Origin of the sequence: Kribbella sp. NPDC050124 (genome assembly GCF_044460355.1) — a bacterium.
In the GTDB taxonomy this organism is placed as follows: domain Bacteria; phylum Actinomycetota; class Actinomycetes; order Propionibacteriales; family Kribbellaceae; genus Kribbella.
In genome coordinates this window covers 1-53,025 of record NZ_JBITJU010000038.1, presented here as the reverse complement: position 1 = coordinate 53,025, position 53,025 = coordinate 1, and the positions used below count along the sequence as shown (strand labels likewise).

The 53,025-nt window shown below is 68.6% G+C and carries 61 protein-coding genes, 1 tRNA gene and 2 pseudogenes (1 of these 64 only partly in view); 28 read left to right on the top strand and 36 right to left on the bottom strand.

Going from position 1 to position 53,025, the window contains the following annotated elements:
* Positions 1-665, top strand: partial view of a sigma-70 family RNA polymerase sigma factor gene (locus ACIBL3_RS44215; RefSeq protein ID WP_396360020.1) — the 3' portion only. It extends 127 nt beyond the left edge of the window; only the last 665 of its 792 coding nucleotides appear in the window; its start codon lies off the left edge, out of view; its stop codon occupies positions 663-665.
* A 2-nt stretch (positions 666-667) separates the two neighbouring features.
* Here ACIBL3_RS44215 and ACIBL3_RS44210 read toward each other — a convergent pair whose 3' ends face one another.
* Both ACIBL3_RS44210 and ACIBL3_RS44205 read right to left on the bottom strand, forming a co-directional pair.
* Positions 668-991, bottom strand: coding sequence for a plasmid stabilization protein (locus tag ACIBL3_RS44210; protein WP_396360019.1), 324 nt, complete (start codon positions 989-991; stop codon positions 668-670).
* A gap of 52 nt (positions 992-1,043) precedes the next feature.
* Positions 1,044-2,051 carry a DNA topoisomerase IB gene (locus tag ACIBL3_RS44205; protein ID WP_396360018.1) on the bottom strand — a complete coding sequence of 336 codons (1,008 nt, stop codon included), beginning with the start codon at positions 2,049-2,051 and terminating at the stop codon, positions 1,044-1,046.
* A gap of 90 nt (positions 2,052-2,141) precedes the next feature.
* Between ACIBL3_RS44205 and ACIBL3_RS44200 the strand changes: the two genes are divergently transcribed.
* The 4 genes from ACIBL3_RS44200 to ACIBL3_RS44185 all read left to right on the top strand — a co-directional run bounded on the left by ACIBL3_RS44200 (position 2,142) and on the right by ACIBL3_RS44185 (position 4,978).
* A complete protein-coding gene (locus ACIBL3_RS44200) occupies positions 2,142-2,315 on the top strand; it encodes a CsbD family protein (protein ID WP_396360017.1) in 174 nt (57 codons plus the stop codon).
* Positions 2,316-2,402: 87 nt separating this feature from the next.
* Positions 2,403-3,269, top strand: a complete 867-nt coding sequence (locus ACIBL3_RS44195) for a hypothetical protein (RefSeq protein WP_396360016.1) — start codon at positions 2,403-2,405, stop codon at positions 3,267-3,269.
* A 41-nt stretch (positions 3,270-3,310) separates the two neighbouring features.
* Positions 3,311-4,207: a Ku protein gene (locus ACIBL3_RS44190; RefSeq protein ID WP_396360015.1), complete on the top strand. Its 897-nt coding sequence runs from the start codon at positions 3,311-3,313 to the stop codon at positions 4,205-4,207.
* 51 nt (positions 4,208-4,258) lie between these two features.
* Entirely contained in the window at positions 4,259-4,978 is a 720-nt protein-coding gene (locus ACIBL3_RS44185; RefSeq protein ID WP_396360013.1) for a sulfite exporter TauE/SafE family protein, read from the top strand.
* Here ACIBL3_RS44185 and ACIBL3_RS44180 read toward each other — a convergent pair.
* Positions 4,956-5,837, bottom strand: coding sequence for a LysR family transcriptional regulator (locus ACIBL3_RS44180; RefSeq protein ID WP_396360012.1), 882 nt, complete (start codon positions 5,835-5,837; stop codon positions 4,956-4,958). The two genes, ACIBL3_RS44185 and ACIBL3_RS44180, sit on opposite strands and share 23 nt — an antisense overlap.
* 73 nt (positions 5,838-5,910) lie before the next feature.
* Here ACIBL3_RS44180 and ACIBL3_RS44175 point away from each other — a divergent pair, with 73 nt between their 5' ends.
* Positions 5,911-6,573: a type 1 glutamine amidotransferase domain-containing protein gene (locus ACIBL3_RS44175; RefSeq protein WP_396360011.1), complete on the top strand. Its 663-nt coding sequence runs from the start codon at positions 5,911-5,913 to the stop codon at positions 6,571-6,573.
* Here the strand turns inward: ACIBL3_RS44175 and ACIBL3_RS44170 are convergent.
* The 3 genes from ACIBL3_RS44170 to ACIBL3_RS44160 all read right to left on the bottom strand — a co-directional run bounded on the left by ACIBL3_RS44170 (position 6,557) and on the right by ACIBL3_RS44160 (position 9,300).
* Positions 6,557-7,201 (bottom strand): hypothetical protein, encoded by a 645-nt coding sequence (locus ACIBL3_RS44170; RefSeq protein ID WP_396360010.1) that lies wholly within the window; start codon positions 7,199-7,201, stop codon positions 6,557-6,559. The genes ACIBL3_RS44175 and ACIBL3_RS44170 overlap by 17 nt on opposite strands.
* A 108-nt stretch (positions 7,202-7,309) precedes the next feature.
* On the bottom strand, positions 7,310-7,972 hold the full coding sequence (locus ACIBL3_RS44165) for a DUF6766 family protein (RefSeq protein WP_396360009.1): 663 nt from the start codon (positions 7,970-7,972) through the stop codon (positions 7,310-7,312).
* Positions 7,973-8,001: 29 nt separating this feature from the next.
* Positions 8,002-9,300, bottom strand: a complete 1,299-nt coding sequence (locus ACIBL3_RS44160) for an MFS transporter (protein WP_396360008.1) — start codon at positions 9,298-9,300, stop codon at positions 8,002-8,004.
* A gap of 96 nt (positions 9,301-9,396) precedes the next feature.
* Between ACIBL3_RS44160 and ACIBL3_RS44155 the strand changes: the two genes are divergently transcribed.
* The gene (locus ACIBL3_RS44155; protein WP_396360007.1) at positions 9,397-9,870 is read left to right on the top strand and encodes a MarR family winged helix-turn-helix transcriptional regulator; all 474 of its coding nucleotides are present in this window, start codon (positions 9,397-9,399) and stop codon (positions 9,868-9,870) included.
* Positions 9,871-9,888: 18 nt separating this feature from the next.
* Positions 9,889-11,991: a thiamine pyrophosphate-dependent enzyme gene (locus tag ACIBL3_RS44150; protein WP_396360006.1), complete on the top strand. Its 2,103-nt coding sequence runs from the start codon at positions 9,889-9,891 to the stop codon at positions 11,989-11,991.
* On the opposite strand, the gene ACIBL3_RS44145 is transcribed toward ACIBL3_RS44150, so the two are convergent.
* The 5 genes from ACIBL3_RS44145 to ACIBL3_RS44125 all read right to left on the bottom strand — a co-directional run bounded on the left by ACIBL3_RS44145 (position 11,984) and on the right by ACIBL3_RS44125 (position 16,023).
* Complete coding sequence (locus tag ACIBL3_RS44145; RefSeq protein ID WP_396360005.1) at positions 11,984-12,466, bottom strand: DUF1992 domain-containing protein; 483 nt, start codon at positions 12,464-12,466, stop codon at positions 11,984-11,986. The genes ACIBL3_RS44150 and ACIBL3_RS44145 overlap by 8 nt on opposite strands.
* A 53-nt stretch (positions 12,467-12,519) precedes the next feature.
* A complete protein-coding gene (locus tag ACIBL3_RS44140) occupies positions 12,520-12,813 on the bottom strand; it encodes a DUF1330 domain-containing protein (RefSeq protein WP_396360004.1) in 294 nt (97 codons plus the stop codon).
* A 186-nt stretch (positions 12,814-12,999) separates the two neighbouring features.
* A complete protein-coding gene (locus ACIBL3_RS44135) occupies positions 13,000-13,662 on the bottom strand; it encodes a hypothetical protein (protein WP_396360003.1) in 663 nt (220 codons plus the stop codon).
* A gap of 139 nt (positions 13,663-13,801) precedes the next feature.
* On the bottom strand, positions 13,802-15,145 hold the full coding sequence (locus ACIBL3_RS44130) for an aromatic amino acid lyase (protein ID WP_396360002.1): 1,344 nt from the start codon (positions 15,143-15,145) through the stop codon (positions 13,802-13,804).
* Positions 15,145-16,023, bottom strand: a complete 879-nt coding sequence (locus tag ACIBL3_RS44125; protein WP_396360001.1) for an ornithine cyclodeaminase family protein — start codon at positions 16,021-16,023, stop codon at positions 15,145-15,147. Before ACIBL3_RS44125 ends, ACIBL3_RS44130 begins: the two co-directional genes overlap by 1 nt.
* 62 nt (positions 16,024-16,085) lie before the next feature.
* Between ACIBL3_RS44125 and ACIBL3_RS44120 the strand changes: the two genes are divergently transcribed.
* The gene (locus tag ACIBL3_RS44120) at positions 16,086-16,802 is read left to right on the top strand and encodes a hypothetical protein (protein ID WP_396360000.1); all 717 of its coding nucleotides are present in this window, start codon (positions 16,086-16,088) and stop codon (positions 16,800-16,802) included.
* Here ACIBL3_RS44120 and ACIBL3_RS44115 read toward each other — a convergent pair.
* The 3 genes from ACIBL3_RS44115 to ACIBL3_RS44105 are packed head-to-tail and all read right to left on the bottom strand — an operon-like array spanning position 16,799 to position 18,335.
* Positions 16,799-17,185: a pilus assembly protein CpaE gene (locus ACIBL3_RS44115; protein WP_396359999.1), complete on the bottom strand. Its 387-nt coding sequence runs from the start codon at positions 17,183-17,185 to the stop codon at positions 16,799-16,801. The genes ACIBL3_RS44120 and ACIBL3_RS44115 overlap by 4 nt on opposite strands.
* 56 nt (positions 17,186-17,241) lie before the next feature.
* On the bottom strand, positions 17,242-17,613 hold the full coding sequence (locus tag ACIBL3_RS44110) for a hypothetical protein (protein ID WP_396359998.1): 372 nt from the start codon (positions 17,611-17,613) through the stop codon (positions 17,242-17,244).
* A 26-nt stretch (positions 17,614-17,639) separates the two neighbouring features.
* The gene (locus ACIBL3_RS44105; protein ID WP_396359997.1) at positions 17,640-18,335 is read right to left on the bottom strand and encodes a M15 family metallopeptidase; all 696 of its coding nucleotides are present in this window, start codon (positions 18,333-18,335) and stop codon (positions 17,640-17,642) included.
* 176 nt (positions 18,336-18,511) lie between these two features.
* Here ACIBL3_RS44105 and ACIBL3_RS44100 point away from each other — a divergent pair, with 176 nt between their 5' ends.
* Positions 18,512-19,873, top strand: coding sequence for a sensor histidine kinase (locus ACIBL3_RS44100; protein WP_396359996.1), 1,362 nt, complete (start codon positions 18,512-18,514; stop codon positions 19,871-19,873).
* Positions 19,870-20,610, top strand: a complete 741-nt coding sequence (locus tag ACIBL3_RS44095; protein ID WP_396360026.1) for a response regulator — start codon at positions 19,870-19,872, stop codon at positions 20,608-20,610. The genes ACIBL3_RS44100 and ACIBL3_RS44095 overlap by 4 nt, the downstream gene beginning before the upstream one ends.
* Positions 20,611-20,645: 35 nt before the next feature.
* Here the strand turns inward: ACIBL3_RS44095 and ACIBL3_RS44090 are convergent, their stop codons facing one another.
* Complete coding sequence (locus ACIBL3_RS44090) at positions 20,646-21,008, bottom strand: MmcQ/YjbR family DNA-binding protein (protein ID WP_396359995.1); 363 nt, start codon at positions 21,006-21,008, stop codon at positions 20,646-20,648.
* 43 nt (positions 21,009-21,051) lie between these two features.
* On the opposite strand from ACIBL3_RS44090, the gene ACIBL3_RS44085 reads away from it, so the two are divergent.
* From ACIBL3_RS44085 to ACIBL3_RS44075, 3 genes are read left to right on the top strand one after another with little or no spacing between them, the layout of a single operon-like run.
* Positions 21,052-22,128 (top strand): alpha/beta hydrolase, encoded by a 1,077-nt coding sequence (locus ACIBL3_RS44085; protein WP_396359994.1) that lies wholly within the window; start codon positions 21,052-21,054, stop codon positions 22,126-22,128.
* A complete protein-coding gene (locus ACIBL3_RS44080) occupies positions 22,088-22,834 on the top strand; it encodes an esterase family protein (protein ID WP_396359993.1) in 747 nt (248 codons plus the stop codon). Before ACIBL3_RS44085 ends, ACIBL3_RS44080 begins: the two co-directional genes overlap by 41 nt.
* Positions 22,835-22,890: 56 nt before the next feature.
* Entirely contained in the window at positions 22,891-24,126 is a 1,236-nt protein-coding gene (locus ACIBL3_RS44075) for a RimK family alpha-L-glutamate ligase (RefSeq protein WP_396359992.1), read from the top strand.
* Here ACIBL3_RS44075 and ACIBL3_RS44070 read toward each other — a convergent pair.
* Positions 24,114-24,521, bottom strand: a complete 408-nt coding sequence (locus ACIBL3_RS44070; RefSeq protein ID WP_396359991.1) for an ArsR family transcriptional regulator — start codon at positions 24,519-24,521, stop codon at positions 24,114-24,116. The genes ACIBL3_RS44075 and ACIBL3_RS44070 overlap by 13 nt on opposite strands.
* A 123-nt stretch (positions 24,522-24,644) precedes the next feature.
* On the opposite strand from ACIBL3_RS44070, the gene ACIBL3_RS44065 reads away from it, so the two are divergent.
* Positions 24,645-25,643 (top strand): aldo/keto reductase, encoded by a 999-nt coding sequence (locus ACIBL3_RS44065; protein ID WP_396359990.1) that lies wholly within the window; start codon positions 24,645-24,647, stop codon positions 25,641-25,643.
* A gap of 4 nt (positions 25,644-25,647) precedes the next feature.
* Here ACIBL3_RS44065 and ACIBL3_RS44060 read toward each other — a convergent pair whose 3' ends face one another.
* Positions 25,648-26,406, bottom strand: coding sequence for a GntR family transcriptional regulator (locus tag ACIBL3_RS44060; RefSeq protein ID WP_396359989.1), 759 nt, complete (start codon positions 26,404-26,406; stop codon positions 25,648-25,650).
* A gap of 96 nt (positions 26,407-26,502) precedes the next feature.
* On the opposite strand from ACIBL3_RS44060, the gene ACIBL3_RS44055 reads away from it, so the two are divergent.
* Entirely contained in the window at positions 26,503-27,567 is a 1,065-nt protein-coding gene (locus tag ACIBL3_RS44055) for a YeiH family protein (RefSeq protein ID WP_396359988.1), read from the top strand.
* Here the strand turns inward: ACIBL3_RS44055 and ACIBL3_RS44050 are convergent.
* The 3 genes from ACIBL3_RS44050 to ACIBL3_RS44040 all read right to left on the bottom strand — a co-directional run bounded on the left by ACIBL3_RS44050 (position 27,552) and on the right by ACIBL3_RS44040 (position 31,286).
* Positions 27,552-29,360, bottom strand: a complete 1,809-nt coding sequence (locus ACIBL3_RS44050; RefSeq protein ID WP_396359987.1) for a glycoside hydrolase family 2 protein — start codon at positions 29,358-29,360, stop codon at positions 27,552-27,554. The genes ACIBL3_RS44055 and ACIBL3_RS44050 overlap by 16 nt on opposite strands.
* A gap of 119 nt (positions 29,361-29,479) precedes the next feature.
* Positions 29,480-30,346 (bottom strand): amidohydrolase family protein, encoded by an 867-nt coding sequence (locus ACIBL3_RS44045; protein WP_396359986.1) that lies wholly within the window; start codon positions 30,344-30,346, stop codon positions 29,480-29,482.
* A 25-nt stretch (positions 30,347-30,371) separates the two neighbouring features.
* On the bottom strand, positions 30,372-31,286 hold the full coding sequence (locus ACIBL3_RS44040; protein ID WP_396359985.1) for a LysR family transcriptional regulator: 915 nt from the start codon (positions 31,284-31,286) through the stop codon (positions 30,372-30,374).
* Between the two features lie 122 nt (positions 31,287-31,408).
* Here ACIBL3_RS44040 and ACIBL3_RS44035 point away from each other — a divergent pair, with 122 nt between their 5' ends.
* The 6 genes and pseudogenes from ACIBL3_RS44035 to ACIBL3_RS44010 all read left to right on the top strand — a co-directional run bounded on the left by ACIBL3_RS44035 (position 31,409) and on the right by ACIBL3_RS44010 (position 34,227).
* Positions 31,409-32,116, top strand: coding sequence for an SDR family NAD(P)-dependent oxidoreductase (locus ACIBL3_RS44035; RefSeq protein ID WP_396359984.1), 708 nt, complete (start codon positions 31,409-31,411; stop codon positions 32,114-32,116).
* Between the two features lie 104 nt (positions 32,117-32,220).
* Positions 32,221-32,745, top strand: a pseudogene (locus ACIBL3_RS44030) (YbfB/YjiJ family MFS transporter); the annotation flags it as partial.
* Between the two features lie 53 nt (positions 32,746-32,798).
* Positions 32,799-33,014, top strand: coding sequence for a hypothetical protein (locus ACIBL3_RS44025; protein ID WP_396359983.1), 216 nt, complete (start codon positions 32,799-32,801; stop codon positions 33,012-33,014).
* Positions 33,011-33,367, top strand: coding sequence for a hypothetical protein (locus tag ACIBL3_RS44020; protein WP_396359982.1), 357 nt, complete (start codon positions 33,011-33,013; stop codon positions 33,365-33,367). Before ACIBL3_RS44025 ends, ACIBL3_RS44020 begins: the two co-directional genes overlap by 4 nt.
* 42 nt (positions 33,368-33,409) lie before the next feature.
* Complete coding sequence (locus ACIBL3_RS44015) at positions 33,410-33,808, top strand: nuclear transport factor 2 family protein (protein ID WP_396359981.1); 399 nt, start codon at positions 33,410-33,412, stop codon at positions 33,806-33,808.
* Positions 33,809-33,819: 11 nt separating this feature from the next.
* Positions 33,820-34,227 (top strand): VOC family protein, encoded by a 408-nt coding sequence (locus ACIBL3_RS44010; protein WP_396359980.1) that lies wholly within the window; start codon positions 33,820-33,822, stop codon positions 34,225-34,227.
* A gap of 10 nt (positions 34,228-34,237) precedes the next feature.
* Here ACIBL3_RS44010 and ACIBL3_RS44005 read toward each other — a convergent pair whose 3' ends face one another.
* A complete protein-coding gene (locus ACIBL3_RS44005) occupies positions 34,238-34,660 on the bottom strand; it encodes a hypothetical protein (protein WP_396359979.1) in 423 nt (140 codons plus the stop codon).
* A gap of 67 nt (positions 34,661-34,727) precedes the next feature.
* Here ACIBL3_RS44005 and ACIBL3_RS44000 point away from each other — a divergent pair, with 67 nt between their 5' ends.
* The gene (locus ACIBL3_RS44000; RefSeq protein ID WP_396359978.1) at positions 34,728-35,435 is read left to right on the top strand and encodes an ArsR/SmtB family transcription factor; all 708 of its coding nucleotides are present in this window, start codon (positions 34,728-34,730) and stop codon (positions 35,433-35,435) included.
* Between the two features lie 56 nt (positions 35,436-35,491).
* Positions 35,492-35,731 (top strand): hypothetical protein, encoded by a 240-nt coding sequence (locus ACIBL3_RS43995; protein WP_396359977.1) that lies wholly within the window; start codon positions 35,492-35,494, stop codon positions 35,729-35,731.
* A gap of 355 nt (positions 35,732-36,086) precedes the next feature.
* On the opposite strand, the gene ACIBL3_RS43990 is transcribed toward ACIBL3_RS43995, so the two are convergent.
* The 5 genes from ACIBL3_RS43990 to ACIBL3_RS43970 form a co-directional block, all read right to left on the bottom strand.
* Positions 36,087-36,749, bottom strand: a complete 663-nt coding sequence (locus tag ACIBL3_RS43990; RefSeq protein ID WP_396359976.1) for an anti-sigma factor family protein — start codon at positions 36,747-36,749, stop codon at positions 36,087-36,089.
* Complete coding sequence (locus tag ACIBL3_RS43985) at positions 36,746-37,255, bottom strand: sigma-70 family RNA polymerase sigma factor (protein ID WP_337010419.1); 510 nt, start codon at positions 37,253-37,255, stop codon at positions 36,746-36,748. The genes ACIBL3_RS43990 and ACIBL3_RS43985 overlap by 4 nt, the downstream gene beginning before the upstream one ends.
* Before the next feature lie 43 nt (positions 37,256-37,298).
* Positions 37,299-37,604, bottom strand: coding sequence for a DoxX family protein (locus ACIBL3_RS43980; protein ID WP_396359975.1), 306 nt, complete (start codon positions 37,602-37,604; stop codon positions 37,299-37,301).
* Between the two features lie 50 nt (positions 37,605-37,654).
* The gene (locus ACIBL3_RS43975) at positions 37,655-38,533 is read right to left on the bottom strand and encodes a hypothetical protein (RefSeq protein ID WP_396359974.1); all 879 of its coding nucleotides are present in this window, start codon (positions 38,531-38,533) and stop codon (positions 37,655-37,657) included.
* 78 nt (positions 38,534-38,611) lie between these two features.
* Positions 38,612-39,031, bottom strand: a complete 420-nt coding sequence (locus ACIBL3_RS43970; protein WP_396359973.1) for a MarR family winged helix-turn-helix transcriptional regulator — start codon at positions 39,029-39,031, stop codon at positions 38,612-38,614.
* Positions 39,032-39,083: 52 nt separating this feature from the next.
* On the opposite strand from ACIBL3_RS43970, the gene ACIBL3_RS43965 reads away from it, so the two are divergent.
* Entirely contained in the window at positions 39,084-39,683 is a 600-nt protein-coding gene (locus ACIBL3_RS43965) for a TIGR03086 family metal-binding protein (protein WP_396359972.1), read from the top strand.
* On the opposite strand, the gene ACIBL3_RS43960 is transcribed toward ACIBL3_RS43965, so the two are convergent.
* The gene (locus ACIBL3_RS43960; protein ID WP_396359971.1) at positions 39,680-40,165 is read right to left on the bottom strand and encodes a G5 domain-containing protein; all 486 of its coding nucleotides are present in this window, start codon (positions 40,163-40,165) and stop codon (positions 39,680-39,682) included. The genes ACIBL3_RS43965 and ACIBL3_RS43960 overlap by 4 nt on opposite strands.
* A 338-nt stretch (positions 40,166-40,503) precedes the next feature.
* Between ACIBL3_RS43960 and ACIBL3_RS43955 the strand changes: the two genes are divergently transcribed.
* Positions 40,504-43,935, top strand: a complete 3,432-nt coding sequence (locus tag ACIBL3_RS43955; protein ID WP_396359970.1) for a putative Ig domain-containing protein — start codon at positions 40,504-40,506, stop codon at positions 43,933-43,935.
* Here ACIBL3_RS43955 and ACIBL3_RS43950 read toward each other — a convergent pair.
* From ACIBL3_RS43950 to ACIBL3_RS43925, 6 genes are all read right to left on the bottom strand, one after another.
* Positions 43,932-44,897, bottom strand: a complete 966-nt coding sequence (locus ACIBL3_RS43950) for a DUF5937 family protein (protein ID WP_396359969.1) — start codon at positions 44,895-44,897, stop codon at positions 43,932-43,934. The genes ACIBL3_RS43955 and ACIBL3_RS43950 overlap by 4 nt on opposite strands.
* A 144-nt stretch (positions 44,898-45,041) precedes the next feature.
* Positions 45,042-45,677, bottom strand: a complete 636-nt coding sequence (locus tag ACIBL3_RS43945; RefSeq protein WP_396359968.1) for a hypothetical protein — start codon at positions 45,675-45,677, stop codon at positions 45,042-45,044.
* Positions 45,678-45,774: 97 nt separating this feature from the next.
* A complete protein-coding gene (locus ACIBL3_RS43940; protein ID WP_396359967.1) occupies positions 45,775-46,590 on the bottom strand; it encodes a carbohydrate ABC transporter permease in 816 nt (271 codons plus the stop codon).
* A complete protein-coding gene (locus ACIBL3_RS43935; protein ID WP_396359966.1) occupies positions 46,587-47,453 on the bottom strand; it encodes a carbohydrate ABC transporter permease in 867 nt (288 codons plus the stop codon). The genes ACIBL3_RS43940 and ACIBL3_RS43935 overlap by 4 nt, the downstream gene beginning before the upstream one ends.
* Positions 47,443-48,747, bottom strand: a complete 1,305-nt coding sequence (locus ACIBL3_RS43930; protein ID WP_396359965.1) for an ABC transporter substrate-binding protein — start codon at positions 48,745-48,747, stop codon at positions 47,443-47,445. The genes ACIBL3_RS43935 and ACIBL3_RS43930 overlap by 11 nt, the downstream gene beginning before the upstream one ends.
* Entirely contained in the window at positions 48,740-49,978 is a 1,239-nt protein-coding gene (locus ACIBL3_RS43925) for an ROK family protein (protein WP_396359964.1), read from the bottom strand. Before ACIBL3_RS43925 ends, ACIBL3_RS43930 begins: the two co-directional genes overlap by 8 nt.
* Before the next feature lie 42 nt (positions 49,979-50,020).
* Between ACIBL3_RS43925 and ACIBL3_RS43920 the strand changes: the two genes are divergently transcribed.
* Both ACIBL3_RS43920 and ACIBL3_RS43915 read left to right on the top strand, forming a co-directional pair.
* Positions 50,021-51,991 (top strand): alpha-N-acetylglucosaminidase TIM-barrel domain-containing protein, encoded by a 1,971-nt coding sequence (locus ACIBL3_RS43920; RefSeq protein ID WP_396359963.1) that lies wholly within the window; start codon positions 50,021-50,023, stop codon positions 51,989-51,991.
* Positions 51,992-52,019: 28 nt separating this feature from the next.
* Positions 52,020-52,092: transfer RNA gene (locus ACIBL3_RS43915), tRNA-Lys, on the top strand.
* Positions 52,093-52,150: 58 nt separating this feature from the next.
* On the opposite strand, the gene ACIBL3_RS43910 is transcribed toward ACIBL3_RS43915, so the two are convergent.
* The 3 genes and pseudogenes from ACIBL3_RS43910 to ACIBL3_RS43900 form a co-directional block, all read right to left on the bottom strand.
* The gene (locus tag ACIBL3_RS43910; RefSeq protein ID WP_396360027.1) at positions 52,151-52,333 is read right to left on the bottom strand and encodes a hypothetical protein; all 183 of its coding nucleotides are present in this window, start codon (positions 52,331-52,333) and stop codon (positions 52,151-52,153) included.
* A 342-nt stretch (positions 52,334-52,675) separates the two neighbouring features.
* A pseudogene (locus tag ACIBL3_RS43905) lies at positions 52,676-52,747 on the bottom strand (hypothetical protein); the annotation flags it as partial.
* Positions 52,728-53,025, bottom strand: a 298-nt coding sequence (locus ACIBL3_RS43900) for an alkaline phosphatase family protein (RefSeq protein ID WP_396359962.1), incomplete at its 5' end; no start/stop codon positions are given. The pseudogene ACIBL3_RS43905 and the gene ACIBL3_RS43900, both read right to left, overlap by 20 nt.

The following is a 53,025-nucleotide window of genomic DNA, read 5'->3' as shown; positions in this document are numbered from 1 at the left end:
TGCTGAACGCGCCGGTGGCCCGGTCGATCGCCTCGCGCTACCACAGCAAGGGCGTCGATCCCGACGACCTCGAGCAGGTCGCGTACCTCGGGCTCGTGAAGGCCGCGAACGGCTACCGGCTCGACGCGTCCACAGCCTTCCTGTCGTACGCCGTACCGACGATCCGGGGCGAGCTGAAGCGGTACTTCCGCGACTGCGCCTGGACCGTCCGCCCGCCGCGTCGGGTCCAGGAGATGCAGGGCTCGATCGCCGCCGCCGAGCCGGAGCTGACCCAACGGCTGGGGCACGTCCCGACGGATGAGGAGACCGCCGCAGCGCTCGGCACCGACGCCGGCGAAGTGATCGAGGCGGCGTCGGTTCGCGGCTGCTTCACCACACTGTCCCTCGACGCGCCTGGCACAGTTGACGGCGGCACCAGCCTGCTCGACACGGTCGCCGACTCCGAGGACGGCTACGACCTGGTCGAGAACGTCCACACCTTGACGCCGGCAGTCGCCTCGCTGGGTGACCGGGACAAGCGCATCCTCGAGCTCCGGTTCCGCAACGGGCTCACTCAGGAAGAGATCGGCAACGAGCTCGGCGTCAGCCAGATGCAGGTCTCCCGGCTGCTGCGCAGCATCCTGGATCGCCTGCGCAGCGAGCTGTCGACGACGATGGCCAAGTAGCGCTATCGGCCCACGGCCTTCGCCAGCTGGGCCTTGGTCATCTTCGAGCGGCCCTTCACGTTCTTCTGCTTGGCCTCGTTGTAGAGCTGTTCCTTGGTGCGACCCTGGGAGCCGCTGTGGGAGCGGAGCCCGCCGCGGCGGCTCGAGGACATGTCGTGGGTGGAGCTGCGGCTCTTCTCCTTGGCCTCGCCGGACCGCGCGCGCTCCTTGTTCACGGTGCGGGCCGCGATCTCCTCCGCGGTGTCCTCGCTCCGGCCACGCTTCTTCAGCCCGGCCTTGATGTGCTCGTACTGCCGCTCACGCTTCGGGCTCGATCCTGCAGGCATTGTCTGCTCCTTTCACACCGTCTGCCCGGTACCCGATGCCCGCACACCACATTCACGCCTTCCCGAGCAGCCGCGCCACCGAGCGTTCCAGCGCCTCGCGGGTGTCCTCGTCGGTCAGGTCGTCACCGTGCCGGCTGACCGCCGCCGCGATCGTGCGGCCTTTCTCGTACTGCGTGACGACGCGGGGGTCGACGTACGACGACCGCGCGACAGCCGGTGTGTTCCCGAGATGGTCGGCGACCTCGGCGAGCATGTCCTTCACCGCGGCGTTGAGGGCCTTCTTGGTGGTCGGCGGGTCGGCCTCGGCCAGATCCACCGCGGCGCGCACGGTGGCGGTCCAGGTGCGCAGGTCCTTCACGGTGAAGTCGTCGCCGACCAGTTCCTGGAAGCGCTCGTTGATCATGGTCGCGTCGATCCCGTGGTAGCCGTCGCCGTCCCGGTAGACCAGCAGCCCCGGCTCGTCGTGCCGGGAGCGTCTGAGCGAGGAGACCGCGTCGGCCAGGTGGTCGTCGTCGAGCTCGACCACCCGGTCCACCCCACCCTTGGCGACGAAGTCGAACACCACCTTGCCCTTGCGGACACAGACGTCGTCGCGCAGCAGGGTCGCCGCGCCACGGCTGCCGTGCTCCTCGGCGTACTCGGAGTTGCCGGTCCGGAAGACGCCGTAGTCGAGCATCCGCAGCGCGACCGCGAGCACCCGTTGGCGGTCGATCCCCTTGCGGCACAGGTCGCGGTCCACCGCCTCGCGGAATTCGGGGAGCTTGCGGGCGAGGCGCCGTACCCGGTCGTGCTTGTCGGCGTCCTGCGTCGTCCGCCAGTCCTCGTGGTACAGGTACTGCCGTCGGCCGGCGTCGTCGGTGCCAGTGGCCTGCAGGTGGCCGTTCGGGTACGGGCAGATCCAGACGTCCTTCCAGGCCGGCGGGATGGCCAGCGTGCGGATCCGCTCCAGCGTCTCCTCGTCGGTGACCCGCTTCCCGTCCGGATCGAGGTAGGCGAACCCCCGCCCGTGGCCCCGCCGGGTCAGCCCGGTACCGTCCGGATCGCTGCGTCGTAACCGCATACCGTCCGATACCCGCCCTGCATGCATGGATCCGCGAGCTGCGGGCACCCGGAGGGGCAAGGTAGCCCGGAACCCGTGAAGGAGAGACCGATGGGTATCGGAGACAAGGTCAAGAACGCCGCCAAGGAAGCCAAGGGCAAGGTCAAGAAGGAGACCGGCGCGGCGACCGACAACCGCGATCTGCAGGCGAAGGGCGAGACCGAGCAGTCCGTGGCCGCGCTCAGGCAGGCCGGTGAGAAGGCCAAGGACGCCTTCAAGAAGTAGCCGCCACGTAGAGCAGCCACCCCGGTGCAGATCCCCCGCGCGCTGGGGTGGTTCTGCGGACGGCGGAGTTCCGGTACCGTCGGCCGGGTGGACTTCGAAGAGGCAGCCGACGCCCTGTACGCGGCCGCGGCTGCCGACTTCATTGCTACCCGCAACGAGCTCGCGAAACAGCTGAAGGCGGACGGCGACCAGCTGGGGTCGACCCGGTTGAAGGCGATGCGCAAGCCGACGGTCGCCGCCTGGGTGGCGAACCTGGTCGCCCGCGAGCTCCCGGACGAGCTGGACGACCTGCTGGCCCTCGGTGACGAGTTCCGCGAGGCGACCGCCGACCTGGACGGCGAGCGGCTGCGCGAGCTGACCCCGAAGCGGCACAAGCTGCTCGACAAACTGGCCAAGGACGCCACGAAACTGTCCGAGAAAGAGGGGCAGAAGGTCAGCGCGGACGTCGGGCAGAAGCTGCGCGAGACCCTCGACGCAGCGCTGGTGGATCCGGCGGCGGGCGACGCCGTACGGGAAGGCCGGCTGAGCAGCGCGCTGCGGCACGTCGGTTTCGGCGTCGTCGACGAGAGCGGCGAGCCGACCAACGTCACCCCGCTCACCGACGAGCGCCGCCAGCGCGCCCGCGACCGGCGCAAGGCGGAGACGGCGGCCGAGGAGGAAGAGTCGGCGGCCGCCCGCCGCAAGCGGGAGCAGGCGGAGCGCGAGGAGGAGGAACGCGAGGCCGCGGAGAAGGCGAAGGCCAAGAAGGCGCTGGAAGAGGCCGTCGCGGCAGCCCAGGAGGCCGAGGCGAAGGTCGAGGACCTGGACAACCAGCTCGACGAGGCGCGCGAGGCGCTCGCCGACGCCCAGGAGGTGGTACGGCGCGTCGGCACCGAGCTGGACGAGGCCCGCCGGGCCGCCCGGGACGCCCAGAAGGAGAGCCGGGAGGCACGAAAGCGGTACAACCGCCTCTGAGCTGGGTACCGGGTCGGGCGCATCTCGGAGAGGAGCGCGCGATGGCACGGTCGATCTGGAGTGGATACATCAACTTCGGCCTGGTCTCGGTCCCGGTCGGGCTGTACAGCGCGACCCAGGAGCACGAGGTCGACTTCCACCAGTTCCAGGAGGGGACGTCGGACCGGATCCGGTACAAGCGGGTCAACGAGCGGACCGGGCGCGAGGTGGACTACGACAAGATCGTGAAGGGCCACGACGTCGGCGGCGGCGAGCACGTCATCGTCGAGCGCGAGGAGCTCGAGGACATCGCCCCCGGCAAGTCCCGTTCGCTGGAGATCTCCACCTTCGTCGACCTGGACGAGATCGACCCGATCTACTTCCAGAAGAGCTACTACCTCGGTCCGTCCGACAAGGAGAACAAGTCCTCGTACGCCCTGCTCCGGGACGCGCTGAAGAAGACCAACCGGGCCGGGATCGCCAAGTTCGTGATGCGCGGCAAGGAGTACCTGGCCACGATCCGGGCCCAGGGCAAGGTCCTGGTGCTGGAGACGATGTACTTCGGCGACGAGATCCGCGACCCGGCCAAGGAGCTCGGCGACCTGCCGGCGAAGTCGACCGCGGGCAAGCAGCTGACGATGGCAGCCGACCTGATCGAGGCGATGAGCGGCGAGTGGAAGCCGAGCGCCTACAAGGACACCTACACCGAACGCGTGCAGAAGCTGGTCGCGGACAAGCGCAAGGGCAAGGAGGTCGTCTTCAACGAGGAGGAGCCGGAGGCCACCTCGTCGACCGACCTGGTCTCGGCCCTGCGCGCGAGCGTCGAGGATGCCCGCAGCCGCCGTACTTCCGGCGCTGCGAAGAAGGCGGCGCCGAAGAAGAAGGCGGCTGCCAAGAAGGCCGGTGCGCGGAGGAAGTCCACCGCCAAGAAGCCGTCCAGCCGTAGGAAGGCCGCCTGACCGCGCATCTTTCTTCGCTATAGTCGCCGCTCGTGAGGTGGATGCGGACATATGCGCGCTGAGCTTCTGCTCGGTGGCATCGTCCTGCTTGGCGCATCGGTCCAATGGCTGACTGGCATGGGCTTTGCGCTGGTCGCCGTACCGGCTCTGGTCCTCCTGCTCGGGCCGAGTGACGGGGTCGCGCTGGCGAACTGCGCGGCAGGCGTGATCTGCCTCGTCGGGCTGACGAGTGGCTGGCAGATGGTCCGGCTGCGGGCGATGGTCCCGCTGATCCTCGCGGCCGCGTGCACAGTGCCGCTCGGGACGTGGTTCTCGAACCACCTGCCCGAGCCCGCCCTGCTGATCACCATGGGTGCGCTCGTGACGGTCGCCGTACTCGTGATCATGCGCGGTGTCCGGGTGCCCTCGCTCAGCGGGCTCAAAGGCGCGCTCGGCGCGGGCGCGGCGGGCGGGTTCATGAACGCTTCGGCCGGGCTCGGTGGTCCGCCGGTCTCGTTGTACGCGGTGAACGCGGGCTGGACGATCCGCGAGTTCGTCCCGAACGCCTTGTGTTACGGCGTGGTCGTGAACATCTTCTCGGTCGGCACGAACGGCGTCCCCCGGCTCGACGGCGGGACCTGGACCGCGGCAGCCGTCGGTCTGACCGGCGGCGCGATCATCGGCAAGACCCTATCCGGTCGAGTCCCGGAGAACCGCGCCCGGCAGTTGGTACTCCTGCTCGCCTTGGTCGGCGGCGTCTCCACGATGGTCAAGGGCGCGCTAGGCGTCTGACCAGGTCGTCTCGTACGACGGCGGCCGCGCTGCGGGGGCCTGCGTCCGAGCGGGTGACCAGGTACAGGGTGTTCAGGGGTGGCAGCTCGGGGTCGGCCAGGAGGACGAGATCGCCGGCGGCCAGAGCGTCGGCGCAGAGGTAGGTGGGTAGGACGCTCGCTCCTGCGCCGGCGCGTACGGCGGCCAACGCGCCGCGGAGATCTGGTACGACGAGGTCTGCGGTGCGGGTCAGGCGGGTGTTGAAGACGCTGCGCCAGTAGCGGCGGATGATGGGGGCTTCTTCGGCGTAGGCGACGAGTGGGATCTTTCGAAGCGGTTCGGGTGACGTGACCGGTGTGCCGGTGAACCAGCGAGGTGCGGCGACCAGCGCGAACACCTCGTCGTAGAACGGCGTCACGCGCAGACCTGGCCGGCGTGGGCGTACCGAGCTGATCACCAGGTCGAGACTGCGGTTGAGCAGGCGATCGAGCAGGTCGTCCGGCATCCCGAACGTCGTACGCACCTGCAAACCATCCGCGAACCGGTCGGCGAGCGCAGGCAGGATCTGGTGACACAGGAAGTCAGCAGGCCCACCGAGATGGACCGTCGCCGCGATCGGCGCTTCGAGTTCGTCGCGCACGAGCCCATCCAGAGCATCGATCGGCTCGGCGATCCGCCGCGCCAACTCGTCGCCCGCGCTGGTCGGCCGGACCCCGCGAGGCAGCCGCTCGAAGAGTGGGCGGCCCAGCGCGAGCTCGAGGGACTTCAGCTGAGCGGTCACGGTCGGCTGGGACAGCCCGAGCGTCTCCGCGCCCGCGGTGATCGACCCGGCCCGGTGCACGGCCAGAAACGTCCTGAGCAGGTCAAGCGACGGAGCCATATCAGGAATCTTATGGCTTCCTGCCGATCTTCCTATTGGTTTCCGATCGCAGGAACACCACATCATGGGTGGCATGACTCGCGTACTGATTGCTCTGACCAGCCACTCCGAGCTCGGCGACACCGGGCGCAGCACCGGCTTCTACGTTTCCGAGGCGGCCGAGCCGTGGGCGGTGTTCACCGACTCCGGTTTCGACGTCGACCTGGTCTCGGTCGCCGGTGGGCGCCCGCCGCTCGACGGGCTGAACGCCGACGACCCGATCCAGCAGAAGTTCCTCGCCGCCGTGGACCTCGACCACACCCCGACCGCGGGTGAGCTCGACGCCTCGTCGTACGACGCGATCCTCTTCGCCGGCGGTCACGGCACGATGTGGGACTTCCCGAACGACGAGGCGCTCGCCTCCCTCGCGGCCGCCATCTACGAGCGCGGCGGCGTGGTCGCGGCCGTCTGCCACGGCCCGTCCGCGCTGGTGAACCTGAAGCTGACCGACGGCTCGTACCTGGTCGACGGCAAGAACGTCGCCGGCTTCACGAACGCCGAAGAGGAGGCGGTCGGCCTGACCGACGTCGTACCGTTCCTGCTGGCCGACGCCCTGACCGCGCGCGGCGCGATCCACCACCCGGCCGCGAACTTCACGCCGCAGACCATCACCGACGGCCGGCTGGTCACCGGCCAGAACCCGCAGTCCGCCGAGTCGACGGCCCGCGCGGTCGTCGAGGTCATTCGCCAGGCGTAGGAAGCAGGTAGCTGCTCGGGTTGGCGGGGGCGCCGGCGTCGATCCAGCGGTTGAAGCCGTCGGGGTTGCGGCGCTCGAACTCGTCCAGGCAGATCCGCCGTACCTCGGCCACTGCCTGGCGGTCGCGCGGCCCCGCCCCCTGAGCGAGCGTGGTGGCGGTCTCGGTCCACACTCCGCACAGCTCCTCGATGCTCAGCGGGCACTGCAGGGCCGCGATGAGCCTTTCCTCCTCCTGGAACTGCGCCTCCGTCAACCGCTCGAGCGCCCGCTGCTGCCGCGAGGGACGCTCCCGGCGCTCCGGCGTCGCGAGGTCGATCACGATGAACAGCCCGGCGACCACCAGCGCCACCGCGATCCCGACGGCACCCCACGCCAGCAACCGCACCAGCCCTGGCATGCACAGCACCCCGGCAGCCGCGGCCCCCGCGACGATCACAGCGGACTGGTACGGCGCATCGTCCGCAACATGACGTACCACCGCCGCCAACGGCCACACGAGCGCGAACACGACGGCCAGCAGAATCGAGGCAGCCAGCGGCCCCAGCAACAACACTCCGGCGAGCACACCAGTGGTCCCGACTCCGAGACCACCTGCGATCAGAATCCGCCGCACCAGCGGCGAACGCATCACCGGACCTCACTCACGACGCACCTCACGCGAACCCGCCCCACACCACAGACCTACCCCCAGAACGAACGGCTGCCCGTCACCGTTCCCACCCGAGGGCGCTGCCAATCAGCCGCCGGTCTCCGAATGCGGCGCGTGGACGGGTTTCGACTGCGCCGATCGGCGCTGCCGCAGGTAGATCGACCCACCGACGATCGCCGCGACCGCGAGGAACTCGCTCTGCCAGTTCTGGAACGACTCGTACCAGAACTGCGACGTCTGCAAGTAACCCCAGGTGGTCACCGCCTCGCCACCGTGCAGCCCTTGTTCCTCGCTGTACGCCGCCGCCCCTGTGACGGCGTGCAGCCAAAACGACAGCAGGAACACCAGCCCGAACGCGATCGCCAGCGAGTTCTCGTACAACCACAGCAGCGCCTCGGACCCGTGCCGGACCGGCCACGGCGCGTCCCGGTCGTCCCGGTGCTCCCGCGGATCCTCGTCCTGCGGAGCGGGCTCGTCGAGCGGCCGGGACTCCGCCGACCCCTTCTGCACCAGGTACGCCGTCAGCAGGACGTACATCCCCATCTGCAGGAACTCGGACTCCCAGTTCTCGAACACCGCCTCGCCGAACGACGACGAGACGACGTACTGCCCAAGGCTCTGCGACGGCTGCCCGTGATCGGCCAGCTCAGCGTTCTCCTGAGCGTGCCCGGTGAGCAGCAGGCCCACCAGGAACAGCAAGAACAGCACGAGGTTCGCCGTGAGCAGCGCCCGCAGTCGGATCCATCGCATGCCGCCCCGGTACCCCGGCCTCAACTGGTTCAGGCAGCGGTCGGCGCCGGCTCCGCGTGGTCGAGCGGGTGGGCGATCTCGTCCGACGGCATCCGGCCGAAGTACACGACCAGGACGGACACCAGCGCCGGCCCGATCCCGGCCACCAGGAACACCGCGGTCAGCCCGAAGACGGCGCCCGCCGGGCCGGCCAGCGCCATCGACACCGGCATGAGCAGCAGCGAGACGAAGAAGTCCAGGCTGGCGATCCGTCCGCGCAGGTGGTCCGGCACTCGGCGCTGCAGCAGCGTCCCCCAGATCACCATCGCCGCCGAGCTGGTCAGTCCCACCACGGCCGCCCCGGCCATCATGACCCACAGGTCACGCGCGAACCCGAGCGCCGCGAACGGCAGCGACCCGACACCCCACAGCAGCGTCATCACGGTCAGGTACCGCCGTGGGAGGCTCCGCGACGAGATCAGCAACGCCCCCGCCGCCCCGCCGATCCCGAACGCGGCCAGCACCAACCCGAAGTCACTCGCCCCACCACCGAGCTGATCCCGTACGGCGAACGGCAGCAGCACCTCGAGCGGTCCAAGGATCAGCAGCACGAACACCGTGCCGAACAGCAGCGACGCGAGCAGCCAGCGGGTCCGCCGTACGTAACGCCAGCCTTCCCGCAGGTCACCGAAGATCGTCCGCGCCTCCGGCTTCTCGGCGGTTTCGTCGACGTCACCCGGCTCGACCGGCTCGAACCCGCTGGACGGGATCCGCATCGCGAGCACGCACCCGGCGGAGAAGAAGTACGTCAGCGCGGTCACCAGGATCGCGATCCCAGGCGACAGCGCCGCGATCGCCAGACCACCCAGCGCTGGCCCGGTCGCCTGCTGCGCCAGCGGCCGCAACGTGCCCTCCAGACCGTTCGCCGCGAGCAACTCCTCCGCCGGAAGCAGCCTTGGCACCAACGCCGTGTACGCCGGAATCAGGAAGGCCTCACCGGCTCCGATCAAGACCGCCGCAGCAGCCAGGTGCCAGACCTCGAGCGTCTCGGTCAACGCCAGTCCGGCGACGACCAGCAGCACCAGGCCGCGTACGCCGTCCGCCGCGATGATCACGCTGCGCTGGGACAGCCGGTCGGCCGCGATCCCGCCGAACAGCACGCAGACGACCAGCCCGATGCTGTACGCCGTCGTCACCACCGACAACTGGACAGGCCCGCCGCCGAGCTCGATCACCTGCCAGGCCAGCGCGACCAGCCACAGCCCGCTGCCGAGCAGCGCGACCGCCAGGCCGGTCCACAGCAGCCGGTAGTCCCGATGCCGCAGCGGCTGAACCGCCTTCCAGCTCACGTCGCCCTCCCCAAGGTCGTTTCGAGTGAGCATACACAGGCGAACAGTTCACATGTCAACTGTTGCGATACGCATCGACGTCGTACACTGCTGAGCATGCCGACGACGATGAGCACCGAGCAGCTCGGTGCCTGGCGGGCGATGTACCGCGCGGACACGCTGCTGTTCACGCACCTCGACAACACTCTGCGTTCCCGGCTGAAGATGGGCTACTTCGAGCACGAGGTGCTGCGGATCCTCGACCAGGCCGGTGGCCGGCTGCGGATGGCGCCGCTGGCCGAGCAGTTGATGATCTCCCGCAGCGGCTGCACCCGGCTGATCGGCAAGCTCGAGGACAAGGACGGCTGGGTGGTCCGCCGGAACACTCCCGAGGACCGCCGGGCCACCTGGGCCGAGCTCACCCCGGAGGGCCGGGCGGCGCTCGCGGCTGCCCAACCCGTGGTCGAGGCTGTGGTGTCGACGTTCTTCGCCGATCATGTATCAGATGAGGACCTTCGCCGCGCGAGCAGAATCCTGGACGTCCTGGCCGACGCGAACCCGAACGACGACGGGTTCGACTGCGGGCTCTGAGACGCCGGACGGCCGGTCGTGACCAGCGTCGACGAGCGGTTCGCCGACCGGGTCCGCGGGCTCAAGCCGACCCCGGGCGACCTCCCGGACGACTTGCTGCGCAGCCTGTACGACGCCCAGCTCGGCAGCCGGCATGCCGACCTGGCCGCCCGCTGGATGCAGTCCCAGGGCCAGGGCTTCTACACGATCGGGTCGGCCGGCCACGAGGGCAACGCCGCCGTGGCCGCTGCTCTTCAGCCCACTGACCCGGCTCTGCTGCACTACCGGTCCGGCGCCTTCTACCTGGCCCGCGCCGAGCAGTGCGGCTCGAAGGAAGGGCTGCGGGACATCCTGCTCGGCGTCGCAGCTGCCACCGCCGAGCCGATCGCGGGCGGCCGCCACAAGGTCTTCGGGCGGCACGACCTGGCGATCATCCCGCAGACGTCGACGATCGCGTCCCACCTGCCGCGCGCGATGGGCGTCGCGTTCTCGATCTCGCGGTCGGCGAAGCTCGGCGTACCGTCGCCGTGGCCGCACGACGCGATCGTGGTGACCAGCTTCGGCGACGCGTCCGCCAACCACTCGACCGCGACCGGTGCGATCAACGCCGCCCTGCACGCGTCGTACCAGGGTCTGCCGATGCCGTTGCTGCTGGTCTGCGAGGACAACGGGATCGGGATCAGCGTGCGGACTCCGGAGGGCTGGATCCGGCAGGCGTACGGGCAGCGTCCCGGCCTGCGGTACTTCGATGCCGACGGCACCGATCTCGCCGCCGCGTTGTCGATGGCGACCGAGGCCGCCACCTTCGTCCGGCGCAACCGGCGCCCGGCCTTCCTCCGGCTCCGCACCGTCCGGCTGCTCGGCCACGCCGGCTCCGACGTGGAGGCGGCGTACCGCTCCCCTGCCGAACTGGTCGCGGACGAGGAGCTCGACCCACTGCTCGGTACGGCGCGACTCCTGCTGGGAGCCGGCTACACGCCCGACGACGTGATCGAGCTGTACGAGGACAAGCGGTCCGAGGTGATGCGGATCGCGGCCGAGGTCTCCGGCCTGCCACAGCTGTCCTCCGCAGAGGTAGTCGCGGCACCACTGCGCTTCCCCGATTCCCAACGCGTCGAGGAGTCGCTGCCCGACCGCCGCCCAACGACTGACCGCCTGACTCTGAGTCAATCCATCAACCGGGCGTTGGCCGACGTGCTCGCGTCCTACCCGGAGGCGATGGTCTTCGGCGAGGACGTGGGCCGCAAGGGCGGCGTGTACGGCGTGACCCGCGGACTGCAGAAGTCCTTCGGCCCGGCGCGCGTCTTCGACACGTTGCTGGACGAGCAGTCGATCCTCGGGCTGGCGCTGGGCGCCGGGGTCTCGGGGCTGCTGCCGATTCCGGAGATCCAGTACCTGGCCTACCTGCACAACGCCGAGGACCAGTTGCGCGGCGAGGCGGCGTCACTGAAGTTCTTCTCGCAGGAGCAGTACTCGAACCCGATGGTGCTGCGGATCGCCGGCTACGGCTACCAGAAGGGGTTCGGCGGCCACTTCCACAACGACGACGCGATCGGCGTACTGCGCGACATCCCCGGCATCGTGATCGCGTCACCGTCCCGGCCTGACGACGCAGCCGCGATGCTGCACACCTGCGCCGCGGCGGCCCGTTCGTCCGGCACGGTGAGCGTCTTCCTGGAGCCGATCGCGCTCTACCACCGCCGCGACCTGTACGACGACGGCGACGACGCGTGGCTGGCGCCGTACGGCGATGAGCCGGTGCCGATCGGAAGCGGCCGGACGTACGGCGACGGTGCCGGGCTGACCATCGTGACCTTCGGAAACGGCGTCCCAATGAGTCTTCGGGTGGCTGCTCGCGTCCCCGGCATCCGGGTACTGGACCTGCGCTGGCTGGCGCCGCTGCCCGTCGAGGACTTGTTGCGCGAGGCAAACGCCACCGGACGGGTACTGGTCGTCGACGAGACGCGCCGGTCCGGCGGTGTGTCCGAAGGCGTCCTGGCCACCCTGATCGACTACGGGTACACCGGTCGGCTGGCGCGCGTCGCCAGTCACGACTCCTACGTGCCGCTCGGCGCGGCCGCTCACCAGGTGCTGGTCAGCGAGCGCGAGATCGAGACTGCCGCGCGCGAACTGCTCAGCTGAACAGCTTCTGCCAGATCGACTTCTTCTGCTTCGGCTCCGGCTCGGGTTCGGGTTCGGGCGTCTGGGCCGGGTCGGACCGTTCGGCGCGCCACTGGGCGAGGATCGCATCCTCGTCGATCGCGCCGACCGGGACCACCGGGCCAGTGGTGTCGCGGATGCTGATCAGGATCCGCCGGTTCAGGTCGGCCAGGTAGTCGCGGACGTCGGACTCGCGACGCATCCCGCGCACCTTGTCGTGGACCTGCTGCTTCTCCTTGCGAAGCAGCACCGCCGGCGGCAGCAGCGCCTCGGTCTCGATGTTCTCCCGGCGGATGAAGTCCTTCACCCACCAGTCCGGGTCGTGCGGGTCGCCGAGCTTGGTCAGCGGCTTGCCCGCACCGGCCAGGTCGTCGAACTCACCGGCGTTCTGGGCCCGCTTGAGCTGGGCCTCGACCCAGTCCTGGGTACTCATGCCCGGTGGCTTGCGCTCGGTCATACAGGTACCTCCCAGCCCTCAGCCTACCGGCTTGTGAACGCAGTCACAAGGAGTCAGTCAATGCCTTCGACGATGCGGAAGTCGCGCTCGACCCCGTCACCAAGTGCGGCCAGCGCCTCCTGGTAGGCCGCACTCTCGCGCGCCGCGACGGCCTGCTCGAAGCTGTCGAACTCGACCACGACGGTGCGCTCGGCGATTCCGGCGTCATGCGCCACGACCCGACCGCCACGGACGAGGGTCCGCCCGCCCGCTGGACGGACGGCCAGACCGGCCAACTCGTTGTAGGCAGCCAGCTTCTCAGGGTCTGAAATGGTGCGGTAGACGCTGACCCAGTAGCCCTTGGACATGGAACCTCCAGTGTTGGGATAAGTGCATCTGACTTACGGGTTGGACTCGGACGAGCGTCGGCGGGCGAGAGTGAGGCTTGTCAGCGCCGTGATCGCCATGGCGCCGATGCCGACCACTTGTGGCGGATGCCCATCCCGATCCCGGACCTCTACCCGAACCGCAAGCTACCGCCGCAGGACTGAAGCTCAGGGCTCCTCTTTGCGGGGGTCGTCGGCTGGGTTGGTGGGCCAGTTGTCCGGGTCGCACCACTCGGGGTCGTAGCCCTGCTGGATGCAGTACTGGCGGATCAGTTCCTCGCGGGACGGCGGTGTGCTGGTGCTCGGTCGCGGCGGGCGGACGGTCTTCGTCGCGGTCGACGTCCGGGTCGGCGTGGGCTCGGAGCGATCCTCGGACTCCCGCTCGGTGGTCCGCGACTTGGTCGGCTGCCGGGTCGGGGTCTGCGTGGGCTTCTTGGTCGGGGCCACCGTCGTCTTCTGCACGGGCGGCGGCGCCGGCGTCGACTGCGTGACCTTCGGCGGTACGGCGGTGGGCGTCGGCGAACTGTCGTCGACGACATGCACCGCCCGCGTGCCACCGGAGTCGCCACCGAACACGCCGATCGCGGACAACGCCCAGCAGTTGACGCCGAGCAGGAGCACCATCGCGCCGGCTCCGGCGTACATCGCCCTGCGGGACGGGCCGCCGTACCGGCCGACCGGACCGCGGACCGGGTTGCCCTTGCCGTCGACCCAGAATCGCCAGCCCTCGGGCGGCGGCGGCCAGGACGGGTCGGGACGCCACGTCTTGGGTGGGACCCAGCTACGGCGGGGCGGCGACGGCCAGGTCGGCGGGACCACGAACCGCTTCAACGAACTCCTCCATCTCCGCCGACGAAAGCCCGGATCAGGCTAGTGGGTGGCACCTGGTCCAACGACACAACCCCGGCGCAGGCTACTTGCGACTTCACCTCACCCGCGTGTCGCGCTGGCTTTCCGCCGCCGGCGGCCGTCAGAGCACCGACTCAAGCAGCCTGGTCAGGTCCTGCCCGAACGGCCGGTCGGCTTCGATCGGCGGTACGACGTCCGCCACCGCCTGCAGCAGCTCCCGGAGCCCGGGCGGGACCGGGCGCTTCGACAGCGCGAAGGCCTGATGTACGGCGAGCAGCTCGCAGGCGGTGACCTCACGAGTCAGGCGTACGGCGTCCGCGAGTCCGCCGACAGCTTCCCAGGAGAAACTCTGGACGTCCTCCTGCCCGTTCGACGTCTCCGCCGTACTGATTGCCGAAGGCAACGTCAGGCGGCGGAGCGCGTGGCTGGTGGCGACGGCGCGCTTGTGTACGGCGACCAGTCCCGCCTGCGGACCGGGATCGTGAGCGAGCTGGGCGGGCAGCCCGGTCACGGCCGGATCCAATAGTCGGTGCAGTCGCGCCGTGGAGACCTCGGCGGCATGGGCGAGCGCCGCGGTCAGGTGATCGCAGTGCGCGGCGAGGTCGATCCCGTGGAAACCCGCGGTGCCGACGAACTCGCCGTCCAGGTACGCCGGTGAGTCGGTGACCCCGGTGAACGCCCGGTCGACCGCTTCCGCGAGCTGGCCGAGGGTTCGCCGTACGTGCGCAGTCACGTGTCCGGCGACCCGGAACGAGACCGGCGCCTGCAACGACCGCGGCTCGGGCTCGGGGCCTGCCAGTTCGCGGAGGCGAGCGAGCTCGTCGGCCAGCACGTCGTCGCCGCGCGCCGCGATGGGGTGGTAGGGGTCGCGGTTCGCGCCGATCACCGCGATCGACCCGGCGGCGACCGCGGTGAGGTGGTCGGCCAGCCGCCGGGTCCGGGTCACCTGGAGGGCTGCCCGTCCGGTCGCACCCGGGATGCCCGCCAGCAGCGCGATGCCCTCCTTGGGTCCGAGGTCGAAGTCGAGTGGGCCGAACGCGTGGGCCAGCGGGATGATCTCCCCGGCCGAACCGGACCCAGCTGCGGGGATCTCGGGCAGCTGGCCGCTGTTGAGGTAGGAAACCAACTGCTGGACCAGCTCGACCGAGACGCCCGCATCCCCGGTCAGGAACGTGCGCAGCCGACCGATGAGCACCGCCCGAGCTTCGTCGGCCGGGAGCCAGGGCGGACCGCCGACGGCGCGGCCGAGCAGCAAGTTGCGTTGGTGCCTGCGCTGCTCGTCCACAGTGAGGCGACGTTTGCTCAGGGCACCCATCCCGGTGTTCACGCCGTAGACCGGATCGCCGCCAGCGAGCGCGGCGAGCACCTCGGCTCGGATCGCGGCGAGGCGGTCGAGCAGCGCAGACGAGAGCTCGATCCGTTCAACGCTGGCGGGGTCGAGGTCCGACGGATCGTGGATCAGCATCAGTGGAACCGCAGCATGGTGCCGGCGTCGGCGGCTTCGGCCTTGCGCAGGATCAGGTGCGCGATCGCGACATCCAGCAACGACAACCCGCGATGCCAGAACAGGGTGCGCTCGGCCAGGTTCTCCCGGCCGGGTTTGCGCCCGGCCACGATCTCGCCGATCTCGCCGTACAAGGTCTCCGGGGAGAGCCGACCGGTGTCGACGTGCCGGCGCAGTGAACCGAACCGGCCGGACTGCGCCTCGCGCCAGTCGTCCACGACCACCTTGTCCATCACGTCGAGCAGATCGAGCTCGACCGCGCTGACAGTTCCGTACGGTACGACGAACGCGCCCGGCCGCACCGCGGCCGTCCGCAGCAACGGCTCGGGCTCGGTCAGCCGGGTCGCCTCGACCAGTACGTCGGCCCCGTCGAAGGCTTCCTCGGCCGTCGCCACCACGCGGACCGGCGTGGACAGTTCGGCGGACAACTCGGCGGCGAACTTCTCCCGGGACTCGGGACGGCGTGACGTCACCCGGATCTCGTCGAGGTCGAGCAGGTCGTCGAGCATGGTGACGTTCCACCACGCCGTACCGCGGGCTCCCACGTGCCCGAGGACCTTGCTGTCCTGGCGGGCCAGGTGACGCGCGCCGACCGTGGTCATCGCGCCGGTCCGGGCGGCGGTGATCATGGTCGCGTCGAGTACGGCGAGCGGGATGCCCGTGGTCGGGTCGAAGAGGGTCGCCATGGCCAGCTCGCTGGGCAGGCCGACCTTATAGTTCGGGACGAAGTCGCCGACCACCTTGATCCCGCTGACGCCGTGCTCGCCGAGGCCGTTCAGATGACCGCGCAGGACGTTGAAATGGCCGATGCCGCACCGCAGCCAGATCCCGTCCGTCAAGGGCTCCTCCAGTCGTCGTGACTCGATACTAAAGTTTCACGCCGCCGCGTTATGTTCAGGCAATGCGCCCGACGACACAGACACCGGACCGCACCGTGATCGGGCACTCGACCACCGACAAGGTCCTCCTGTACGGCGGGTTGCCGCTGGCCGGCCTGGTCCTCGGCTTCTTCCTGCCGCGGATCGCGGACTGGGCCGCCGACCGGGACTGGGTGCCCTTCCAGGGACCGCTGAAATTGATCGCGGGCTGGGACCAGTGGTGGGTCGGCGCGATCTGCATCGTGATCGGACTGCTCGCCGGCGTGCTGCTCGCGGCGATGGCGCTCGAGGACACGCTCAAGGTGACGGTCACCAGGCAGTCAGTGGAGTTCCTGAAGAACCAGAAGACGGTGACGGTGCCGCGGGAGAAGGTGGCTGTCGCGTTCCTGGACGGCAAGGAGATCGTGCTGCAGGACTCGACATCGCGGGAGCTCGCGAGGGAGAAGCACGACCAGCTGAAGTCCGAGGCCAAGCAGATCCCGGCGGCGTTCCGGGCGCAGGGTTACCCATGGTCGGACAGCGGTGATCCGCACGCCGACCGGTTCCGCCGGTGGGTGCCGGACGAACCCGAGTTGCCGCCGGCGGTGAACGCCGTACTGAAGGCGCGGGCGAAGGCCTTCGACGACGGGGACAAGGGCAAAGCCGATCTCCGTGAGCTCCGCGACGAGGTGACCAAGCTCGGCTTCACGGTGAAGGACAAAGACAAGAAGCAGTACTGGAGGCCTACGACTCCGCGTTAGGCGCCGAGTAGGTGGATGACTGCTTTGGCGTAGGCCTGTTCGGCGTCGTCGGCGGTGTGGGCGCTGTCGGTGAGCGCGACCCGGTAGCCGTCGGGGACCGCCTCGAGCGTGCGGAAGTGGTCGCCGAGGAGGGCGCGGAGCTGCTCCTCGCGCGGGAGCCAGATCACCTCGCGCTGCTCGATGCTGTCCAAGGCCCACTCGGTGGTGCCGTTGAAGCCGATCACCTTGCTGCCCTGGTAGTCGTGCACCTCGACGGTCATGTCGCTCACCACGAACACGTCCTCGTCCATGCCCCGGTCCGGTACGACGAAACGATCCCCGGCCGCGGGCGCCCACAGCACCCCGGCCTTACGCAGTCGCCCGGCCTGCTCGATCGTGATCACCCCTCCATCCTCCCCAAGGGATCCAAACCTCGCAGGTCCCCGGCGAGCCGCCGGGGTCAGCGGTTCAGGGCAGCACGCAGCTCGGCGGCACGCTGAGCGATCCGGTCGCGGCACTCGGTGGTCAACGGGAGGTCGACCAGAGTGGTCGCCTGCAGGTGCCCGAGCCCGAGCCGTTCCCGCAGCCGGTCGACAGCTGTCGCGCGGTCCGGCGAGCTCTGCAGCACCTCGGCGACCTCGTCGCGGCGCTCGAACGCGGCCAGCACGCCGTCGTAGATCTCCAGTTGCGTGTACGCGGACCGGTCCGGCTCCGGCATGATCGCCTCAGCTCCTTGCTCGCTTCCGCCGATCACCTGCCGCCACAACGCGGGGACGGTCAAGCGGGTGCGGGTGTAGCGCCGCGGAAGCGGCCGAGCGTAGGTCATAGTCATGGTCGGCTCCTGTTCTGGGTGTCGGGTCAGTCGGCCACAGGCCGCGCGTACGGTTCGCGCGGCGGGCACTTCTTGCCGGGGGTGCTCAGCGCTTCGAAGTGCCAGGGTTCGTTGTCGTACCGGCGGCAGACGCCGTAGCGCCAGCCGTTCTTGTTCAGCCACTGCATGGCGACGGCCGGACCGATGTCGACGGCCTTGCCCTCGACGTGCGCGGAGTACTTGGGCGGCAGCACCCATCGGGTCGCCGCCTTGTACGAGCCGTACCTCCGGACCGCCTCGTCGAACAGCCGCTGCTGCTTGGCCTTGGTCCGGCGGCCGGAGGTGATCCGCAGCGTCACGCCGTCGGCCTTCGCGGCGGTCATCGCCCTCTTCAGCCGCGACTTCAGCGTCGGAGACAGTCCGTTGATGCTCTCCTCGCCGTACGTCGGTTTCGTCGGCGACTTCGTCGGGGTCTTGGTCGGAGTCTTCGTCGGTGTCTTGACCGGCTTGCGGGTCCGGGTGGGCGTCGGCGTGACGAGTGTGACCGGCGGCATGGAGACGGCCGGCGCGTTGACGCTCGAGACGACCGGCTCCTTGTCCGCGGCCAGCCCGAACAGCTCCCCCATCTGGCCGTGCCACAGCAGCAGCGAGCCCACGGCCAGCACCACCCCACCGAACCCCGTCACGGACAGCAACCGCATCCGCACCGAGCCGGTCGGGCGCGGCGGCTGGTCGTCTCTCATGGGGTACAGCCTTTCGGATTCCGGCGGCGGTCGCATCGGCCCCAGGGACCGTCATCGGGACCCGGAAGTAGGCCCTGAGTATCAAATCGGACGCCCAGCCTCCTCCAAAAGTTGGAGAGGACGCCCGTCCGCGCAGATGAAGCTTCGGCAAACACGGGCTGACTACGCTGGGCGACGTGTGGAGTGTCTGGCGCCGGTTACCGCAGTCGCAGCAGGATCTGCTGCTCGCTGCGGTCATCGGGCTGGGCTGGTTCGCGGCGCTGAGCCTGATCAACGACAGCGGACTGCGCCCGCAGAACCCGATGGTCTCGGTGGTCACCGGCATCTTCCTGGTCGCCACGGTCGCCTTCGGCCGGCGGACGCCGCGCACGATGCTGGTGATCGTCTCGGTGCTCTACCCGTTCCTGTACGCCGCGGTCGGCACCGGCTTGGCCGCGCAGGTCGGGCTGACGATCTTCGGCCAGCCCGAGATCAGCGACGCCGCGCTGCAGTCGGAGATCCACCTGGTCCCGCTCCTGGTCGTCGGGTACCTGGCCGCGTCGAGCGGCGTACGGCGATTCACCTGCTTGTTCTTCACTATGGGCAGCCTGGCCGGGTTGATGATCGGCCTGCCGACCGTGGTCGCGATCGTGCTCGGCAACGCGAACCGGGCGATTCTGTACGGCGACCGGTACCGGAACTTACCCAGCGACCTGTCGAGCCTCTACAGCTACATCGACGTCTCGCTGTTCGTGTTCGCCGAGGCGCTGATCTGCGGGATGGTGCTGCTCGGCGCGGACGCCCGCCGACGGCGCAAGAGCGTAGCGCTGCTGGAGCACCGGAACGCCGAGCTGGTCCGGCTGCGCGCGGTCGAGGCCGAGCGAGCCGCCGTCGCCGAGCGGACCCGGATCGCCCGCGACCTGCACGACGTGATCTCGCACCATGTCAGCGCCGTGGTGATCCGGGCCCAGGCCGCCGACCGGGTGGCCGACCAGCGGCCCGAGGTGCTGCGCGAGGCGATCCGCTGGATCATTGCCAGCGGCAAGGAAGCGCTGACCGCGATGCGGGAGACGGTCCGGGTGCTGAACACGGCCTCGCCGGGAGCGGGCGAGGCGCCGACCGGGTCCGGCGGCGGGACCACGCCGGTTCCCGACCTGGCCGACGTGGCACGGATGGGCGACCGGTTGAAGGCGATCGGGGTCGACGTGACGATGACGCTGCCCGCGCGGCAGCGGGAACTCACGTCGGTCACCGACCTGACCGCCGTACGGATCATCCAGGAGGCGCTCACCAACGTGATGGTGCACGCGAAGGCCACCGCGGCTCAGGTGACCTGGCAGAGTGGACCGCAGGGTGAGCTCCTGACCATCGACGACAACGGCAGCGGCGGACCGCCGCCGGTGAACGTGCTGGAGACCGCCCGGCGGAGCGAGAGCGGCCGCGGCAACGGGCTGATCGGGATGCGGGAACGGGCGACGGCGGTCGGCGGCACGCTGGCGGTCGCGGCCGGTCCCCTGGGTGGATGGAGGGTGCAGGCATGGCTGCCGCCGCAGACGTGACGGACGAGATCAAGGTGCTGGTCGCCGACGACCAGGGTGTGATCCGGATGGGCCTGGCGATGATCCTCGACCACGAGCCCGACCTGACCACGATCGCCCAGGCCGAGAACGGCGAGGAGGCACTCCGGCTGATCGACCGGTACGACCCGGACGTCGTGCTGATGGACATCCGGATGCCGGTGATGGACGGGCTGGTCGCGACCGAGCGGATCACGACTGCGAACCAGGCGGCCGGGCGTTCGCGTCCCGCCGTACTGGTGCTGACGACGTTCGACGACGAGGCCTACGTGCTGAGTGCGGTCCGTGCCGGGGCCTCGGGGTTCCTGCTCAAGGACACCGACCCGGACCTGCTGGTGTCAGCGGTACGCGCGGTGCACCGAGGCGACTCGCTGGTCGACCCGGCCTCGACGCGGGTGCTGCTGGAGCGGTGCATGGAGCTCGAGCGCCAGGTCGGGAGCGGTACGACGGCGCCCGCCGTACCCCAGCCGGATGCCCGCTGGACCGGGCTGCTCGGCCAACTGAGTGAGCGCGAACGCGAGATCCTGGTCTGGATGGCCCGCGGCCTGTCCAACCGCGACCTCGCCACCAAACTCTTCGTCAGCGAGACCACGGTGAAAACCCACGTCAGCAGCGTCCTGTCCAAACTAGGCCTCTCCAGCCGAGTCCAAGCCGTGGTAGTCGCCTACGAAGCCGGCGTAGTCCGCCCCGGCGAAGCCAACCTCCGCTGGGACTCCTAGGCAAGCAGGTAGATGAGATGGTTGCCCTTGGCCCCCTACTCGCCGAAGTAGGCGGCGCGGACCTTCTTGGGGACGCACATGGCCCAGGCGTCCAGGATCAGTTCGCGGAGCTCGTCGTAGTCGAGGGCGTCGAGGCGGACCTGGATCCAGCGGTAGCGCTCGTCGGCGGGGCGTGGGGGGAAGAACTTGTGCGGCTCGGCGGCCAGGGCGGTCTCTCGTTCCTCCTTGGGGAACCCGATCCCCATCGTCTTCTCGTCTCGTGACAGCGCCAGGTAGACGATCTGGCCGACGCGGAACTTGATCTGGTCCCGGACCAGCACTTCGTAGCTGCGCGGCAGGTCCGCCGTCAGCTCCCGGATATCCGTGAGATCGACCACGCTCCAACGATAGACCGTCATCACTGACAACCTATGTCAGTGATTCCGGCTGTACGGTGGTCTGATGCCCAGTGTGGTGAGCGCGGTCGAAGGCGCCGAGGTGGTTTTCCGCCTCGGCGATGCTTCGCATGCCTTCACCGGGGTCAAGCTGTGGCAGGAGCTGGGCCTCGCCGCCGAGCTCCTGGAGTTCAAGCCGGTCGCCTACGGCTGGGAGCTGCGGCTGCCCCGACCGTCCGTGCACCGGATGGAGTACCTGTTCGACATCGCCGACCTGGGGATGCGCACCGACCCGACCAACCCGCGCGTAGTCGGCGGCGCGTTCGGCGAGCACTCCTGGCTCCCACTGCCCGGGTACGTCGAGCCCGCCTGGATCGCCACGCCTCCGATCGCCTCCACGCTGACCGCGCAGTCGATCAGCTCCCCGGTCGGTCAGGTCGACGTCCAGGTGTGGGCGCCCGAGGGCATCGCGCCGACGTTCGAGCTGCCGCTGCTGCTCGCCCACGACGGGCCCGAGTTCGCCTCGTACGCCGGTCTGACGCACTACGCCGGCGCGATGGTCGCCGAGGGCACCCTCCCGCCGTTCCGGCTCGCCCTGATCCACCCGACCTCCCGAAACCTCTGGTACGCCGCGAATCCGCAGTACGCCGAGGCCTTGACACAACACGTGCTGCCTGCAGTCGAGTCGCAGTACCGGAGCCGGAAGCCGGTGCTGACGGGCGCCAGCCTGGGCGCGCTCGCGGCGCTGCACGCGGAGTGGAACCATCCCGGCACGTTCGCCGGGCTGTTCCTGCAGTCGGGCTCGTTCTTCACGCTGGAGACCGACCCGCAGGAGTCGAAGTTCGAGCGCTTCGCCCAGGTCAGCGGGTTCGTGGAGCAGGTGCTGTCGGCAACCACGGCACCGAGTGCGCCGGCGATCGGGATGACCGCCGGCAGCACCGAGGAGAACGTCCACAACAACCGGGTGATGGCCGCCAAGCTGACCGAGCTCGGGCTCCGGGTGGAGTTCGGCGAAACGCCGGACATGCACAACTTCACAGCCTGGCGTGATGTGCTGGATCCTGATCTCACGGATCTACTGCGACGCGCCTGGGGTGAGGCTGATGGAGCGGGAACAGGTCGAGCTGGAGGCGCCGGGGCTTGACCGCCCCGGCACGGTGATCCGCTACGGCCACTTCGGCCGGCCGGTGCTGGTCTTCCCCAGTGAGCAGGGCCGTGCCTGGGACTACGAGAACAACGGCATGGTCGACGCGGTCAAGGACCTGATCGAGGCCGGCCGGGTGAAGCTGTACTGCGTCGACTCCTACGACCACGTCAGCTGGTCCGACCGCAGCATCCAGCTCGAGGACCGGGCCCGGCGGCACGGCCTGTACGAGTCGTGGATCGTCAACCAGGTGGTGCCGACGATCGGCGCGGACTCGCCCGGTGTCTCGGACATCATCACCACCGGCTGCAGCCTGGGCGCCTTCCACGCGCTCAACTTCGCGTTCAAGCGGGCCGACCTGTTCCCGATCGCGATCTGCCAGTCCGGCAACTACGACGCGGCCAGCTGGCACGCCTGGGGTGAGCGCGGCGACGCGACGTACTTCAACAACCCGGCCGACTACCTGCCCAACCTGGACGGCGACCACCTGGAGTGGCTGCGGCAGCGGATCTTCATCCTGCTCACGGTCGGTCAGGGCGACTGGGAGACGCACCCGACCGGGTCGTTGCCGTCGGCTCGTGCGACCGCCGCCGTACTGGCCGAGAAGGGCATCCCGCATGAGCTGGACCTGTGGGGGTACGACGTAGCGCATGACTGGCCCTGGTGGCGGCAGCAGATCGCCCACCACCTGCCCCGGTTCTGTTAGGAGTCCACCCACCTCCCCTCCTTTCTTTCCTTCCTTCCCTGACCTTAAGGAGCGCCATGGCTGACCGTTCGAGGCATTTGATCGGGTTGTTGCTGGGGGCCGAGGAGGACTGGCCGCAGGCGTTCGAGGCGCTGCTGCAGCGGGTCGGGCCGGTGACGATCGACGGGACCGAGCACGAGTTCGGGTCCCGCCGGCTGACCATCGAGCCGTTCGACCTGACCGATCCGGTCCGGGTCGGGCTGGTGATCGACCGGCTGGCGTACTGGTACTACCACCCGCGCGAGTGGCTGAAGAAGGCCGCGCTGATGAACGGCACGTACCTGCTGAACTCGCCCTTCACCTTCCAGGCGATGGAGAAGCACAGCGCGTACTGCGCGATGCTGAGGCTCGGCCTGAAGATCCCGCGGACCGTGCTGGTGCCGTACAAGAACCCGGTCGACAACGTGCGCTGGGCGTACACGTCGGCCAAGTACAACAAGGGTTTCGACCTGGACGCGATCGCCGAGGACCTCGGCTACCCGCTCTACATGAAGCCGTTCGACGGCGGCGGCTGGCGGGGCGTGTCCCGGATCAACGACAAGGTCGACCTGCACCGCGCGTACGACCAGTCCGGCGAGATGCTGATGCACCTGCAGGCGACGATCGAGTACGACGTGTTCGCCCGGGCGCTGTCGATCGGCGCCGAGACGATGGTGATGGACTTCCGTCCGGACGAGCCGATGCACAACCGGTACGCCGTCTCGCACGACTTCCTCAGCCCGTCGGCCGGGCACCAGGCGGTGGCGATCAGCCGGATCGTGAACGCGTTCTTTGGCTGGGAGTTCAACTCCTGCGAGATGCTGGTCAAGGGCGATTCGGTGCACCCGATCGACTACGCCAACGCCTGCCCGGACGTCGCCGTCACCTCGCTGCACTACTACTTCCCGTGGGCGATCAGCGCCCTGGTCAAGTGGTCGGTCTTCTCGCTCGCGACCAGTCGGCGCACCAGCGTCGACCTGCACACCGAGCGGTACTTCGAGATCGCCGACGACGAGTCGCTCGACTACGACGCCAAGCTGAACGGGTACCTCGCGCTGGCCGACGAGCACTTCGAGACCACGAAGTACCACGAGTGGTGCGCGGAACACCTGGGCGACTTCGACGCCCGGCTCCGCGACTGGGTCGCCGGCCCCGACTTCGACCGCCTGCTCCGCGACACCGTCACGACCACCTACCCCGAGAACGAGCACGACCAGTTCTTCGCCCACTTCCGGGGCCTCACCAACCTCTGGCTCGCCGATCAGTCCAGCTGATCCAGCGCGGCCAGAATCGCCTGCAGTGCGCTGACCCGGGCCGGCGGGATCGCGAAGACCCCGCGGCTCGGGTTGTGCAGCCAGCCCTCGGCACTCAACTGCCGCAGATGGTGGTAGACCTGCCCGCTCGTGCCCAGCCCGTCCAGGGTGCTCAACGAGCCGACGGTGGCATGACCGCGCACGATCTCGCGCAACAGTCTCAACCGCACCGGGTTCCCGAGCGCCGCCAGCGTCGGCGCCATCCCTGACCACTCCGGCCGATCCCGCAGCGCCTCGAGCGCCCGGGTCCCTTCGGCCTGCCCACGCCCCGGCCGGCGTCGCACGCTCGCTGCGGATTCCAGCGCGGCGATGCGCCGTTCCAGCTCGGCGAGCCGGTTATCCACAGGGTCTTCCACACTGTGGATAGTACGTAGTTACGTAACTTCTGAAAAGCCAAGGGTGTACTGGCAGTGCCTCCCTGGCCGCGGCAGACCGGCCTACGGTCGAACCGAATCGGCTGTGGAGACGGGAGTAGGGGCATGGAGAAGCGCGTCCTGGGGACGAACGGTCCGGAGGTATCCGCCCTCGGACTCGGGTGCATGAGCATGACCGGCGGGTACAGCGACCGACCCGATCGGCAGCAGATGATCGGGCTGGTCCGTACGGCGGTGGAGCGCGGCGTCACGTTCTTCGACACCGCCGAGATCTACGGGCCGTACGCGAACGAGGAGCTCGTCGGCGAAGCGCTCGCGCCGTACCGGGATCAGGTGGTGATCGCGACCAAGTTCGGCTGGGACATCGACCCGGTGGAGCGGAAGCCGCGGGGCCGGGTGACCAGTCGGCCGGAGAGCATCAGGCAGGTCGTCGACGGGTCACTGCAGCGGCTCGGGGTCGACGTGATCGACCTCTACTACCAGCACCGGGTCGATCCGGAGGTGCCGATCGAGGACGTCGCCGGCACCGTGAAGGAGCTCGTCGACGCAGGCAAGGTCAAGTACTTCGGTCTGTCCGAAGCGGCAGCCGCCACGATCCGGCGGGCGCACGCCGTTCATCCGGTGACCGCGATCCAGAGCGAGTACTCGGTTTGGTGGCGCCGCCCGGAGGAGGAGGTGCTGGCCGTGTGCGCCGAGCTGGGCATCGGGTTCGTCCCGTACAGCCCGCTGGGCAAGGGATTCCTCACCGGGACGATCACGTCGTCGACGGACTTCGATTCGTCCAACGACATCCGCAGTACGATCCCGCGCTTCGAACCGGACGCCCGCGAGCACAACCAGGCGATCGTCGATCTGCTCACCGGCATCGCGGACCGCAAGGGCGCGACGCCCGCGCAGATCGCGCTGGCCTGGCTGCTCGCCCAGCGGCCGTGGATCGTGCCGATCCCGGGCACCCGCAAGCTGCACCGGCTGGACGAGAACCTCGGCGCCGCAGGCATCGAGCTGTCCGCGGACGAGTTGACCGAGATCGACGAGGCCGGCGCGAAGATCCGGATCCAGGGTGGCCGGTACGCCGAGGCTCAGGAGCGGATGACCAACCTCTGAGCGATCACGTCGTCGCGGTCAGGCGGTAGCCGGTCTTGGCGGAGAACTCGGCCGACAGTGCGAAGCGGTCGCCCCGGACCAGGGTGTGACGCCACTCGATCGGGGTGTTCTGCGACGTACCTTGCCGATTGATCGAGAAGGCGGCGGCCTCCGGCGGGCAGTGCAGCAGCGTCCGCTCGGCGGGTGTGGGTACGACGGCCCGGATGTCCTCGCGGCCGTGGTCGAGGTGGAGCCCGGTGCGGGCGGCGAGCTCGTTGTAGAGACTGGTGTGGGTGAAGTCGGCATCCAGGAGCGGTTCGGCGAGTGATGCGGGCAGCCAGACGCGGTCCAGTGCCAGCGGCTCGTCACCGGCGAAGCGGAGGCGCTCGAGGTACAGCAGCGGGATGGACGCCTCCAGGTCCAGCCGGGCCGCGATGACGCCGTCGGCCCGGATGTCCAGCGCCCGTACGACGCTGTGCTGGGTCAGCCCGGACGCCTCGACCGAGGAGAACAAGCTGTAGAGCGCACCCATCGGCTGCCGGATCTCGGGCGCAGTGGCGACGCGCGGCTGGCGACCGCGTTCGGCGACGATCAGGCCGTCCGCACGGAGCTTGGCGAGCGCCTGGCGGACCGTGTGCCGGCTGACCTGGTAGTCCTCGACCAGCGCGAGCTCGCCGGGGAAGACGTCGTCGAACTCCCCGGCCCGCAGCCGGCGGACGAGTTCCTGCTGCAGCTGCTTCCAGAGCGGCTGGCCGCCGGAGCGGTCGAGCCTGCGCTCGGTCATCTGGGTCCTGCCTCCGTCGGTCACCGGGGTTGCCAAATGTCCGGTCATCTCCTAGCTTAAATGTGCGTACATTTCTAACGGGAGGAGAACCGGTCGATGGTGCAGGTCGAGGTTAGGCCACCAGTCGCCCCGACCGCCGTTCTCGACCACCCGCTGCGCGCTGCGTTCCGTGCAGCGTCCCGGCGGTTGCCTGGGCTGGCCGTCGTACTCACGCTTGCTGCGGCTGCGGTTCCGCTCGGGCGGCTGGTGCCTGTGGTCGGCGGTCCGGTGTTCGGGATCCTGCTGGGCGTGCTGGCCGGCCTGCTGATCCCGGCGGTGCGCTCCGAGCGCTGCCGACCCGGCTACACCTTCGCCGGAAAGACATTGCTCCAGCTGTCGATCGTCGTACTGGGAACCGGTCTGTCTCTCCAACAGGTCGCCCACGTCGGCAGCTCGTCCTTGCCGGTGATGCTCGGCACGCTCGCGCTCGCGCTCGGCGGCGCCTGGCTGTTCGGCCGCCTGCTCGGCGTCCGGGGCGACACCCAGACGTTGATCGGCGTCGGTACGGCGATCTGCGGCGCGTCGGCGATCGCCGCCACCACGGCCGCGATCAACCCCAAACGCTCATCGGTTGCCTATGCGCTGGCGACGATCTTCACCTTCAACGTGGTCGCCGTACTGACGTTCCCGCCGCTCGGCCACCTGATGGGCCTCAGCCCGGAAGCCTTCGGATTGTGGGCGGGTACGGCGATCAACGACACGTCGTCGGTGGTCGCGGCTGGCTACGCCTACAGCCAGCAGGCGGGCGACCAGGCGATCGTCGTCAAGCTCACCCGGTCGTTGATGCTCGTTCCGATCGTACTGACGCTGGTCCTGCTCAAGTCGCGCCGCGACGCTCGGACTTCCGCCACGCAGCGCCTGCCGTGGCGGAAGCTCGTCCCGCTGTTCCTGATCGGGTTCGTCGCCGCCTCCGGCCTGCGGTCGGCCGGCCTGGTGCCACTGAGCTGGCTGCCCGCCTTGAGCACGATCGGCACGTTCCTGATCACGTCCGCGCTGGTCGCGATCGGCCTCTCACTGCGGCCGAAGGAGCTGCGCGACGCAGGACCCCGGCCGCTCCTCCTCGGAGCGATCCTGTGGGTCCTGGTCGCGGCGGGCAGCCTGGCGATTCAGTCCTTCTCGTAGGCGGCGGACCGGGTCTGCACGGCCTTGATCCGCGGTACGTCGAACTTGCTGCTGCGGTCGAAGCGGTAGATGCCGTTCTCTTCCTGGAAGACGTCGGTGAGCTGCGTGTAGCAGTAGCCGAACATCAGCGGGTTGTCGAGCAGCACATCGACCAGACCGGCGAACCGGACGTAGAACGCCTCCTCGTCCGCGACCCGTTGGCCGTAACCCCAGGACTCGTTCGTGTTGCCCGCGGCGCCGGCGGCAGCCGCCTCGGCGTTCCACCAGATGCCGCCGAACTCACTGCAGAAGTACGGCTGACCGGCGTACGGCTGGGAGATCGGCTTGCCGTCGTGCCCGCCGACGTTGCCGTACGGCTTGCCGTCCGCGAGGCCCGCCATCTGCTCGGCGAACTTCTCCGGGACCTGCTCGTAGTTGTGCGAGTCCCAGACGTCCGTCTCCGGCACCCGGTGCGAGTACCCGGACGCGTCCAGCACGGGGCGCGTCGTGTCAGCAGCCTTGGTCGCCAGGAACATCGCGCGCGTGACGTCATCCAGCTGGGTGATCCGGTCGTGCAGCAGCTGGTGCGTCTCGTTCAGCGGGCACCAGCCGATGATCGACGGGTGGCTGTAGTCGCGCTCGACGGCCTCCAGCCATTGGGTGACGAAGTTCGCCGCCGGCTGCTGGTTGTCGTGGCCAGTGTCGCCGGTACCCGAGCCCCAGTCGCCGAACTCGCCCCAGACCAGGTACCCGAGCCGGTCCGCGTGGTACAGGAACCGCTCCTCGAACACCTTCTGGTGCAGCCGCGCCCCGTTGAACCCGGCGGCCAGGCTCAGCTCGATGTCCGCGAGCAGCGCCTCCTCGGACGGCGCCGTCATCAGGCTGTCCGGCCAGTACCCCTGGTCGAGCACCAGCCGCTGGTACACGTGCTTGCCGTTGATCAGTATCGCCTGACCGTTGATCGACACCGATCGCAGTCCGGCGTAGCTGTCGGCTCCGTCCACAACGTTGCCGTCGGCATCGATCAGCTCGAGGCGTACGTCGTACAGGTGCGGGTCGGTCGTGTCCCAGACCCGGACCCGGTCGGTCGGAACCCGCAGCGTGAGCCGCGGCGCCAGGTCGAGATCGGCGCGCACCTCCTGGCTCACGACCTCGCCGTCGGCGTCCTTGAGGATCGCGCGAACCTTCCAGCCCGGCTTGTTCGCCGACACCGGCACCTCGAGGTGGAAGCTGGAGCCGGCCAGGTCCGGTGTGATCCGCGGCCTTCCGAGGTGGGTCGTCGGCACCGCCTCGAGCCAGACGGTCTGCCAGATCCCGGTGGTGCGGGTGTAGAGGCAGCCGTGGTTGAAGTACACCGACGTCTGCTTGCCGCGCGCCTGGACGCCCTGCCGGGTGTCGCGGGCGCGGACCACGACCAGCGCCTCCTCACCCGGGCGGGCGACGTCGCGCAGGTTGGCACTGAACGGCGTGAACCCACCCCGGTGCCTGACCACCTCGACGCCGTTGACCCAGACAGTGGCGTCCTGGTCGACGGCCTGGAAGTGCAGCACCGCGTCCTTGCCGGTCCAGTCCGCCGGGATCGTGACAGTCGTCCGATACCAGACCGCCTCGAGGAAGTCGACGTTCTCGATCCCGGACAGCTTGCTCTCCGGCGCGAACGGTACGACGATCCGCTGCTGCAACTCGCGGTCCCGCACCCCACGCTCGAGACCGGTGTCGGCCTGATCGATCTCGAACTGCCACTCCCCGTTCAAGTTCAACCACTCCGGCCGAACGAACTGCGGACGCGGGTGTTCAGGGCGAGGCTGGGTCATGAAGAGCTCCCGGAAGCTGAAGTCAGGCGGTCGACCAGACACTACAACGTTGGAATAGCCCCAGCAACGGCACATCCAGAACTACGTTCCCCACAGCCGACCCCACCCAGCCGGTCCCCCTACAGGCCGAGTAGGCGGGTGCCGTTGTCCCAGCAGACGGCGCGTAGCCAGGTGTCGCCGAGGTCTAGGGACTCCAGTGCCGACAGCTGGACGGCGTAGTCGTAGGGGATGTTCGGGAAGTCCGATCCCAGCACGATGCGGTCCTGCAGGTCACCAAGCCGTGAGGTCAGCGAGCGTGGGAACGGCATCAGGGCCTCGGTGAACGGGGTCAACGCCATCGTCGTGTCCAGATGCACGTTCGGGTACGACGTGAGCGCCAAGTGCTCCACGTACTCCGGCATCCCCAAATGCGCGATCACCGCGGTCAACGACGGATGCTTCCGCAACACCTCACCAAACGGCCCGGGCCCGGTGTGCCGCCCAGGAATAGGTCCCGACCCACAATGCACCACCACCGGTACGGCGGCCTCCGCCAACTGCCCCCACACATCGTCGAGCTCACCATCGCGCGGGTCGTAATCCCCCACCTGCACATGAACCTTGAAGATCCGCGTCCCCGCCTCCAACGCCTCCCGCACATACGCCGAAGCACCAGCCTCAGGAAAGAACGTCCCACTCGACACACACCCAGGCGTCACCGACGCGAAGTCCCGAGCCCACGCGTTGAGCCAGGCCGCCATCCCAGGCTTGTGCGGGTACACCAAGGCCGGAAACGCCCGCACCCCCAGCGCCTCGAGCGTCTTCAGCCGCTCCTCCACCGACGTCCGGTAGTTGATCGGCCAGGCCGTCCCGTAGTGCTCCGACGCCTGGTCGAAGTACGCCCACACCGCGTTCATCACCTGGTCCGGCAGAAAGTGCACATGTACGTCGACCAACCCCTCAAGGCCGAGCCGCCGCCACCACCCGGGAACGTCCGCGTCACGCATCCCCACACTGTAGGCGGCCCCGCGACTACCCCATCCGGAACAGGTCGTCGGCCGGGACCCACGAGACCGACAGATCGAGGTCCAAAACGACACCACGAGTCAGAGCCTCGAAGGCAGCCTGTACGGCGCGACTCGGCTCGTCCCGGCGGGTCACGAGCGCCCACGTCCACACGGGCACCGGCTCGACCACCGGCCGCCGGACCAGGTCGGGAGGCAGCGGAGTCTCGTCCCGCTTCGGCGATCTGATGACCGGCCGGCGCAACCGCCGTACATGCTCGTAGAAGGCCGGACCGGTGATCCCGTGGTCGTCGATGCGGACCACCTCGGCACCGGTCTCGCGGGCGAACTCGACCGCATAGATGTTCCACGACGCCCAGGTCCCGGTGTCGGCGTCGACGAGTACGGCGGTGTCCTTCGCGCGTACGGCGGACTCGTCGCGACCCCACGAGATCGCGGACAGCTGGTCCGCCCCGATCAGCCGACCGGCCAGATCCTGCTCGGCCAGGTCGGTCGCGCGCACCCAGCAGATCGCCAGGTCGACGCTGCCGTCCGCCACCCGCGCCGCCTGCGTGTGCGACGGCATCACCCAGGCGTCGACGAGCAGCTGCGCGACCCCGGACGTCCGCTCGACGAGATCGGGCGGCCGCCAGCTCACGTACCCGAGCCGCACCGGTTCGGTCGCCGCGAGGCCGGCCGCCGTACGGCGTAACTCGCCGGCCTGGTCGAGCAACGCACGGGCCCGCGGCAGCAGCGCCTCGCCCTGCGCGGTCAGCGTGACGGTACGGCGATCGCGGTCGAACAGCCGGACACCGAGGTCACGTTCCAGCGACTTGATCTGCTGCGACAGCGAGGGGCCGGCGATGTGCAGGCGAGCCGCGGCGCGACCGAAGTTGAGCTCCTCGGCCACGGCGACGAAGTAGCCCAGCTGCCGCAGTTCCACGGGCTCGATCGTAGTAGGCCGGGCCTCTCAGCTGGGAGCAAACCGGTCGTGGAAAACCACCGATGGTTCGACAACGATCGAAGTACAGCGCCTCCAGAAACAACTCCCAGAAAGAGAGCCTCATGAGCCACCAGAAAGTCGCCGTCGTCACCGGTGCGTCCTCCGGCATCGGCGCGGCACTCGTCCCGGCGTACCGGAAACTCGGGTACGCCGTGGTCGCGAACTCCCGCACCATCGAGCCGTCCGACGACCCGCTGGTGCTGACCGTCGCCGGCGACATCGCGGCGCCGGGCGTCGGCCGCCGGATCGTCGAGCGGGCGATCGAGACGTTCGGCCGGGTCGACACCCTGGTCAACAACGCGGGTGTCTTCGTCGCCAAGCCGTTCACCGACTACACCACCGAGGACTTCGACCTGGTCACCGGCGTGAACGTCCGCGGGTTCTTCGAGATCACCCAGCGGGCGGTCGCCGCGATGGTTGCCCAGGGCACCGGCCATGTCGTCGGCATCACCACCAGCCTGGCCGATCACGCGAACAGCAACGTGCCGTCCGCGCTCGCCTCGCTGACCAAGGGCGGCCTCAACTCCGTCACCAAGTCGCTCGCCACCGAGTACGCAACCCGCGGCATCCGGTTCAACGCCGTCGCCCCCGGCGTGATCCGGACGCCGATGCACCCGGCGGAGACCCACGAGTTCCTCGCGGCGCTGCACCCGGTCGGCCGGCTCGGCGAGATCGACGAGATCGTCGACGCCGTCCTGTTCCTCGAAGGCGCCGCCTTCGTGACCGGCGAGATCGTGCACGTCGACGGCGGCCAGAGGGCGGGTCACTGAGCCGTGGCCGTCCGTACCGAGTGGCGCGTGGTCGCCCAGGCTGCCGCCGCACTCGCGGGCGGGATGGGGATCGGCCGGTTCGCCTACACCCCATCCTGCCGTTGATGCACTCCCAGGCGGGTCTGTCGCCCCGCCTGGGAGCGACGCTCGCGACCGCCAACTACGCCGGTTACCTGGCGGGCTCATTGGCCGCAATCGTCACGCCACGCCTGACCCACTCCCGCTGGACTCTGCGCCTCTCGCTACTCGCCCTGGCCGCAACGCTCGCCCTCATGCCGACCACTCGGAGCGGCGCCGCCTGGCTCGGTTTGCGAGCCATTGCCGGGATCGCGAGTGCGCTGATCTTCGTGGTCGCCGTCAGCGCCGTGCTCACCCACGTTCATCACAAGGCCGGCTGGTCTTTCGGAGGGATCGGCGCCGGCATCGCACTGTCGGGACTGGTACCCGGCGATTGGCGACAAGCGTGGTGGATCACCGCGGCAGCCATCCTCGTCAGCACCGCATTGGCCTGGCACCTCCCCAGCGCCGCGCCGACCGAAGCAGCACCAGCGAGCGAGCCGCGCAGCGGATTCGGAGCCCTGCTGACCAGCTATTCACTCGAAGGTCTCGGCTACATCGTGGCTGGCACGTTCCTCGTCGCAGCCATCGGCGAGACGGCCTCCGAGCAGGTCGGCAGCAATGCATGGACCTGGTCGGCTTGGCCGCCATCCCCTCGGCGGCGCTGTGGGCCCGGCTCGGCCGGACCTGGTCCCGACCCGCCCTCCTACTCATCGTCGGCCCGCTGGCCGTCAGTCCACTCATCCACAACGGCTACCACCAGGCACTGCTGCTCAGCGCCGGCGTGGTCGCCGCCGCAGCAGTCACCGCGGCAGCCATTCCAACCAGGAGATTCTCATGACCGACCTCGAGATCTTGCACACCGTCCTCGACCAGTGGAAGGCGGGCGTCGACGCCCACGAACCCAAGGAGGTCAGCGCCCTCTTCGCCGACGACGCGATCTTCCAGGGTCTGCACCTGTACGGCGTGGGCCCGGACGACGTGGCCACGTACTACGACTCACAGCCGCTCGGACTGCAGGCGTCGTACGGCGTCCTGGAGACCCGGCGGCTCGCGGACGACGTGATCCTCGGGTACGTCGCCGTCGACTTCACGTTCACCGATCGGCCGGCCATCTCGGTCTACCTCAGCCTGATCGTCCGGCAGGTCGGCGACTCCGGGCAGATCTTGCACTACCAGGTTTCCCGGTTATAGTTGGTAGCGCCAACGTTGGCGCTACCAACGAAAGAGGAGATCATGAACGCTCTTGCCGATCGGCTCGAGATTGCCGACCTGTTCGCGGAGCTGGCCCGGGTGCTGGACGAAGGAACGCCGGACGAGCTGCGGAACGTTTACGCGAAGGACATCGTGGTGCAGTCGCCGCGCGGTGGTGAGATCCACGGGATCGACGACGTCGTCGCCTACGTCGCAGCCTCGGCGGACGCCAAGACGCAGCACCTGCACGGCAACATCGTCGTCACCGTCGACGGCGACCGCGCGGAAGCGTCCGCCACCCAACTGGCGTTCTTCTTCCACGAGGGGGCGGCGCCGCACCACCGCGTCGGCCTGAACGCGAAGTACACCGCTGTCCGGACGCCGGCAGGCTGGCGCTTCGACCGGGCGAACATCTTCCTGGTGTGGCAGGAGGAGGTCTGATACTTGACCCCATGACTGTGAAGGAACTGCGGCTGGTCGTGACGGCGGACGACTACGACGAGGCGGTGGCGTTCTACCGGGACGTGCTCGGGTTGCCGGAGCGGGCGTCGTACTCGTCGGAGAACGGGCGGGTGGTGATCCTCGAGGTCGAGCGGGCCACCCTGGAGATCGCGGACCCGGGCCAGGCCGACTTCATCGACGAGGTCGAGGTCGGCCGGCGGGTGGCCGGGAAGTACCGGGTCGCGCTCGAGGTGGACGACTCGGCCGCGACCACCCGGAAGCTCGCCGACGCCGGCGCCGCCGTGCTCGCCGAGCCGACCCGCACACCATGGAACTCACTCAACGCCCGCCTGGAAACCCCCGGCGGCATCCAGCTGACCCTCTTCACCGACCTTGACCTTCAAGTCAACCAGAAGTGAAATGATCGGCTCAGGCTGATCTGGGCGTCTCGGTCCGGAACGACTCACCGAGCTCGGGACCGAGGCCGAAGTAGTGGCGGAAGTTGTAGACCAGCGGCGACCACGCGCCCGGATCGACGTACGACGTCCCCGGTACGACGATCCGCTCGTCGGCATGCACCCGCAGCACCTTCGCCTGGATGACCAAGAAGGTGCCGTCAGCACCAATGTCCACCTGGACCGCGGTCGCTTCGAACTGCAACGGGCACTCGGCCACCCGCAGGTTGTCCGCGGTCTGGCCGGAGGTGCCGAGTCCGAGGACTACGACATCGCCGAGCGCCCAGGCGGACGACATCGGGGCCAGGTTGGCCGAACCGTCGCCGTTCTCGGTGGACAGCAGGGCGACCGGCGTTCCGACGTACAGGATGGACGGTTCGATCGTCAGGTGCGTCATGAGTCCCGACGCTAGGTCGCGACTGCTTCGGCGGGCGCCGAACAGTCAGGACGGCATCATGGGGAGCATGAGCACGCAAACGGAGGGGCAAGAGCTGGCTGCCTGGGCCAGGATGCTGGCCGATGCCACCAGGGCGACGGTCTGCCTGGCGTTGCTCGACGGGCGGGCTTGGACCGCGACCGAGTTGGCACGAGTGGCGAAGGTGTCGCGGCCGACGATCAGCGAGCATCTCAACCTGCTGGTCGACGGTGGCCTGCTGACCGAGGTCCGGCAAGGGCGGCATCGCTATCTGAAACTGGCCGGTCCGGATACAGCCGAGTTGATCGAAGGGCTTGCGTCGCTGGCACCTCACCGCACCGAACAGCTGAGCAGCCTGTCCGCTGTTTGCAAGCGAGACGCGTTCGCCCGGGCCCGGACCTGCTACGACCATCTCGCCGGAAAACTGGGAGTGGCATTGGCGGATGCGATGACCGAGCGCGGCCTGATCGACTGGTCGGAGGGCGTCGCGCTGACGCCGGAAGGCACCGCCTGGCTGGAAGATCTCGGCATCGTGGTCGAACGGCGGCGCGGCCGGCCCGCACTGTGCTCCTGCCTGGACGTGACCGAACGCAGGCCGCACTTGGCCGGCGCGGTCGGCGCGGCCGTGTGCGAACATGCTTTGCAGCAAGGGTGGGTGAGCCACATCACGGGCGGACGCGCGCTGAAGGTCACCGGCTCCGTGCGCGAGTTGGGCCTGCCGACCGGAGTCGTGCGAGAACTTCTGCCCACAGTCTGAGACTGTGAACACGCTCCCAAGAGGCGCCGGGCCCGGAAACCACCTAGCCTTCGGCCATGACTGAGTTCGAGCCCGGCACCGAACTGGTGTCCCGTCTGCCGCTGCCCAGCCATGTGGTCGTCCTAGCGGACGGCCAGTGGCGTCCCGGCTGGCTGATCGGCCGTGAGCACGAGGCGACGGGATGGACCGGTCTGGTGCAGTACGAGGGCGACGACGGCGCCGAGCGGACGGAACGCCTCCCGGCGGACCGGATCGCCCTGCCGGAGTCGCACCAACCGAGCGAACAAGCGTCATAGCGTAGGGAGGGCAGCGATAGAGCACGAAGGCCCCCGGTGCTCACCGGGGGCCTTCGTGCGTAACGCGGCCATGGCGCCTCTCGACAACGAGATCCCCGCCCCAGGCCCTTCGGGCGGTTGACCTGGGACGGGATCCTCAGTGGCGTTACACACGGTGTATCGCCGGTGACGGGCCGAGTGTTACAGGATCGCCGGAAAATTCTGCGCCGACCGTTGGCGAGCCGGACAAGCGGCGACCCCGGTGCACGTCCCTGAACACCGGGGTCTCGAGTAACCGGCCTCTCGAGCGACCGCCCCTCGTAACTGTCAGGTGCCCCACTGGTAATCAGGCATTCACGCGTATGTATGACAGGCGCTAGAAGTGCACCGCGAGCAGCACCCGTCCGCTTTCCGAGCTGCGGATGTCCAGCGCCCGGATCTCGTTGCGCTGCAGCTTTGTGGTCGCGGCGGGCTTCACCGTCGTCCCCGGAGCCGCCGTCCAGCTCGCGATCAGCTGCGCCTTTCCGGACGCGTCAGTGACGTAAAGTTCGTAGCCTCGGGCGCGTTCGCTCGGCGTGGCCAGTTCGTCGTACCGGCAGCTGATCTCGATCGTCGTACCCCAACGCTCCGGCACCAATCGCGCGTCCGCGGAGAGCTTGCTGGCCACAGTCTGCGCGAGTACGACGTAGTCGCCCTGCGGCTCCTCGCGGCTCAGCGGGATCACGACCAGCGCGCTCACCGCGGCTGCCGTCGCGGCGACTCCCGCCATCACCATACCGATCCGGACCCGGCGCTTCCGGGTGTCTCGCTGGACCCCGCGGACCAAACCGGGCAGCAGGTTCGGCGGGGTGGCGGTGATGGTAGCGAGTGCGCGGTCGTCCGGCAGCGCGGACATCGCCTCGGGCACGTCGGACAGCGAGGCCACCTCGGCCGAGCATTCGTCGCAGGTTCGCAGGTGCTCCTCGTACTCGTCCCGCTCCTGCACCGACAACGCGCCGAGCAGATAGGCCGCATCCCATTCCCGGTACGGATCGCTCACTGGCTGGTCACCCCCCTCTCCTGCAGCGCGAGCTTGAGAGCCCGCAACCCGTAGTGCAGCCGCGACTTCACGGTGCCTGACGGGATGTCCAGCTCCTCGGCGATATCAGTGACAGTACGACGCCCGTAGTAGGCACGAACAATCACTTGCCGATGTTCCTCCGACAACTGTGCCAGGGACTCGGCCACCAGCCACGCGTCGAGGACGGCGTTCGCGTGGTCGGCACTCGGGTTCTCCGGCAGATCGTCACTGGCCACCTCGCGGCTGACCCGGGCACTGCGCCGGTCGTCGATGACGAGATTGCGCGCCACCGTGAACAGCCAGGCCCGGGCCCCCGCCTCGTCCTCGGTCAGGATCTGCGGCCGGCGCCAGGCGCGCAGCAGCGTCTCCTGCACGACGTCCTCGGCCAGCCGGTCGTCACCGGTCAGCCGGACCACGAACCGCCACAAGGCCGGTGCGTGCACGTCGTGCAACTCACGCAACAGCGCCGCCCGGTCATCGGCCATCGGCGCTCCTGCTCTGTCAGGCATCGGGCGGTCCCGGCCGGGATCACTCCGCTGTCACGGTTGCCTTCTCCGGTGCTGCTTGCTCGACCGCCCAGGCGCCGTTGCCCAGGAACGCGATCAGCAGGAAGGCGAAGCAGAAAAGTGCCGCCTTCTCGCCACCATTCTGCACAGGAAGCAAAGCATCCACCTGGTGCACTGTGAAGTACGCGTAGGCCATTGATCCCGAGCAGAGCAGCGCAGCGTACCTGGTGCCCAGGCCGATCAGCACCAGTGCTCCGCCCACGAACTGGATCGCGGCCGCCCACCAGGACGGCCAGGCGAACAACTCGGCCTGTTTGGTCCCGAGCACGCTCGAACAGGGGTCGTCGCCCTTCCGAACGAGACAGGCCGGCGCCGGGGTCAACACATCGTGACTTTCAGATCACACTCCGAATCGGCTGCGCTTGCCGCTCCGGCTTTTGCTAGATGGAAGCCGTACGTCGCGGTCGCCAGGCCGACGCCCCAGACCAGGTACGCCGGGACCGCCACCCAGAAGAAGGCGTCCGGCAGGCCGATGTCGCCGTACGCGGGCTTGCCCTGGATCGCGGCCACGATCATCTGGAGCAGTCCGACACCGAAGTACGCCGTGATGCCGCCGCCGAGCCCGGCGCCGGGAAGCAGCAGCATCCAGCGCGGGAAGATCCGGCCGAGGCGGTAGACCAGCAGCAGCGGCAACGCGATGCCGGCGAGCAGGAAGCCGCCTTCGAACAACACCAGCGAGAGGTTCGCGCCGTACGGCGTCTTGTCGAAGCCGACGACTGCCTGCGCGGCCAGCCGGATCAGGCAGCCGGCGACCGCGGCCCATGCGCCGACGAAAGCCCAGCGCGGGATCTCCGCGAGCGTACGCGCCGGGCCGAGTCGGCGTTGGCAGGTCAGTGCGGTCCGGCCGAGGAGTGCGGCACCACCGAGCGCGGCGAATCTGCTCAGCATCCCGGGCAGATCGAACGGGAGTCCAAGACCTGGCAGCACACCACCGACCACATCGAGCAAGGCAAGCGCGGCGGCTGCGACCCAGGCGGCAGCGAGAGCCCACAGCGTCCGGATCAGAAGCCGGGAGCTCGGTCGGCGATCCAAAGCCAGGACTGCCGCAGCACTGAGCACACACAGCAGGACCGCGGCCCAGTGGGGGATCAGCAGGTCGCCGCCCGGGAACTTCCAGTTCGGTGCGTGGCCGGTCGCGAACCAGATGCGGACACATCCGTACGCCGCTGCCCAGACGAGAGTTGCCGTTCTTGCCATAGGACCAATCTCAGTCGGTCACGCGTCGGCACGGATCCCTCCGGCGGGGGAACCGGCTCCATCGGTCGGTGGAAGTGCTCAGCAGACGTCGTACAGCGCGCGGAGCGTCCGGAGGAAGGCCTGGCGATCGGCGGCCGGCAGGTTGGCGAGCAGGCGCTCCTCTTCGACCCGGATGCCTTTGCGCACTAAGCGCCGTACCCGGCGGCCCTTGGGAGTGATCGACAGCAGCCGCACCCGGCGGTCGCCCGGATCAGGCGTGCGCTCGATCAGGCCGGCGTCCTGCAACTCGTCGAGGGTGCCGATGATGCGCGACTTGTCCGCGCCGATCGCCTCCGCGAGCGCAGCCTGGGTCCGGACCGGGGTGTCGTCGAGGGCGGTCAGTACGGCGTAACCCCACATCGAGATGTCGTTCGCCTCGAGCACGGGCGTCTCCGCCGCGATCAGCGCCCGCACCAACGGAGCCATCATCGCGGCGAGATCGGGGCGCTCGTCGGTCACGCCACGGAAGATAGCACTGGCGCAATCATAAGCAGACGCATATGATCAGCACATGCATACAGTTGACTACGTTTCCCCCGACGCGCAAGCGGTCCGGGCCAGCATGGAGCTGGTCACGCGTGTCACCGACGACGATCTCGCCAAGCCGACGCCCTGCCGGTCCTGGACGCTGTACGGTCTGCTCGCGCACATGGCGACCCAGCACTACGGCTTCGCCGCCGCCTCCCGCGGCGACGGCGACGCGGCGCTGTGGAAGGTCCGCGACCTGGGCGCCGACCCAGTCAAGGCGTACCTCGACGCTGCCGAGCACGTCCTGGCCGCGTTCGCCGAGGACAGCGTCACCGAGCGCCAGTTCCCGCTGCCGGAGTTCGGCACCGACCAGCCGTTCCCCGGTCAGCAGGCGATCAGCTTCCACTTCATCGACTACGTGGTGCACTCCTGGGACGTCGCGAAGTCGCTCGGCACCACGGTCACCTTTACTCCCGAGGTCCTGGACGCGGCGCGCGAGGTGGCCCAGCTCGTCCCCACTGGCGACCTCCGCCTGACCCCGGGCTCGCCCTTCGGCCCCGACATCCCCTGGTCAGGCGCCGACCCCCTCGACAAGATCCTCGCCCACCTGGGCCGCAATCCTTCCTGGCCCAAGGCCGTCTAGTCCTCACAACCCAGCCCGTCGTTGTCGCGGTCCAGGTCGTAGACGTCGTCACCGATGACTGTGACCGGACCGCGCACGTACTCGGGCCCGTTGCCGCTTCCCCCTGAACAGTCGACGTCACTCGCGATCGGGACACAGCCACCGCCGTAGTTCGGGTCGCAGCCCGACTCCTCCTCGACCTTGGTGCCGACCGTGGTTACCTGAGTCCGCGGCTGCTTGGCCACCTCCTGCTTGACGAGCTCCTTCGCCGTCTGCACGCCGTCGACGATCGTCACCTCATAGGTGAGCCGGCGCGTGCCGTTCACGCCTTGTGTGGTGACAGACTTCTCGCCTTTCGGCAGCGAGGAGTCCGTCACGGTCTTCGTCTTGAACGGAATGACCTTGAACTCCACCACGGTCTTCTTGGTCGTCACCGGCTTCGGCTTGGTCGCCGGCGTCGTGACTGCCTTCGGAGTCGGTGTAGGAGTCGGAGTCGGAGTCACCGTCGGTGTCACCACGGCCCGGCTTCCCGCGACCGCAGCCGGCTCGGGGACTTCCGACGTACCAGTGGATCCGCAGCCGGCCACGACCAGTAGGAGCGCAGGCGCCAGCGCAGCGTGAGACAAACGCACAATTCCCCCCAACCCGCCGCAGTTTCCCCCCGCGGCGGGATTGTCAGCACCCGGACCTCCCGGATGAGTTCCGATCTGTACCACCACGACCTGTTTGAAGTCGAGGCCCGAACGGCGTTGGAATCTGAAAATTTCGGTGGTTGGTAAGCGCTTGCCGTGGTGCGGAGGCGGTGCGAGGCTCGCGGGCACACCACTGGAGGAGAGGGTCCATGTTGGCTGTTCTGGGAAGACTTCGCCGCGCGGCTCTGGTGAGCGCGCTGGCGATCATCGTGGCGATCTTGACCGTTCCGTCCACGGCGTCCGCGGCCGTCACGGAGTACCCGGCGGTGACCTTGAACCGGGTCACTTCGAGCGCCGGGTTCGTGCATCCGGGGCTGGCGGTCAGCGCGGACTCGCTGGAACGCGTCCGCGCTCAAGTGCAGGCCGGCGTCGAGCCTTGGGCGTCGTACTACGCCGCCATGACCGCGACGGCGTACGCGTCCGCGACGTTCAGCTCGCGGAACCAAGGCCCGGTCGTGGACCGGCCGGCGAACAGCGCGTTCAACTCCCAAGGCGTGCAGTCGCTGTTCATCGACGACGCGTTTCGCGCCTACACACAGGCGATTCTCTACGTCATCACCGGCAACCCGGTGCACCGGGCCAACGGCCTGAAGCTGGTCCGGATCTGGAGTCACATGAATCCGGCCGCGTACGCGTACTACCCGGACGCGCACATCCACAGCGGCCCACCGCTGATGCGGATGCTGGCCGCCGCGGAGATCCTCCGGTACTCGAGCGTCACCCCCGGGACCGACGGTTACGACCTGCAGTGGAACGACGCCGACACCGCCGATCTCACCGCCAACCTGATCGTACCGATGACGCAGACCTTCCTGTACCGCAACCGCAACTTCATGAACCAGCACAGCTACTCGCTGATCGGCGCGCTCGCGGGCTACGTCTTCACCGACAACCTGCCCCGCTACACCGAGGCGGTCGAGTGGTTCTCGGTGAACTCCACCAACCCCGACGACGACACGAACGGCGCACTCGCCAAGGTGATGCCGGTGATCGCGAAGAACGACCCGCGCAACCCGTACGGGCGGTCGTTCGTGCAGCTGCAGGAGATGGGTCGCGACCAGGCGCACGCCTGGGACGACGTCAGCATGCTCACCCAGCTCGCCCGCGTGATCGACATCCAGGGCACCCGGCTGGACCCGTTGCGCGGCACCGTCTCCACGCAGCGGAACGCGGTCTCGCCGTGGGAGTTCGGCGACTACCGCCTGCTGCGCGGCTCGGAGCAGTTCTTCGCGTTCATGCTCGGCAAGGACATCCCGTGGATCGACACCACCGAACGCGGCGGGGTGCTGTCCCAGGCGTACCGCGGCCGGATCTTCGATCCCACGAATGAGCTGTACCACCTCTACAAGGACAAGCTCGGCACCGCGATCCGGGTGATCGCGCCGAGCATCACCGAGATCGCGACACGGCAGGACGCGGCCGCACGGTTCTACTGGGGCACGGCGTCGTACAACTACTGGAACAGCAACCCGGACTGGAATCCGGACTCCTGGTTGTCCTTCCCGTCCTCGGTCGCCGGCACAGTCCCACCGGTGCAGAAGGACGCACTCATCCAAGCGGAGACTCGAACCTTCCCGATCACTCCCGGCACGTCGATCCGCGACGGCTATGTCCGGATGAACGCGAGTCGAGCCGGTACGACGATCGCCGTACGGTCGCTGCTCTACGACAACCGGAACGGCTACAGCCCGGTCGGGGTCCTCGTCCGCACCAACGGCACGGCCACGTTGCAGCTGCGCAAGGAGCGGACGCTGGCGCCGTACTACTCCTTGACCGTGCCGGACACGAAGGGCGCCTGGCGCTACCTCACCTACGACATGGACACCGCCAAGCTACGTGGTAGCGCAGGCGGTGAGTCGCTGGCGTACTACACGGTTGTCGGGTCGTCGAAGGTTGCCGTGGACATCGATGCCGTCAACTTGCAGACCAAGAGCCAACTCACACCCCCGACGTTCCCCGAAGGCGCGGACACCCGTCTCGTCGCGATCGCCGGCGAGCCGTTCACCACAGACCTGTCCGCCACCGACACCGACCCGGTGACCTACACCGCCGGTACGGCGCTCCCGAGCCAAGCCACCCTGGACGCGCAGACCGGCGCACTCACGTGGACCCCGACGAGCAGTCAGGTCGGAGAGCACAAGACCTTCATCGTGGCCGACGACGGCAGGACGAACTCCGTACTCCGTGTGTCGGTCACAGTCGCCGCCAACCGCCAGAAGGCTATCGCCGCGGCGCTAGAGGGCTACGACCCGGGGACCGCCTATGTCCGGTCGAGCGCAGCCGCCGTCACCTCGGCTGCGGCATTGGCGACCTCGCACCTGGAATCCGACACCGCGACGTTCGCTGCCGACCTCGTCGCCGTACAGAAGGCAGTCGCCGCACTGGAGAAGCTCACGCCGACGCTGGCGGACGACGGCTCGTTCGACTACTGGGGTCGCGCGACCTCGGCGACGATCACACCGGTTGCCATTGGCAACATGCTGGACGGCGACATGAACACCTTCTCGGGTGATCTCCGGGCGCCGGCGATCCTCGACTACGGCAGCGGCTTCCGGGTCCGGGCCGACGCGTTCGGGCTGCAGGCGCGGTACAACTTCGCCAACCGCTCGGAAGGCGCCAACGTGTACGGCTCGAACGACGGACGGACCTGGACGCTGCTGACGTCGCGGGAGACCACCAACACCAGCGACCGGGCGTTCGAGCTGGAGACCATCCCGGTCCGCGACGAGGTCAAGGATCAGAGCTTCCGGTTCCTCAAGCTCCAGGTCGACCACCCCGGCGTGCCGACCGATCCGGCGTACCCGGGTCTGTCCAGCTTCAGCGAGTTCCGGGTGCACGGCGAGCGGATCGAGATGAGTACGGCGCTCAACGCGGTGTCGATCTCGTCGAGCAACAGCGACCCGAAGCTCGCCCAGAACGGCGACACTGTCACGCTGACCCTGACCGCTACCGAGCCACTCAGTGCGGTCACGGCGACGATCGAGGGACGCGCCGCCACGGTCACGAGCTCGGACAGTCAGCACTGGACGGCCAAGCTGGTGCTCCCGGACGACGTCGGCTACGGGCGGGCGCTTCAGTTCGCGGTCGACTACACGACGGCTGCGGGCGACCCCGGTGCCACGATCGTGTCCTCGACGGACGGATCCACGCTCCAACTGTGGAACAGCGCCGTACAGACGCTTGCGATCCAGCCGGGCTGGGTGGTCGCGTCGAGCGTGGTCTTCCCGGGGGTCAGTACGGCGGAGGACAACGGGTGGCGGATGTTCGACGGCAACATCAACACCTTCACCGACACCACCAGCGGCAACGGCTGGGTCAAGGTGACCGCGCCGTTGGAGTTCAACGCCGTCCGGGTCCATCCGCGGACGAACTTCCCGAGCCGGGCCAACGGCACGGTCGTCCAGTCCTCCACTGACGGCGGGACCACGTGGACGACCTTGGCCACGATCAACGGTGTTGTCGATGGCAACCAGTGGTACGTGTTCCCGCTGACTTCGACGGTCAGCGTGCCCATGATCCGGGTGTACGACGGCCACGGCGGCTTCACCAACCTGGCCGAAGTGCAACTGCTCAAGGCTTAGGGGTTGTTGGCCGACCTGCTGCCCGTCAGCAGGTCGGCCAGCTCGGTCGGGCGGTAGAGCACGAGCTTGCCGGTGCGCTGCGCTTCGACCAGACCGGTACGACGAAGCAGCTGCAGGTGCTGGCTGACCGCGGACGGGGTGACCTTCAGCTCGGCGGCGAGGTCGCTGGTGGTCCGTGGATGGGTGAGCAGGGCAAGGATGTGGGCACGCGGCGTACCGATGAGCTGATCCAGATCGCGTGGCGACGGCGGCTCGACGACCGACCACAGATTGCCTTGCCCGCGGGGCGGATAACCGATCAACGGCTCGGCGCCGATGTCGAACGGGATCACCGCATGCGGGCCGAACAGCGTGGGCTGCAGCACCAGCCCGCGACCGTCGATGCTTTCCGTACGACTGGGATTGCTCACCTGGTCGATCCGCAACCGACCGTCCTGGTAGCTGATGACCGGGGCGAGGTCGTTCAGCATCGCCGCGGTCCCCTGCTGGGTGACGAGATGACCGCGGTAGCTGATGTCCGCGGACAGGATCGTGCGCATCCGGTCCCAGTACGGCGCCATCACGGTCCGCCAGTACTCGCCCAGCGCATCCACGATCCTCGCAACGCCATCGGGCCCGGCGAGCTCGTCGGGTACCAGCCCGTTGACCGCGACAACCTGCCGCTCGAACGTCTCGCGATCGACCGCCCCGACGAGCGCGAGCTCCTCATCGAACTGGGTCAGCGGCGACGTCGGGCGCGGCGTCAGGAAATCCGGACTGCCCATGGTGTCGTTCACCAACCACCGCAGCACGCCCCAGTCGAGCTGCTCCAGCACCGGCTGAACAGCCCGAACCCACGGCAACTGCAACGGAAACCGACCAGGATCCTGCAACGCCCGCAACGACAGCACAGTCTCCGCCGCAGGCGAGATCGCGAACCGGATGTCCTCCAGATCCTGCCCGGTCAGCTCGTAGGTCAGCACCCCGTCAATGTAGCCCTCCCCTAAATCGTTCCAGCCGCGGACTCCGCCGGCCGACTCTCGACCCCACGACTACTGCTGTCGTGAACGCGCTGCCGCGGAAGGATCTCCTCGGCGCGCTGGCGGTCGCAGCCGCCCTGGCGCACGTCAGCCGACGTTCAGGAGGGTGGCGAGGAGGATGCCGTTGAGGAGGCCTACTACGCCTAGGACGATCAGTGGGCCGGCGGTGATGGGTGGTTCTGGGACTCGTTGGTTGAAGAGTGCGAACAGGCGTTCTTCGGCTGGGCGGACTTCCCGGAGGAGGACGGTGCACGGGTGCTTGACGTTTTCAACAACCTCTACCGCGGTCTGGGCAGCTACTACGGCGCCGCGGAGAACTCCCACGACCACGGCTCCGGAGGCTACGGTCAGCACGCCGAGCAGGGCTGCCGTTGTCTGGGGCATCGAGGCGTCGGCGAACAAGGTGTTCTTCAGGGCCGAGAGCGACCACAGGCCGAAGAATCCGAGCGCGCCCGACGCGATGCCGACCGCCAGGAACACCTTGGTCAGTGGGTTCTGCAGCCGCACCGCCGCCGCGAACGCCCGCGCGTCCCTGGCCAGATCCTCCGCACCCCGGGCCAGTTCTTCCTGCGCCGCCAGCGTGTCGGCACGCGCTCGCAGCTTCACTCCGATCACGATCCGGTCGGCGAGATCCATGGTGCTCGCGAGGTCGAGGATCTCCCGCCAGGCGCTCACCACCTCGTCGTGCGCCGGTGCGATTGCAGACCGCCCCACAACACTCATGCCTGTCCCCTAACGCCGAGCGCGCCTCCCCCTGCGCGATCGTCTCCCCTGGGCACGAGAGTACGCCGTACGGGCCCTCACGAACAGTGACCAGCTGTCAATTCTTGACTGCTCCCTGTGTGATCCCGTTGACGAAGTTCCGCTGGAAGGTGAGGTAGACCAGCACGATCGGGGCGATCACGATCAGGCTCGCCGCCGACAGCAGCGGGATGTTCGTCGAGTACTGCCCGACGAACAGCCCGAGCCCGGCAGGCGCCGTACGGCGGTCCGGATCCTGCATCATCACCAGCACCAGCAGGAACTGGTTCCACGACCACATGAAGTAGAGCACCGAGAGCGTCGTCACCGCCGGCCAGGAGATCGGCAGCAGAACTCGCACCAGTACGGCGAGATCGCGGGCCCCGTCGACCCGCGCCGCCTCGACCAACTCACCGGGCAGTCCGGAGAAGTGCGACTGCATCCAATACACCCCGAACGGCATGAACAGAGCGACCTCAGCCAGGATGATGCCGAGGTAGGAGTTCGTCAGGCCGACCTGCTGCAGGTTGTAGTACAGGGCAACGACCACGAGCTCGACCGGCAGCGTCAGCCCCAGCACGAACCCGGCCGACAACCCGCGATTCCCCCACACCTCAAGGACTTCCAGCCCGTACGCCGCCAACGTCGCCAGCACGACCGCGAGCGGTACGACGCAGACCGCGATCAGCACACTCGAGCGCATCAGGTTCGTGAAGTTGCCCTGGTTCCACGCCAGCTTGAAGTTCTGCCACGACCAGTGGTCCGGGATGCTGAGGCCACTGACCTGCTCACTCGGCGAGTGCAACGCGGTCAGCACGATCCCCGCCAACGGCAGCAGCACCATGGTCGCCATCACGAGCAGAACGCCGTACCGCAGGCCCATCCCTATCCTCATCGGCCCACCCTCGCGACTCGGCGGATCGTGGTCACGATCGCCACGACCAGGACGGTCAGTACGACGGCCAGCGCGCTGGCGTCACCGATTCGGCTTTCGTTGAAGGCCAACCTGTACACCAGCAGACCCGGGACGTTCGTCTGCCCGGCCGGACCGCCGTTCGTCGTCACGAAGACCAGGTCGAAGCTCGCCAAGGCGGCGATCGTCGTGATCACGCCGGCGATCGTGACCTCCTCGCGGACGCCGGGGAGCGTGACGTGCCGGAAGGTCCGGAACGGCCCGGCGCCGTCCAGCGTGGCGGCCTCGTAGAGCGAGGTGTCGATCTTCTGCGCGCCGGCCAGGAACAGCATCATGCAGAGCCCGCTCATCACCCAGGTCCCGATCAGGCCGAGCGCGATCAGGGCCAGGTCGTAGTCGCCGAGCCACGCCCGGGTGATGCCCCGAAGCCCCACACCGGCGAGGATCTGGTTGATCACCCCGTCCTCGCTGTAGAGCCACCGCCAGGTGATGCCGACGGCAACCAACGGCAGCACCTGCGGCAGGAAGAACACCACCCGGAAGAACGTCATCCCACGCCGGACCTTGCCGAGCAGCAGCCCGGTCATCAGCAGCCCGAGCACTACCGGGATGAAGGAGAAGAACACGATCAGCACCAGGCTGTGCAGGATCGCCTCGTACAGCGTCGGGTCCTGGAAGATCCTGGTGTAGTTGGAGAATCCGGCCCAGGTCGGCGCGAGGATGCCGTCCCACTTCAGGAACGAGAGCCTGACCGTGTTGAGCGCCGGCCAGATCGCGAACCCGAAGTAGACGAGCAGCGCGGGCAGGACATAGACCCACCCGCGCGCCCGGCGTCTAGCCGGCATGGTGGGCGGTCCACGACTCCTGCAGCGACGCGAGGAACTGGTCGGTCGTGGTGGTCCCGTTGATCAGGCCCTGGATCCCCGGCGTCAGCTTGTCGATCATGCCCGGCGACGCGAAGTCCGGGAACGGCACGATGCCGTTGCTCTGGGCAATCGGTGCGAACTGCTCCGCGATGTCGGCGCGCAGCCCGGTCGCGGTCAGCCCGGCCTTGGTGTCGACCGGCATGAACCCGCCGGCGAACTGGATCTGCGCCGCCTCCGGCGAGCTCATGTAGTCGAGGAAGGCCGCGGCGACGTTCGGGTGCTTCGTCTTGGACGAGATCGCGTACGCGACACTGGCGCCGGAAGCGACCTTCACCGCACCGCCGTGCGGGGTCGGCATCGGGAAGAAGCCGACCTTGTCCTTCAACTGCGTCTCCAGCGCGGCCGCCGCCCAGTTGCCGGTGACCAGGAACGCGCTCTTGCCCTGCGCGAAGTTCGCCTGGGCGTCCGGGTCCGCGGTGGCGTTGGCGGACTTGGCGACGTACCCCTTCTGCACCCACTGCTGCAGCGTCTCGGTGGCCTGCTTCGCCTTGTCGGTCGCGATCGTCGCGTCCGGCTTGCCGTAGACCCAGGCGCGGTAGTCGTCGACCGACCCGATCACGTTGAGCAGCGCGTTCCACAGGTGGAAGCCGCCGACCTGGAGCGCGCCGACGCTCAGCGGCACGCGCCCGGCCGCCTTCTGGCGCTCGAGCTCCGCCTCGAACTCGGGCAGCGACGTCGGCACCTTCGACACCATCGACTTGTTGTAGAAGACGCCGAGGATCGACAGTCCACCCGGTACGGCGTACAGGTTGCCGGTGCCGAACTGCTTGGCCGACTGGTCCGACTTGAGCACCTCGAGACTGGACTGCGGGAACTTGGTGTCCCAGCCGTACGCGTCGGCGTACGGGTTGAGATCCAGGATGAGCTTGGCCGGGACCAGCGTGTTCATCGCGCCGGGGTTGTACTCGGCGATGTCCGGCGGCTGGTCGGAGGCCATCGCCAGCTTGATCGACTTGATGTAGTCGTTGAACGGCGTCTGCTGCGGCTTGATGGTGACGTTCGGGTACTTCTTCCGGAAGCCCTCGATCAGCGCCTTGGTCGGCGGGTCGTCGGTGTAGGCGAGCGTCAGGGTGACCGGGTCGCTGGGGACCGTGGTGGCCACGCTCGCCTGCGTCGCCGGCCCGGCCTGCGGTCCGCCGGCGCCCGCGCAGGCGCTCGTGGTGAGTACGGCGGCGGCCCCGAGCGCGAGCAGTTTCGCGGCAGTCCTACGCATGGGATTCTCCTTCACCGATGGCGGCCGGTGGAGCCTCGGCCGGTAGTGGGCCGCGAGCGGCTGCTCGGCGGATACTGCTCCTGACGCGCTCGAACCGGGTCCGCTCGATCTCGGCCAGGCAGTGGTGCAGAGCGCCGTACACGACGGCGTCGTCGCCCAGCGAGGACACGGCGAGCGGCGGCTGGTTCAGGGCCTGGCTGTCCAGGTGCCGGCGGATTGCCTCCAGCAACGGTTCGCCGCACCTGGCCATCGGGCCGCCGATCACGACGAGCTGCGGATCGAGGATCGACCGGATCGCGGCCACGCCCTTCGCGAACCGGCCGGCCACGGTCTCGATCGCGCCGACCGCGGCCGGATGACCGGCGACGTACGCGTCCAGGACCTCCTCGAACGTGGTCTGCAGCCCGCTCAGCCGGACGATCTCGTCGGCGCCGACCCAGTCCTCGAACGGTCCGAGGCCGTCCGGGTTGGTCCGGGTCTCGCCGGCCAGCAGGTCGAGAAAGCCGATGTCACCGGAGTCGTTCGAGGCGCCCCGGTACAGCTCGCCCTGCAGCACGATCCCGGCGCCGACCCGCTCACCCCAGTGGATCATCACCACCGAGTCCTCACGCCGCTGCGCACCACGCCACCGCTCGCCCTGTGTCGCCAGCTTCACGTCGTTGTCGAGATGCACCGGACACGTGAGGACTTCGCTCAGCCGCCGTACGACGATGTCGCCGGCGAGCCCGGGCTTGCTCGGGATGAGCTTGATGACCTGGGCGTCCAGGTCGACGATGCCCGGCGCGCCGACGGTGGCGAACCAGATGTCGGCATCCTTAGTCGCCTGCTGCACCGTGGCCACCAGGACCTCTACGCCGTCCGCTCCGCTCGTGCCCGCGTCGAGCTGGACCGTGCTGGTGGCGACGATCGCGCCGGCCAGGTCGGACACCGCCACGCGGACGTCCTGCGGGCTGATCGACAGGCCGAGTAGACGGCCCGACTCGGCCCGGAACCGCACGCGCTGCGCCGGACGGCCGACCTTGGCCGCGTTCCGCTCGGGGGCGCTGAACTCGACCAGCCCCTCGGCCTCCAGCGCGACCAGGGAACGGGTGACCGCCTGCCGGCTGAGTCCGACCTTCTTGGCCAGCGCGGACACGGTCATGCTGGGCTCGGCCCGGAGCTGCCGCAGGACGGCGTCCGCGTTGATCCCACGCATGAGCTCGGTGCCCACGGCGACCAGTTCGTCCATCATCACCCTTCCCGCTGCGCTGTCCGGTGTGCGAGGGTATTTATTATGGATCGCACGAAACTAACTCCGTCAAGCCGTCAGGCGGGTTGGATTTCTGCCCTCGAGGGGCTGGCGCGGCGCGTGCTCGGGGCTTCCGTCAGCTTCACCGGGCTGGCAGGTGACGGGCGCCGCTTCGAGTACGGCGCCTGCGGCGGCGAGCTCGCGGTGGCCGCGACCGACGGTGTGAGTGCGGCCGTCGGCCTCCACCACTACCTGCGGAATGTGTGCGGTCGTTCGGTCGGCTGGGACACGGTTCTGCCCCTTCGGCTCGGCTCGCTGCCGGACTGCGAGATGACTCGCGGCGAGGCGCGGGTGAGCGAGTTCTACTACCTGAACTTCTGCACGTTCAGCTACACGATGGCGTACTGGGACTGGCCGGAGTGGGAGCGCGAGATCGACTGGATGGCGCTGCACGGCGTGACCATGCCGCTCGCGCTGACCGGGCACGAGGCGGTGCTGTTCTCGGCGTACACCCGGTTGGGGTTGCCGGCTGACGCCGTACGGTCCTTCTTGGGCGGTCCGGGGTACCTGCCGTTCGTCTACATGGGCTGCCTCGACAGTTTCGCCGGGCCGCTTCCGTCGTACTGGATCTCCTCGCATCTCGAGCTGGGCCGGCGGATTCTCGAGCGGGAGCGGGCGTTCGGGATGACGCCGGTGCTGCCGGCGTTCACCGGGCACATCCCGCGGGAGCTGGCGCCGGGGCGGGTTCGCACGTGGCAGGGGTTCGAGACGGTGGTGCTCGATGCCGGCGATCCGTTGTATGTATCGCTCGGTACGGCGATCACGTCGACGCAGATCGAGTTGCTCGGGACGGATCACGTCTATGCGGCGGACCCGTTCATCGAGATGATCCCGGTCGACGCGGATCCAGCAGCTGTTGCAGCTGCCACGCTCGCTGGGCTGCGCGGCGCGGATCATTCCGCGGTGTGGTTGATGCAGGCGTGGCCGTTCTCGTACCACAAGGAGTTCTGGACCGATGCGCGGGTTCGGGAGTTTCTGGCCGCTGCGGACGGGATGGTGGTGGCCGACCTGTGGGCCGAGCGGGATCCGCAGTGGCAGCGGTTCGACGGCTTCGGCGGGAAGCCCTGGCTGTGGTGCGGCCTCCTGAACTTCGGCGGCCGCACCGACCCCGCCGCCGACCTCCCCGCCGTCCCGCCGGCCGTCGAGGCCGCCCTCGCTTCCGCCAATCCCCCTACCGGCCTGGGCCTGTCGATGGAGGCGATCCACAACAACCCGGTCTTCTTCGAGCTCATCGCCGACCTGGCCTGGACGTCCGTCGACCTCGAGACCTGGCTCGACTCCTGGGCCGCCTGTCGCTACGGCGTCTCGTCTCTAGGGCATGCCTGGCGTGATCTGCTGGCGACCATCTACTCCTGCGAGATCCCGATCTTCCCCGAACACTTCCACGGGGTGCTGACGAAGGAACCGTCGTACCACTCGAGGTCTGTGATCGAAGGCGCCCTCTGGTACGACCCGACCGTCCTGGCACGCGCCTGGGACGCCCTCATCACCGCAGCCGAGGACAACCCTGTGTTGCTGGATGGCCCACTAGCCCACGACCTGGTCACCGTGGCCATCGCGTACCTGACCCGCCTCGCCGACCACTACTACCTCACAGACCGCAACGCCTTCCTGTCCCTCTTCCCCGCCCTCGATGCCCTACTAGCCACCCACCCCGACTTCCGCCTCACCACCTGGGAATCGAAGGCGGTCCGCTGGGCGGAGTCGGTTGAAGACCGCGCCCTCTTCGAGCGCAACGCCCACCAAATCCTCACCACCTGGGGCCCCACCCCCCACCTCAACGACTACGCCGCCCGCCACTACTCCGGCCTACTCACCCCCTACTACCTCTCCCGCTGGACCTCCGACGTACTCCCAGCACCCCGAGGCGACCTGGTCACCCTCTCCCGCCACCTCCACACCACCTACTCCACCGCCCAACCCCCACCCCACCACCAAACCCCTGGACAAACCTGACACACTATTCCCCTCACCCCTCGTGAGAGGGCCTCTAGCTCAACTGGCAGAGCAGCGGACTTTTAATCCGCGGGTTGTGGGTTCGAGTCCCACGGGGCCTACCGAATCGCAGGTTAGAGGTTGGGCTCGGGCGTTCTGGGCGCGTGAGGTTGGCGGTGGTCAGTGAGTCGGGTGGGCGAGGGCGGGCCAGATTCGGGTGGTGCGTTCTAGCAGGTAGTCGTGGGCCTGTTGGCCGGTGGCGGTCCTCGGGTTGATTGATGGCACGGTGCCGGTGTTGAGGGTGTCCATTTCGATGAAGGCGCCGAGGAGGATCTGGCCGAGTGGGGGCAGTTGCTGGTCCATCGGGGTGATCGGGTCGAGCAGCGGGGGTACCGCGCGAGCGGTGACCTCGGGCCAGTCCTCTTGGGGTCGCGGGGTGTCGCGGGTCAGGATCGGGCGATGTCGGCGGCGACCGCATCGCGTCCGGTGAGAGGTGGCCCGAGGGAGAAGCGCTCCCTGAGAGTCCGGATCAGGGACGTGTTGCGATATTCCTCGGTCACGACGGTCTCGGGTCGATGTAGGCGGAGACTGCCACTGTCGGAATGCGGACGCCCGAGCGATCGAAGCGGAATCCCATCTCCCGGCAGGAGCCGCCGGGTCGGGTGGCGGAGCGCTCGGAGGCGGGACGTGGTCGTAGTTGCCGCCGTGCTCGTCGAAGGCGACCAAGAGAAGCGTGTTGGCGAAGTTCGACCCATCCTCAGTGGACGAGGTGCGGATGGCCGAATAGACGCGAGCGAGCAGCTCCTCCCCCGCGCAGGATCGACGACGGGGAATCAGCAGAGAGCCCGGGGAAGAGCGCGTTGTAGGCCGGGTGGTAGTCGTTGTGCGCGTGCAGCAGATTCGGTTCGATGAACGAGTAGGTGGGCAACCTCCCCTGCTCAGCATCCTCGAAGAAGTCGTCTGTCGCTTGCCAGCGTGATGGGACCACCTCGTTGCCACGAGCATGGGACCACCTGGAGGTGTCAGTGAGCATCGCGGGCCTCGGTGGTGGTGTC

What these genes read in the sequence shown, in the direction of transcription:
- ACIBL3_RS44210 (WP_396360019.1), bottom strand. Translation starts at nt 991, where the DNA reads ATGCCTGCAGGATCGAGCCCGAAGCGTGAGCGGCAGTACGAGCACATC.
- ACIBL3_RS44205 (WP_396360018.1), bottom strand. Translation starts at nt 2,051, where the DNA reads ATGCGGTTACGACGCAGCGATCCGGACGGTACCGGGCTGACCCGGCGG.
- ACIBL3_RS44200 (WP_396360017.1), top strand. Translation starts at nt 2,142, where the DNA reads ATGGGTATCGGAGACAAGGTCAAGAACGCCGCCAAGGAAGCCAAGGGC.
- ACIBL3_RS44190 (WP_396360015.1), top strand. Translation starts at nt 3,311, where the DNA reads ATGGCACGGTCGATCTGGAGTGGATACATCAACTTCGGCCTGGTCTCG.
- ACIBL3_RS44185 (WP_396360013.1), top strand. Translation starts at nt 4,259, where the DNA reads ATGCGCGCTGAGCTTCTGCTCGGTGGCATCGTCCTGCTTGGCGCATCG.
- ACIBL3_RS44180 (WP_396360012.1), bottom strand. Translation starts at nt 5,837, where the DNA reads ATGGCTCCGTCGCTTGACCTGCTCAGGACGTTTCTGGCCGTGCACCGG.
- ACIBL3_RS44175 (WP_396360011.1), top strand. Translation starts at nt 5,911, where the DNA reads ATGACTCGCGTACTGATTGCTCTGACCAGCCACTCCGAGCTCGGCGAC.
- ACIBL3_RS44170 (WP_396360010.1), bottom strand. Translation starts at nt 7,201, where the DNA reads ATGCGTTCGCCGCTGGTGCGGCGGATTCTGATCGCAGGTGGTCTCGGA.
- ACIBL3_RS44165 (WP_396360009.1), bottom strand. Translation starts at nt 7,972, where the DNA reads ATGCGATGGATCCGACTGCGGGCGCTGCTCACGGCGAACCTCGTGCTG.
- ACIBL3_RS44155 (WP_396360007.1), top strand. Translation starts at nt 9,397, where the DNA reads ATGCCGACGACGATGAGCACCGAGCAGCTCGGTGCCTGGCGGGCGATG.
- ACIBL3_RS44145 (WP_396360005.1), bottom strand. Translation starts at nt 12,466, where the DNA reads ATGACCGAGCGCAAGCCACCGGGCATGAGTACCCAGGACTGGGTCGAG.
- ACIBL3_RS44140 (WP_396360004.1), bottom strand. Translation starts at nt 12,813, where the DNA reads ATGTCCAAGGGCTACTGGGTCAGCGTCTACCGCACCATTTCAGACCCT.
- ACIBL3_RS44130 (WP_396360002.1), bottom strand. Translation starts at nt 15,145, where the DNA reads ATGCTGATCCACGATCCGTCGGACCTCGACCCCGCCAGCGTTGAACGG.
- ACIBL3_RS44120 (WP_396360000.1), top strand. Translation starts at nt 16,086, where the DNA reads ATGCGCCCGACGACACAGACACCGGACCGCACCGTGATCGGGCACTCG.
- ACIBL3_RS44110 (WP_396359998.1), bottom strand. Translation starts at nt 17,613, where the DNA reads ATGACTATGACCTACGCTCGGCCGCTTCCGCGGCGCTACACCCGCACC.
- ACIBL3_RS44105 (WP_396359997.1), bottom strand. Translation starts at nt 18,335, where the DNA reads ATGAGAGACGACCAGCCGCCGCGCCCGACCGGCTCGGTGCGGATGCGG.
- ACIBL3_RS44090 (WP_396359995.1), bottom strand. Translation starts at nt 21,008, where the DNA reads ATGACGGTCTATCGTTGGAGCGTGGTCGATCTCACGGATATCCGGGAG.
- ACIBL3_RS44085 (WP_396359994.1), top strand. Translation starts at nt 21,052, where the DNA reads ATGCCCAGTGTGGTGAGCGCGGTCGAAGGCGCCGAGGTGGTTTTCCGC.
- ACIBL3_RS44080 (WP_396359993.1), top strand. Translation starts at nt 22,088, where the DNA reads ATGGAGCGGGAACAGGTCGAGCTGGAGGCGCCGGGGCTTGACCGCCCC.
- ACIBL3_RS44075 (WP_396359992.1), top strand. Translation starts at nt 22,891, where the DNA reads ATGGCTGACCGTTCGAGGCATTTGATCGGGTTGTTGCTGGGGGCCGAG.
- ACIBL3_RS44065 (WP_396359990.1), top strand. Translation starts at nt 24,645, where the DNA reads ATGGAGAAGCGCGTCCTGGGGACGAACGGTCCGGAGGTATCCGCCCTC.
- ACIBL3_RS44060 (WP_396359989.1), bottom strand. Translation starts at nt 26,406, where the DNA reads ATGACCGAGCGCAGGCTCGACCGCTCCGGCGGCCAGCCGCTCTGGAAG.
- ACIBL3_RS44055 (WP_396359988.1), top strand. Translation starts at nt 26,503, where the DNA reads ATGGTGCAGGTCGAGGTTAGGCCACCAGTCGCCCCGACCGCCGTTCTC.
- ACIBL3_RS44050 (WP_396359987.1), bottom strand. Translation starts at nt 29,360, where the DNA reads ATGACCCAGCCTCGCCCTGAACACCCGCGTCCGCAGTTCGTTCGGCCG.
- ACIBL3_RS44045 (WP_396359986.1), bottom strand. Translation starts at nt 30,346, where the DNA reads ATGCGTGACGCGGACGTTCCCGGGTGGTGGCGGCGGCTCGGCCTTGAG.
- ACIBL3_RS44035 (WP_396359984.1), top strand. Translation starts at nt 31,409, where the DNA reads ATGAGCCACCAGAAAGTCGCCGTCGTCACCGGTGCGTCCTCCGGCATC.
- ACIBL3_RS44025 (WP_396359983.1), top strand. Translation starts at nt 32,799, where the DNA reads ATGGACCTGGTCGGCTTGGCCGCCATCCCCTCGGCGGCGCTGTGGGCC.
- ACIBL3_RS44020 (WP_396359982.1), top strand. Translation starts at nt 33,011, where the DNA reads ATGACCGACCTCGAGATCTTGCACACCGTCCTCGACCAGTGGAAGGCG.
- ACIBL3_RS44015 (WP_396359981.1), top strand. Translation starts at nt 33,410, where the DNA reads ATGAACGCTCTTGCCGATCGGCTCGAGATTGCCGACCTGTTCGCGGAG.
- ACIBL3_RS44010 (WP_396359980.1), top strand. Translation starts at nt 33,820, where the DNA reads ATGACTGTGAAGGAACTGCGGCTGGTCGTGACGGCGGACGACTACGAC.
- ACIBL3_RS44005 (WP_396359979.1), bottom strand. Translation starts at nt 34,660, where the DNA reads ATGACGCACCTGACGATCGAACCGTCCATCCTGTACGTCGGAACGCCG.
- ACIBL3_RS44000 (WP_396359978.1), top strand. Translation starts at nt 34,728, where the DNA reads ATGAGCACGCAAACGGAGGGGCAAGAGCTGGCTGCCTGGGCCAGGATG.
- ACIBL3_RS43995 (WP_396359977.1), top strand. Translation starts at nt 35,492, where the DNA reads ATGACTGAGTTCGAGCCCGGCACCGAACTGGTGTCCCGTCTGCCGCTG.
- ACIBL3_RS43985 (WP_337010419.1), bottom strand. Translation starts at nt 37,255, where the DNA reads ATGGCCGATGACCGGGCGGCGCTGTTGCGTGAGTTGCACGACGTGCAC.
- ACIBL3_RS43975 (WP_396359974.1), bottom strand. Translation starts at nt 38,533, where the DNA reads ATGGCAAGAACGGCAACTCTCGTCTGGGCAGCGGCGTACGGATGTGTC.
- ACIBL3_RS43965 (WP_396359972.1), top strand. Translation starts at nt 39,084, where the DNA reads ATGCATACAGTTGACTACGTTTCCCCCGACGCGCAAGCGGTCCGGGCC.
- ACIBL3_RS43955 (WP_396359970.1), top strand. Translation starts at nt 40,504, where the DNA reads ATGTTGGCTGTTCTGGGAAGACTTCGCCGCGCGGCTCTGGTGAGCGCG.
- ACIBL3_RS43945 (WP_396359968.1), bottom strand. Translation starts at nt 45,677, where the DNA reads ATGAGTGTTGTGGGGCGGTCTGCAATCGCACCGGCGCACGACGAGGTG.
- ACIBL3_RS43940 (WP_396359967.1), bottom strand. Translation starts at nt 46,590, where the DNA reads ATGAGGATAGGGATGGGCCTGCGGTACGGCGTTCTGCTCGTGATGGCG.
- ACIBL3_RS43935 (WP_396359966.1), bottom strand. Translation starts at nt 47,453, where the DNA reads ATGCCGGCTAGACGCCGGGCGCGCGGGTGGGTCTATGTCCTGCCCGCG.
- ACIBL3_RS43930 (WP_396359965.1), bottom strand. Translation starts at nt 48,747, where the DNA reads ATGCGTAGGACTGCCGCGAAACTGCTCGCGCTCGGGGCCGCCGCCGTA.
- ACIBL3_RS43925 (WP_396359964.1), bottom strand. Translation starts at nt 49,978, where the DNA reads ATGATGGACGAACTGGTCGCCGTGGGCACCGAGCTCATGCGTGGGATC.
- ACIBL3_RS43920 (WP_396359963.1), top strand. Translation starts at nt 50,021, where the DNA reads ATGGATCGCACGAAACTAACTCCGTCAAGCCGTCAGGCGGGTTGGATT.
- ACIBL3_RS43910 (WP_396360027.1), bottom strand. Translation starts at nt 52,333, where the DNA reads ATGGACCAGCAACTGCCCCCACTCGGCCAGATCCTCCTCGGCGCCTTC.